This is a genomic window from Mucilaginibacter sp. SMC90, from assembly GCF_022811725.1.
In the GTDB taxonomy this organism is placed as follows: domain Bacteria; phylum Bacteroidota; class Bacteroidia; order Sphingobacteriales; family Sphingobacteriaceae; genus Mucilaginibacter.
Window position 1 is genome coordinate 2,306,531 of sequence record NZ_CP094527.1, and the last position, 56,647, is coordinate 2,363,177.

The following is a 56,647-nucleotide window of genomic DNA, read 5'->3' on the forward strand; positions in this document are numbered from 1 at the left end:
GTGCTTCAACTCTTTAGACAATACGCGGTTAGTTATGTCAGGAATAGAGTTCGCAATGTCATTAAAACGCTTGTTGCCATTATAGATTGACAGGATAACCGGAAGTTTCCATTTACCACCAAGCACGAACATCGTATCTTGAATGGCCTTGATCTTTTCTTTAAATCTTATTTCGTTTTTCTTAACGGAAGTGCTCATAACGTACTAAGTATACTTTAGGATACAGGTATCAAATATATACTTTTATCCTTCTACTTTTGTTGAATAAATAAGCGATCAATAATTATGAAAACAATATTCATTACCGGTGCATCTTCGGGCATAGGAAAAGCCACTGCAAAACTCTTTCAATCCCAGGGTTGGAACGTCATCGCAACCATGCGTAAGCCTGAAAACGAAACAGAGCTTACGCAACTGGAAAATGTAACGATTTTGGCTTTGGATGTTACGGACATTGAACAGATAAAGTCAACTGTAACTAAGGCTACCGGCTTATTTGATATAGATGTAGTTGTCAATAACGCCGGATATGGACTATTGGGTGCCTTAGAGGCCTATACAAATGAGAATATTATACGCCAGGTGGATACTAATTTCCTGGGTACGGTACGCGTAACACAGGAATTCATCCCACATTTCAGGGAAGCACAAAAGGGTTTATTCATCAATGTTACTTCTATAGGCGGACATACAGGTTTTCCATTTACCAGCATTTATAATGGCACGAAATGGGCCGTGGAAGGATGGAGTGAATGTTTGTCAATTGAGCTATCCATGTTTAACGTGGGCGTAAAAACCGTTGCGCCTAGCAGCACTAATACAGAGTTGTTCAGTCATAACGTAGATGTAAAGCACCTGCCTTTTTACGAAGCAACAGAGAAAAAAATGGTTGGCATGATCAAGCCGGCTTCCAGCCCCGAAGAAATTGCCGAAGTAATCTTCGAGGCCGCAACTGATGATAAAGACCAACTACGTTATTTTGCAGGTAAAAGCTCAAAAGCTATCTACGATAGGCGGCAGGAAATAGGTGCGGAGGCTTCTGTAAAGGAAATTAAAAAAATGTATTTTGATAGTCTAAAAACTGAAGTCTAATATTTTTAAGTTGTAATTAAGGTCAAGTTTAAACCTCATTGTAGCGAGCTAGTTTTCCCCACAAAGGATGACTAGCTTTTTTTATTTTTAGAAGAACCTTATCAAAACGACTTTCGGAATGCCAAAGGGGACAAGCCCGTTTTGGATTTAAACATCCTGCTAAATGATTGGGGATGATCAAAACCTAATTTATAGGCAATCTCGCTAATAGTTAAGGAAGTGGTCGATATGCGCTCTCTAGCTTTTTCTATTAATTTATCCTGGATATGCTGCTGTGTATTTTTACCTGTAGTTATGGTAAGTAGTGAGCTTAGGTAATTACGCGAAAGATGAAGTTTTTCAGCCACTTGCTGCACTGTCGGTATGCCATTATTAATAAGATTAATATCCGAAAAAGCTTCTGAAAGAAGCGTGTCAAGTCGATCTAGTATCTTACTATTAGCAATATTGCGTGTTAGAAATTGGCGCTGATAAAAGCGGTCAGTATAATTTAGCAGTGCTTCGAGATGATTTATAATAATAGGCTGACTGAATTTATCCAGATTAGCTTCATACTCCTGCCGGATATTTTCCAATACCCCAATCATGATCGATTCTTCTTTATCAGATAAAAACAGAGCCTCATTGACTGAGTATTCAAAGAACCCGTAATTCTTAATGCTTTTCGCTAAGGGTGTATGCCAAAGAAGATCGGGATGAACAAGCAGCATCCAGCCATTGACCTCATTAAACAAGGCTGCCTCTGACTGTTCAATACCAAAAACCTGCCCTGGCGCCATTCCGTATAATACGCCTCCGTCAAAATCATAACGTTGCTGCCCATATTTTAGATTCAGGTTGAGGTTACGTTTAAGCGCAATACAATAAAAATCAAATACCATAGACCGGGAGATTTCCAGAAACTCGTCATTGACCCCGTTTAATTGTAACACACTTATACAGGGGTGCATGGGTAGCGGAAATTTCCTCAGCCTATGAAACTCGCTGATAGAATGTATATGAAACGGCGCGCTGTTTTTCATATCGTAAAGCTACGAAGATTAGTGATCCGAAGACATCCCAAGTACTTGTGCCATATTGCTTTGTACCCAATGCTCCATATATTTACCATTTTCCAACCGTATAATTTCAATTGCTTCAAAACTAATATAGGCTCCATTTCCTTGCACACCGAATAAGTTACCGGTGTGCTTGCCACTGATTATCTTTTGTGTAACCACCAAATCATGTTCGGCTACCTGATGTAAAGCTTTTACCTTGATCTCTGACAGACCTGAGTGCAAGGCACTGAGGAAATGGAGAAAGCTTTCCTTACCATTAGGTGTGCCGGGACGTGATGCATGGTTGATCACCTCGTCTGATACCAATTCATCCAATACAGCAGAATTGTTTTGCTCAATGCATGCCTCGTCAAATTGGTTAATTACTGCTTTGTTCTTTTCCAGTTCTGTGTTATTCATAATAGCTGTTTGAGTTGACAAAGTTCTATGTCGTTAAGCTATAAAATTTAACCACATGTAAGGAGTTTGTAACTAAATGTAAGGCTGGGAAGATTTATAGCAGCTTACTGTTAAGGCCATTAAAAATGGTTGACTTTAACTACGAAAAGCAGTGGGAAATGATATTACCTATCTTTGCTCCCATGAATAACAGTGCGCTAAAAGAGGCAATAGATGGATTTATAACATTATCAGGGGAAGATTACGACCTCTTGGTTAGTTGTGCATCGCGCCGTGAAATAAGTAAGAAAGAAAGGTTATTGAATGAGGGCCAACTATGCCAAGCACTTTATTTCGTTGAAAACGGATATCTCCGTACATGGTATAATAAAGATGGTATTTCTATTAATGCAGACTTCACTTTTGAAAACAATTTTACTTCTGTAATAAAGAGCTTCAGGGACGGATTGCCATCAAATCTAAATATTGAAACAAGTGACGAGGCAGTCATTTGGATTATTAACCTAAATTCAATCCGGGAGCATATTGCCGTAAAGCCACAACTCGCCCGTTTTATTAAAAAGGTAGCAATCAGTATACTGTTGACCGCAGAATCGCATCATGAGCTCTTAAAGTTTCATACACCTATGGAAAGATACCATTTCATAGAAAAGAATAATCCTGAATTATTGCAGAGAATATCTCTTTCTCAGATTTCTTCTTATCTGGGCATTGCCAGGGAAACCCTGAGCCGAATCCGATCCCGTAATGGACAATGATTGTGACTTTGGTCACAGGTTGTTACCAGGCATATGTTCGAACTTTGCTTTACAAACAAGAAAACTATGGAATGGTACAATTATGTTGCTGCCTTTTTCTCGGCAGTATTTGTCTCAAATGCAATACCACATTTTGTAAATGGTACTTCAGGTGATAAATTTCCAACTCCCTTTTCAAAGCCACCAGGGAGAGGATTATCTTCGCCGGTAATCAATGTGATATGGGCTGCCATCAACATTGTTATTGCTTATGTTTTATACAGAGTAAGCCATATGAATTGGCAAAGTGCTCCAGCCATTTCAATAGCACTTGCAGGATTTATCCTGAAAGCTTTAGGTGCTGCCTTCAATTTTCAAAAAAAAGAGAAAGCATGACGTATTGATTTTAAAATGGCGCTTAAGAATGATCAAACCGGAGTTTGCCGGCATTGCAAACTCCAGTTGTGATGCAAAATGAAACAGGGAGTAAAAATTGCTTTTTTAGGCGGTCTTACAATTGCTTTGCTTGCCAACAATTAGGATTGTTTAATCATTTGCAATTCACTGAAAATTTTAATTTCTTCTCCTAATCCAATGTCACCAGTATCTAAGATTCGATTAAAACTAATACCCCAATCCGACCGGTTAATTTTACCCGTTACTGTAAAACCGGCTTATGTACCATGTCTTTCATCACTGATCAGCCCACCACACTTGACCTCTAGTATCACCATTTTTGTAACACCTTTCATTGCCAAATAATTGCCCATTTAGTTGAAAATCAGCAAATTTTTAGCCTAGTTGCTTTACGACTAAACTATTTGGGGCATAGCCAAAATGTTTTTTGAATATATACGAAAAGTGGGATAAATTTTCAAAGCCGGCTTCGTAATAAATATCAATGGGTTTTCGTTTTTTTTCCTTCAAAAGATAATGCGCCAGTTCAAGCCTTTTTTGAGTCAACCACTTTTGGGGAGTAACCTGATAAGCTTTCTTAAAATCCCGTTTAAAGGTTGTGATGCTTCTGCCCGTCAGGTAAGCGAACTTTTCGATCGGCATATTGAACATATAGTTTTGTTCCATGAACCTTGTCAGCTCTGCTTTTCCGGGTGAGGAAAAATCGGCCAATACCCGATCGATATTCTTATTAAGCGTCCTTAAAATGGTAATAGCTTCAATAATTTTTAGCCGCGACAATTCCTCCGGCAATTGGTCATCAAGCTCGAAGTAAGGAATCAATGAATTGAAAAAGCTATCTAACAAAGGAGATCTGCGGATACGGGTAATTGTTTTGTGAGGCGATTGGTAAGCATCAAAAACATGCGTGGTATAGTAGTTTCTAAGTTCATCGCCCGTTAGTTTTACTACGATGGCTTTATAAGGCTGTCCATCTTTCTCATATTTGATAAGGGTTGCAAATTGGTTTCTTGGGAATAAATGTGTTTCGCCGGCACCAAAAACAAAAGTTTGATCAGCATGTATCACTTTTAATTCGCCTGATATTACCTGAACCAAAGCATGTTCTTCCATGATCATTTCTCCGCGATAGCTAAACGCTTCGCTACAGGTAAAAACAATGCTGGCGTTATTATTGATTTGCCTTTTTGCCATCGTACAAATTTAAGGATAAAGGAAAGACAAATAACGGGCTGCCCATCGTTTGAACAACCCGTTGTATATCGTTAGTTAATGTCGAATGTTACACCTGTAAGTTCTTCGCTCAGCGTCCATAACTTCTTTGCAGCATCTTGTTGCAGAGCAAACGGAGCGGCGCCTTTTAAGCCAAACATATTATTTTGCCAAGCACCGCTATAATAAAATTCAGGATCGTAAGAAGCTACATTTACATCTTCACAATAGATGCCTCCCAGGTCTCGCAATTGCGGACTTGTAGCGCACCAAACTGTAGTTGCTGCTCCTTGCTCAGGTGTTTTTTGAATACGTTGCATCGCTGCCTGCGTTTCAGGATTAGGTGCACCGGATGCATCTACAGCACCTAATGCTACATAATCATCAAATGTAAGATACCTGCCCAGATTGGTATCTAGGATTAAACCGGGATGAAGGCTATAAGATCGCACACCAAACTTCCGAGCCCTTTTGTCCAATTCTATGGTAAAAAGAATATTGGCTGTTTTGGCCTGGCCGTAAGCCTCAAATTTATTGTATGGCCTTTGATTGTAATTGACATCTTCAAAGTGAACAGGAGAAAAATAATGGCCTGAAGAAGATACATTAATGATCCTTGCGCCTGCTGTCTTTTGGATTGCCGGCCAAAGTGCAGCCGTAAGCTGGAAATGCCCCAAATGGTTGGTAGCAAATTGTGACTCATAACCTCTGTCATCGCGTGTTAAAGGATTCCACATGATGCCTGCATTGTTAATCAGTAAATGTAATGGTTTACCCGAAGCCATATATTTGTCAGCGAAAAATGAAATAGATTTTGGGTCGAGAAGATCCATTGTTTGCAGTTCTATACTACTTAAGCCATGTAAGTTTTCTTTCGCTTTTTCAACATCTCTGACAGGCACAACAATATTTGCGCCGGCCGCTGCCAAAGCCTTTACCGTTTCAAGCCCCAGGCCACTATAGCCTCCTGTTACGATAACATTTTTACCGTTAAGGTCTATCCCCTTTAAAACATCTGTTGCGGTCGAAGCGGCATTAAAGCCTGAATTTAGCGGATGCTGTAATGCCCCGTTATAATTATTTTGTTCCATTTTTTAATATTTAATGAAGCAAAATTAAGAGCTGAATAACGGCGAACTTTGTTGGGAAGTCCTATTTGCTTTGTTTTTAGGATCATGTATGATTATGCAGTTATAATCTTAGATTCCACAAAGCAAGTTAGAATAAAGAAAGAATTAAAGATAGGGCTACCTGTAAGTAGCCCTATCCTTAATTATCAGGAAACCTTTTTCAAGGCACCCGATTTGGTAAACAAGATGTTTTTTACTTTAGCGACACTTGCACTAATACGGGATTTTTTAACCCTGCAATATCGAAGTGTTGTCCGGATGCTCTTATGACCAAGCATTTTGCTTACATCCTCTAATGGCACTCCATTATTAAGCATAATATCCGCAAAGGTATGGCGGGCAAGATGTGTATTTAATTCACGTTTTATCCCGCATATAACGGCCAGTTCCTTTAAGTATGCATTATACCTTGCATTGCAGTTTACGGGTATCAGGCAGTTGTTTTTAAGGCAATAGGGATTTGTAGCATATTTTGAAATTAGTTCTTCTACTATTGGCAGGATAGGAACCATTTCGATTACTCCAGTTTTTCCTCTTTCCTTGCTAAGCCAGCGTTCCTGCTTAATGCCAACCTTTATGATGTTTTCACGTGAAAGCCCATAAATATCCTGAAAGGCAAATCCCGTAAAACACTGAAAAATATAGGCGTCCCGTACTTCGGAAAGCCTTTCAATTTCGATTTTCTTGTTCAGCATAGCATGGACTTCTGCCATTTCAAGTGGTAGGACTTCCAGTTCACCGCCCCCACACTTAAACCCTTTGAGTGGGTTCCTATCCAATCTGAGTTCGGTTACACAGTGTTCAACTATCTGCTTTGTTTTCTTAACATGTTTCTTGGCAGTTACCTCGGCAAGTATGCTATCAGCTTCCAGTGTCAGGTATTTATAAAAATGGTTTGCAAAGGACGGCGGGATATCAGCAAGATTAATATCGCCAACTCTGTATTTGAAAGCCATAAACTCAGCTACTTTTGTTTTAGTCGTCCTCCAATGTTTAAGTGTTTCATTTGACCTTGTTCCGGCTTTTACCATTACCTCAAAGTTGGAGATAAAATCGGCAAAGGCTTCCAGTAGAGTCTTTATATTGTCGGCTTCAGAAAAAGCATTATTTGTTACTATAGATTTTTCTTTCAGGCCGAGATAGGAGTTCTTCACCATTAACGGTGTAATCTCGTCAAACTGGCTCCTAAGAACAGTAAAGTGGTTTTCAAGGTCGCCTTCAACAAGCCCGATCTTTAGGTTGGTTGCCTTTGCCTTTGAACCTGGTTCGGTGTCCCGCTTTAGTCGGGTGTCCCAAAATTGAGGATTGATTTTTCTTGACAGGGAAATATCTTCGTATTCGCCGTCAATTGTAATACGGACATAGAGGGGGGCCATGCCGTCTTTGGTTGCTTTGGAACTTTTCAGCCAAAACATAATAGCAAGTTTCTGATTGCTTTTCATCTTTCACACTTTTTAAGTTATCAAAAATCCTTCCCGGCTACTACCGGAAATTAAATTGATTCCCTAAAACTCATTAACACAAGCCTTTTCGGAAAATCGTTACCCCAAATGTAATCTTTAAGATGGGGCACCGAATGGGGCACCATATGGTTTGATTTACCCTGATTTATTTTGACCTTCTTTTTTGTAATTAGTTTGGAGAGAACCGCGTAAAAACAAGAAAAGCGCACCTAAGTGCGCTTTTCCTTCAAAAATCAGTGGTCGTCTTTCAGACCTCTGTGATCCCGCTGGGACTCGAACCCAGGACCCCAACATTAAAAGTGTTATGCTCTACCGGCTGAGCTACGGAATCATACTTTTCAACTTCTTTGGTTCGGTTAACCGTTTCCGTTTAAAGTGGTGCAAATATAGGGTTCTTAACTATTCCCTGCAAGCTATTTTTTAAATTAATGTAAAGCTTTTTTTAAGCTATTAAAAACCAGTAAACTACAAATTCAGAATCGCTATTTTACCGCCGTTGCCCGCCAATAATACAAGTTTTCCATGCTTCGCCTTCCGGCAAACATTGAAACTTGTGCTGTCAATTTGCTTCCAAGTCCTGCCTGCATCGGTAGTTAAATTGCTTCCGGGGGTACCGGTTGAAAGGAATATGCCTGATTTTATATGCTCAATACAAGATTGAAAACCTGCCGGTCCCTTTCGTGGCAACGTAAAAGCAGGAACCGGGCGCTCTGTGTGCAGAACGGCAACCGAATCTGTTTTTTTGTCATTAGCATAATCGCCTCCGATGATAATTCCTTGATTTTGTTCTATAGATAATGAAAAAGCACCCTCACTACTTTGCCCGTGTATGATGGGCAGATTTGAATACTGCCATTCGCTTTTGCCAGGCTGCAATGAAATAAGTCTGGCACTTTTACCTCCCGAAGCAATGTAGATCGCACCTTTATCTGATACTCTTAAGCATGTGCCGCTCGCAGCAAATGCAGCTTCACCTGATAAAGCCTCTGGTCCATTATTTGATTCATTCCACGTTTCGCCGCCGTCTTTTGTCTCCAGTAGTAAAAATTTATTATTGATAGGGTCGCCCAAAATGTAACCGTGACGATTATCGGCAAAATCCATGGCATCTAAAAAATAAGTTGTATCTGTTTTTCGATATTTTTCCTGCCAGGTTTGTCCTCCATCTGAAGTTTTTAAGATAAACGACGGTGTGCCCGAACTCATGATCACGGCCTCTTTATCATCAAAAGCTTCGATATCCCGAAAATCTGATTTTTCGTAACCCTTTATTTGTTGCCAGTTCCATGTTTTGCCGCCATCGCTTGTTTTGGCTATGTAACCTTTGCTGCCGCTTATCCAGGCTGTTTTGTCGTCGACTACGGATAAACCGCGAATGCTTGTTGGCTTATCCTGCTGCAAAATGGTAATAGTTTGTGCTTTTAAAACAGAATTGAATAGCAAAAAATAAAATAGTGTGCCTGAAAAGAAAAAGCGGATTGGCCTCATTTAGTTTGATATAAAGTGTTTTATAAAACCTAAGTTAAACTTTCAAAGACCGTTGAACAACATAATATTGATTTTTTCATTTATTAAGTTGCAATTTGCCGGAAACGATTATATTTGCACGCTTGTTAATAAAACGATAAGCCCGGATGGCGAAATTGGTAAACGTTGCGGTCTCAGAAGCCGTTGAGAATTGTCTCTTGAGAGTTCGAGTCTCTCTTCGGGCACGCCTTTTTTAAGTGAGAGAATAAAAATGTGAGAATTGAAAGATTCTCACATTTTTTTAATGCCCAGGTGGCGAAATTGGTAGACGCACCATCTTGAGGGGGTGGCATTCGTAAGGATGTACGAGTTCGAATCTCGTTCTGGGCACTCACTTTCTTAAATAATGTATTTAAGATTTTTTCCCTTCTTTTAAGTCCTGAACTTCCTGTTGCAGTACATTGACTTGTCCCTCGAGGACTTTCAATCTGATCTCGTTGATCCTGCTTTGTGTTTCCTGCAATGAGCTAATATCTTTTATATCGCCTTTCAACTGAAAATACCCCGTCATTACAGAAACAACAATACTTATGGTACTGGCTATAGTCACCATCATATTCTTGATAGTGATGCCCCTGATCTCTCTGTGTTCGAATGTTGTCATGATTTGGAAGTGTTGTTTTAGGAGTATTTAAGATTATAAAGGGGTATATGCCTTTTAAGTAAGATTGTACTTATTGGCCTTGGCTGCGGCATATGCTACTAACAACCTGATGATGTTATATTATATTTGAAAAAAATTGAAGAATGAAAAAGGCAATAGTCACTCTATGTGTCGGTGAAAAATATAAAAATTTATTTGATGAATATTGCCGGAGTAACTGGACTGCCTATTGCACTATGTTTAACTTTGATTTCATCGTTATCGACAATAATTTAGATACGTCTGAGCGTGCATTAAAGCGATCTCCATCATGGCAAAAGCTTCTTATTTTATCCCAGCCTTGGTCAAATAAATATGATCAAATTGTATGGATTGATACTGATGTGATTATAAACACAAATAATGCATATGATATTACGAAAGATGTTCCTTTAGAAATGATTGGTGGCGTCGACCAGTATGCTATTCCAACTAAAGAGATATTCGATATATCACTTAGGCGGCTCTATGACGTATGGACGAGGGACAATGTACCTTTTATTGATAACAAAACTCCCGCAAGCTATTATTCTAACCGGGGCCTTCCTGCCAATCAGCTGCAAAAAGTAATGCAGGCAGGTGTTTTTGTATGCTCTCCAATTCACCACCGCGAAAAGTTTGAATACATTTATAACAACTACGAAGATACACACGGCGGAGAATGGAATTTCGAGAACCCGGCGATGTCTTATGAGCTTGTAAAAGACGACCTTGTGAAATGGATTGTGCCGCAGTTTAATTTTTGTGTGATAAACATTATATCTGCATTTTATCCTTATTTGTTAGATGTCAAGTCATCAGCTTTAAAAAACTTCTATTACAAAATTGTTAGGAGACTAACCAAGAAGGAACCGCTACAGATAAATGAAGCAGAACAGCAAGCGTTAAAAAATATTTATGAGCTTTCGGTATTTATGCACTTTGCTGGGTGTGCACATTTGATGCCTAAAATGAAATCCATATTAAGCAACAAAATTAGTTATTGATAAAAGGCTTAATCGCGTCTCTCCATACTTGATATCCTTGGCCATTTAAGTGTAAGCTATCGCCACAATCATACTTTGGGTTTAGTCCATTTCCTTTTACTAACAAGGTGAATAAGTTAATATAAGTGCTATTGTTTTTATGGCTCAATATTTCCAATTGTTTATTTAGACCCCTTATGTCATCGAATACAGGTTTATGGTCTTTATATCTATTCCAATTTGTAGGAAAAACGCTCTGGATAAAGATTGAGGTTTGGGGTGATGCTTTCTTTATCAATCCCACCATGCTATTAATATACTCCGCAATGGCTTTTGGTTGAACCCCACTAAGTAAATCATTTATACCAATCTGAATAAAAATTTTTTTTGGGTGTTTATTTACTATATAATCAAGTCTTTCCAAAACCGAGGCTGCGCCGTCTAAGATAACCCCTCTATTCTTTAAATCTATATTGTTGAAATATTCAGCTACTTCAAAATTTTGAGTATGGCTATCACCAATAAAAACTATTGAATTACTATCTATTTCAAGTGTTTTAAATTCAGAGTTACGAATTTTCCAAAACAAGTTTTCATTTTGTAAGGGTGCGGACTTAGAAAATATATCTTGATAGAATTGAACTTTCCTAATAACGTAAATAGTTGCCAACGGTAGGCATATTACATTTAAAATAATGGATAATATAAATCCCTTTTTCATATAGCAAATATATGCCCTTATTACGTTAGGTAAGTGTGACTTGTTTAAAGGTGCCAGTTCCAAGATACGAACATCTAACATATTGCGTGACTGGATTCGTCATGCCTGTTAAGGTTTGCTGAAATACACCGTTAGTTTTCATAGTAGCAAGCATGCCATTTGCAGGCCAACCATCCGCAGCAGCGACATATTCCATAGTCATACCTTCAGCCCAAAATGTGTAAGACTTATCAAACGTTGTACCGGCGAAACTCTTATTGGAAAACTGCTGTGCAGGTAATGGCTCAAGCGTAAACCAATCCTGCCAAAGATTTCCGCCTCCGACCCAACCAACTCTTACATAAACTTTTGTTATTGGGCCTCCGGAAAAACTTGTCACTTCCTGCCTGAGCATTCCCGATGAATTTTTACAAGTAGTTAAAAACCCATTTATAGGCCACCCATTTGAAGTAAGAACAAATTCATAGGTTACACCTGCATCGTAAACAGACGGAAGCGCTGTAGAAATTCTTCCCGATTGCCCCTTATCTACTATATCGTTACGACGATAATAAAGAGGGAATAAGACTTCATAGGTTTTACAAGCGATTAATATTTTTAGCGACTTCGCAGGATGTATAAATTCATTTGGCTTTAATGGGTCATATACAGTAAAATAGTCTTGCCCTTGCCTTGCATCTTGCCAAAGTGCATATAAATCTATATAGCAACATGCATATTTTCTTGCAAGCTCACGCAATCCTTTGTTATATTCTTCATTAAATATTTCGCCCTTATGTCCTAACTGGTCATCTGTAGTTGTATTCATTGAACACAATATGATAGCTAATTTATCTTTTGTGAAATTTGAATTACTACGAATTGTATTAAGTCCATTATCCATTATGTCGATAAGCTGTTGGGCTGTAGAGACTTGCATATCATTTATACCCCACCTTAAAATATATACGTGTGGATTAGCTGACAAATCATCAGCTAAAAATGTATTTAACCAATTTTGGGTGGATTGTCCGCCATGACCCGCATTAACAAACGACACATTGGCAATATAGTCACTTGCAGCCAGCTTGCTGAAAATTTGATCTATAGCTGTATCAGCACCGTCATCAATCCCACCTGTCGTGCTATCTCCAGAAAAAAGCACCTTTAAAGGAGTCGGAGAAGAAGCAGCCTGATTAGCATAAAGTTTTTTATGAAATGAACTTAAATATTCAGTTCCAAATATGTGTTGGTTAGTATCGGCATAACTGTTTAATTGTTGTTTAACTGAGTTCCCATTCGGGCTGTTTCGCAAAATCCTTACATTACCTTGTATTCTGGTGCCATATTTATTTGTAGGAATAGACGAAACAAAGAAGTCGCCGCTGTCTTCAATAACTTTCTCTGCTGCAAGTGCCGCGTTCAAGGCTGCAGTATCATCCGTTACACCATCTCCAACCGCCCCATAATCAACCCTGAAAGATTTAATTTGCCCGGACGGCTCAGATGATCCGCCGCCACCGCCTCCCGAAGGTGCATTGATCCAATGTAAATCACCATCGGTATTGCTATTTTTTGCCAATATCTGCCCACTTGTGCCTCCGGAAGGAATTTTAAAAAATCCTGTAATTTGTGCCTGCAGCTTTCCTAATGCTTGTAAAATACTGTCGGTTGCTGATATTGCTGCGGCACTCCCAAAGCCAATACCGGTAAGTATTGTGTTTAACACCCGCGACATGGTGAAATATTTATTTGTAGTGCCTTCGGGTACTGCATCGGTTGTGCCAGGCGATGCAATAATTTGAATGTATGCGGATCCGCTCCATCGGTATTCGTTGTTGGTGTCGGTAGTTATATAAATTTTTCCGGTTTCGCCGGTTGCAGGGAGCGATGCATAATTTGCAACTTCCAGTACGTCATCAACATAGCTGGGGAGCTGTGCTGATGCAATCTTTCCGCTGCTATCTAGGCCCGCATAGCCATTAGGGGTGTTTTTATTATCGGTTTCTTCAAATTGTACACCCGAAACGATCAGCGAAATCCCGGTACCCCAAACACCTGCATTTTTGGGCCCAAATAAATAGTATGACGCAGTATTAATATAAAAATCTCCATCGGTGCCGAGACTGTTGGCCGGGTTGGTTGTGCCGTTTAATATGGTTTTACCATTACTGCCATTGGTTCCGTTTGTTCCGCTTGTGCCTTGTTGCCCCTGCGGGCCTGTTTGCATGGAAAATACCTGGCCCCATGCCCCTCCGGTCTTTTTGTAAAAGATTCCGCTTACAGTATTTATAAAAGTGTCTCCGTTATTGCCGGTTGCTGTATTTGGTATGGTAGTGCCGTACAATACAGTGGTATCGGTGCTGCTTCCTGAGGCTATTGTGTAAACAATTGCCCAGGCACCTGCTATTTTTTGAGCAAAGGAACCTGCGGCGGTGTTGATAAATACGTCTCCGTTTTTGCCGCTGGTATTTTGCGGAAGCACCGGGCCAAAGGTTAGGTTGGCCCCGGCGTTAAGCCCTGAATTAATAAATTGGAGCAGTGTCCCAAAATCAAACTGGTAGTCAGCATTATTACTGATCAGGATCGATCTGTCGGAGGCGTTTATAGTTTCGGCTATGGGAAGCTCGCTTATTTTTTTGTCGTTTGCCATCTGTTTAAAAACTCGGTTATTGGTAAATTGTAATTGTTAGTTGCGCCCGGATAATTGAAATCTGTTTTGTCGACACCTCTAATCCGCGGACCAGATTGGCGGCTGCTTTTATTTTTCTCATTATAGCGCCAAAGCGGAAAGCCTTCGTGGTTGTCTTTTAAAAACTTTTCTATATCATTGGCATAGGCATTTGCTATACTGCGCTGCTGCTGCACTAATTTTACTATCTCGGGTGACGAAAGGGCATCCCCATTATCATGGCGTTTAATTACCGGGCCGGTTGCTGTATAGTGTACCGCGTCGTTTTCAATAAAGCGGGCAAAGGTGAAATAAATCAGGGCAGGGGCAAGGCCTTCGTACAAAACAATACGACCATACTCGTCAAGGTATTCGCTACCGTTTAAAAGATCTTTATAAGCCTGAGGTGCATCGTCCTTTATAGTACCGTCATCGTTGCAATAGGTTATTAATTGATAATATAAAGCATAACCTAAAAATGGTTTCAGATCCAGTTCCTGGGCTTTTTTAATGAATACTTTGAGGCGCTCGGGTTTAATATTTACGTTGATATCCTCGTATTGCTGAAATATGGTTTGATTGATTAAATAGATCATAGCATGGCCTCGTAACCCCTTTGGGGGAGTTGAAAATGTTTGTTTATGATTGTGTTTATTGATATTGGGGAGCCTCAAGTTGGAAGCCTTGAGGTTAAGTCAGGAATCAATTTTTTGATAGACTTAGAGCTTACAGCTAAAGACTTATGGCTTAATCAAGGGCACATGGCTTCAGCTTCGGCTTGTTTAAAGCCATAGGCATATACCAAAGCCGCTATTTTGCTTTTTTGAGGAATAGCAGATTGCAGGAGCTCATTAATGCTGTTTCCTGCCTTAATACCCGGGGTGTCATCGGCTGCTATCGCTGTCACCGGTACAATGTTCCAGTTGTTGCCTGGATTTATATCCCTGTAAAAACGACTAAAAATTTCGGCCAATGTTTCGGACAGGTCAATCCTGTCGGAGGCAGTATTATCATTAAATTCCAGAATTGCCTGTTTCTTTTCGCTGCCGTTGCTAAGCCCCGATGATTTTTCGGCATTGATCAACTCTTTGGGTACCGAAAAACCTTTGATGATGCGGGCCTCTACTGACCGCTCAGTAGTTTCAAAGAGCTTGTCGTTATTTTGAATAGGGTAGGCCTTGAATTCAGGCTTGGAGTTTTCGTCTTCATATTCAATTACAATGATCTTTTGTGCGCTTTTTGCTCCCTGGAATGCACCGAGGTCTTTTTCAAGCTGTGATGGTATATTAATACCTGCGTATTCATCGGCATCGGTCCTGGTATTTTCGGCTTCTTCGCGGCGCGATTGCATAAAAAGCATCGTTGATGGCAGAAACCCGGTGGTTACTTCGCGGTTGTTGAAAATTTTGATCCCGGCTTCGGTTTCAAAATCTTCCCATACAGAATCGGCTTCAATCAGCGGGTAATCATCAACTTCAGGATTAGAATAAAACAACTGGCCTTTATAATTTTCCCATCCACCGGCAACGTGCACCTGTTCGCTAATTGCCTCCGGGTTGGGATCATACCTGTTTAAAAATGTGATCTTGCTGCGCATGATATTTTTCCAGGTTTTGCGGCCCCAGTCGCTATATAACGCATATTTATCAGCAGTTTCCGGGTTGTCGGAGTCGCCCATGCGGATGTCCTCGAATTTTACATAGCTTACTGATGTGATCCTGAAGCTGGCATTGTAATTTACATGAATACCGAAACCTGTGAATAGCGCTTTATCGGTGGCCAAAGCTTTTAACAATTTAGCAATGGTTAAACCTTTGGAGTTGATCACCTGTTTGCCCAATTCCTTTTGCTCAAACCCATTGCCGGCTATGAATTTTGTGCGTTTATTCCAGCAGTCTTTTGCTGTTGGGGATCCGGCTACCAACTCCAGCATGCGCTGAGGATAAGCGTTATCCAGGTCATAATTAAGGATACCATAGGTTTGATTTGGCCTTACCAGTATTCGCCGTTCAATTTGCGGGAGGTAGGTTTTCATATTGAACCTCCTTTGTCTAAGATTTCATATTCTGATAATTTACGCTTATTATCGGCCTGCTCTATAACTCCCCCTTCGGGGGGCCGGGGGGCAAACAATGCCGCTATATGCGGATATCGTTGTAAATACCATTCGGCCTCTTCGTCGCTTAAATTTTCATTGCTGTGAATGGCTGCCGAACCGGGTGCAAACTGGTGGCGGCCCGGTTTAAGGATGTACTTTTTTTTCAGTGTGTCATTAGTCATTAGTCATTTGGTCATTAGTTTTAGGTTATAAAAAGAATCTTAATGGTCATTAGCCATTATAAAATGACTAATGACCTCATGACACAATGAATTATGCTGCAACCAATGCCTCAATAGCAGCTATGGTGCTGGCATATGTGGCGGTACCGGTTCCAGGAGCAATAGACACCGCACGTGGTGGATAAGGCTCTTTCATTTTATCCGGGTTGGTAAGCTTTAATTTGTAACCGCCATCAAGCGACTCATCAGCGGCGTTACGTTCCGCGTCGGTAAGGATCAACCCGTTTACTGCACCAAAAAGCTCTATCGCCGAATCGCTTGAGTTATAGTTGTTAACTGTGATGGCACGTATCCTGCCATATCCCATGGCCATAAGCTGCGCCTTAACCTCAACGGATAAACCGGCGATATTGAAATCGATCTCTTCGGTATAACGGGGGCCTACCTGGGTTTTGGTTAGTTTAGATGTTGTATTGAAGCTGTTGTTTGTTCCTTCAAATTTGTAAACCTTCGCGTTGCTTACGGCAGTCAGGCCTTTAACAATAAGCGGATTGGTGGTATCATAAGTAAGTACGATATCATCTGCATTAAAAATGTAGATCACATCCTCAATACCTGAGGTGATCGGCTCATCTGTGCCCAGGCTGAAACCGGCGTTTATTTTATTGTAAATTGACATGGAGTTAGTTAGTGAATTAGTTAATGACTGAATTAGTGAGTTATTGAATTGGTAGGCTATTGAATCAGGAATTATTGAATGTTGATTTTAATTATTGATGTTCTATGGAATCAACTCATTAATTCAATAACTCACTAATTCAATAATTGATCTTACGCCGACAGGTAAAACAGCTCGTTGGCAAATTTGAAGTTTACGGCTGCTTTCATGCGCGCCTTCATACGCACCACGTTATCATTGGTGTAAGGCTTTAGGTAAACGGTTGATAGCTCGGAAGCATCACCCAAAAGGTCAACACCAAGGAATAAGTTTGATGATCGTGCACCTAAAATGGTATTAGCCTGCCAGTGGTTCATAATCTGGAGCGGAATACCCAGGTAATCCATCTTTTTCATATCCGTAAAGGCATTGATAACGTTGAGTGCTTTGTTGGCCTGTGCCTGGGCATAAGCGTAACCTACATGCAAAGGGATCTGTAAGTTAAAATCCTCCTGGATCCTGTCGGCAGGGTCAAGTTGGGCGTAAACGCTGCCCAGTACCTGTAAAACATTGCTTACGTTAATGTAGTTTACCGTAGCAGCAGTTGCAGTACCGCTAAAAGTTGCGGGTTTACGGCTGTTAACTTCGTTGTAATTGCGCACCAGTTTAAATGAAGTTGCGCTGGCAATCTGGATAAAATATGATTGGCCCTGAATAGCTATGCCTGGCGCACCATTAGTCGTGTCCTTGCTGGTACCGGTAACACCTGTAATGGTAACAACGTCGCCATCGGCAAGGGTTGAAGTATCAGCTACGGTTACAATGCCGTTTGCATCAATTGCTGTTGCCGCCAATGATGTTGCAGGTTTGCTTAAACCTACTTTATAAACTCCGGATGCCGCTGCAATAGAAGGAAGTAAACCAGGGAAATCAGCGGTAAAAGCTGCCTCCTTGGTGGCGCTCTTGCCAAGCCAGTACAAACGTTCGTTAGCTATCTGGATTTTAGTTAAATAGCGCTGTACCATAAAATCCGAAAGGTCGATTACGCCCTCGTAATCCATAAAGGCACCGGGTTTTAAGGCCTGGGCTTCCCAGCTTTGGGCAAGCTTATCCCATTGTTCCTGTTTCATAAACTCGTAAACTACCGGGTCGAGATAGCTTTCGGTTTGGTGGGCAGTTGTACCCTGATCAGTAAAGATGCCCGATGGGTTTTGCAATACAACGTCGTCGTCAACATCAAGAATTACCTTGCGGGCTTTTACGTCGTTAATTACTGTGAGTAGGCCTCGTTTCACCGAATCGGCTTCGAGTAATGTGCTTGCCATAAATCCTGCCAGCGCTTCGCCGGCGTAGGTGTTGTTTGTAAATGTAAATTGAGCCATAAAGTTTAGCCCCCCGGCCCCCTAAAGGGAGAGCTTTTTAAACTGTTTTACTTATAGGGATAGTAAGGATGGGTTAATTAGATGCGATAAGGTTTAGGTGATATGTTGATTGGTTTAGGAAGCGATAGCTTTTTTAACCGCATTCTTGGCGATCTCGCTTTGTGGCGCGAAGAACGGAGCAGGTTCGGTATGGGCTTTATTGCTGCGTTTTGAACCTTCGGGCGTAAAGGTTGATTTGATCTCGTTTTTTACCTCGGTACGTGTTTTTTGCAGACGATTGTTTGCTTCCTCAAGTGCATTGCGAGCCTCAGTTAGTAAAGCATTTTGCGCATGTAAACGGGCCTTTAGCTGTTGCATGCGGTTTTGTACATCTACAGGTTTTTTAGCTGCTTTAAATTTACTCTCAGGTAAATCCTCGTCGTCATCTTCTGCTTCAGATGCTTTTTCAGGATCGGCAGGTGTTACGCTTTGAATCTTTCCTTGTTTAATGTCCAGTTGTTTGCCATCGGCGCAGGTGTAAGTGTCGGAAATGGCCGGTGAAGTCATGTCTTCGTCCTGGTAAACTTCGGCACCTTCTTCAATTTGACCGCTGTGGTGCAGTGTGCCTTTATCGGTGATGGTTTGCTTGTTTACCACTTTCTTAAAAAAGTTCATGATCTTGTCTAATATCGATGTAGTTTTCTCGATAAGTTCTTTGTTTTCGATGTTCATGCTGTTGTTATTTTTTATGTTTAAGATTTTGTTAATGCATCGCTGGTAAACCGCAGGAGCGGCGCTGGTATAATTTTTAATAAGGGCGCTGTTAGTGATCTCTGTGCTGTAATCCTCAACCTGGTCAATAAAACCCAGGTCAAGAGCCTGATCGGCTGTCATCCAAGTGACGGAGTTGATCAAGTTGTTTACCTTAACTCCGTCCAGGCCAGATTTGTCCATGTAGATCTGCGCCAGGCGCTCCTGAACTACATTTAACATCTGCACATCTTTCAAAAGTTCATCGGCATTACCGCCGGTACCTACCATTGGTTTGTGGATCATGAGCAGTGCATATTTGCTCATCACTACCTGCCGGCCGGCCATTGCCACAACAGAAGCTGCCGAGGCGGCCAGCGCATCAATATAAGTGGTAACCTTACCGGGATGTTTTTTAAGCAGATCGTAAATGGCAATGGCATCAAATGCGCTGCCGCCTACCGAACTGATATGTACTTCAACGTCGCTGTCGGCTGCCGCCTCAAGCTGGGTTTGTATGTAAGCCGATGATAAGTTGCCTGAACCTATGCAGTCAGTTTCAGTGTCATATAAATAAATTTTGTAGCTCATATTGGATTGTTGTTTTGTCCGAAAGTCGGTAAGTAAGAAAGTCCAAAAGTGGGACTGGGCTTATTATTTTGCCTGGAATAGCAGACGGTTTTTTGACGTCTTATAATGCCGGTTGGCATACATCAAAGGTAGTGGTTATTGCTTGCTTTAATGGTGACAGTAGTTTGTCAGTGGCTGCCTGAACCGGAATTTGTTGAATTATTTGAATGAATTGAAGTTGCCTTGGCTTGTTCTCATCATCAAGGATTTTTTTAGTTTCGGTGGATTGACATAACAAATGTCGGCACAAAATTCTTTTATTCTGGTGACAGTGTTTTGTCAGCGGATGAATTTTTAAGCCGCTTTTTCAGAAAAGCAATTGAGCGCACGCCAGATAGTACGTTCATCTTTATTGAATTTGATTTCGGCCTCAAGTACTGCTTGGTTTTTAGAAATGCTACGTGTTTGTTGCTGTGCATTTACCCATAAATAAATTTCACGGTATACAAACACTTTGGTAGTGATGAACCCGGCCTTATACATGGCCGAGAATATACCCTCATCAAACAGGGTGTTGGCGATTTGAATATCCATTTTGGTTAGAGTTTAGAGTTTAGAGTTTAGAGGTTAGATGTTAGAGGTTAGATGTTAGATGTTAGATGTTAGAGGTTAGAGTTTAGATGTTAGAGTTTAGAGTTTAGAGTTTAGAGGTTAGAGGTTAGAGGTTAGAGGTTAGAGGTTAGAGGTTAGAGGTTAGAGGTTAGAGGTTAGAGGTTAGAGGTATGTTTGCTGTGATAATTGGCATAGTTTATTTAAAGGTTTACGCGATTAATAGTTTGAGCGAGGATGTTTTGCTGGTTATTAATGTCTTTTACATCAACATAAACAGGAGGGAAGTTATTGATCATTTGGTAGGCAAGCGTGTTGGCCAAGTCTTTAACATCATTAACAGGTTGGTTGTAGTACCTGTTCGCATTGCCACCATCAGTAAATATACCGCCGACCGCATAACCCCGGCTCAGATTAGGCATAGAAAAGTCGCGACCGCCATGAGCCACGTTAATGGCACTAACCAGGTTACGAGCCCATGGGTTGCGCATAGCTTCAGATACTACAATAGCTTCTCCCGAGCGAAGGTAAGCGTTGGTGTTATCTGTACGGCTGTAACCGGGAAGTAGCGCCCCGCGACCGTCAGACTCATAATGCAGACCGCCTTTGGCATATTGTGGTGGTTTTTGAGCCACGATAGTGGCAACCTGTATGGCAGTGGAAGCAATTATGCCGGGTATTACAAAAGGAGCCAGTACACCCGTTTGCGAAGTGGCCTTGGTAACTGCTAACGCTCCATTAATAACAGCTTGCAATATTGACGCTTTTTGCTCTGATTTAAAGGCTTTTACTTTTTCGGCGGCTTCCTGTTTTTGATATTTATCTTCAATTGCTTTTTTCTGTGTGCCCGTTAGGTTTTTATTGCCGAGTTCGGCTGCTTTGTCTTTCTCCAGGCCTTTTATTTTAGCGTCGCTTTGTGATTTGATATTGTTTTGAATAATAGAGAACGCTTTATCAGATACCTGTTGTGCTGTCTGCAATGCAAACTCTGTACGCTGTTGTTCGTATTGTTGAGTTAAAGCTGTAATGTCTTTTTGCTTTTGATCTTCTAATGCTTTAATCTTGTCGGCGTTGCCGGCAGCCAGTTTTATCTCGTAACCATATTTATCATCAATAAGTTGTTTTTCAGCTTCTAATTTCTGACCCGGTAGCAAGGCTTTACCAACCTTTTTTTCGTCTTTCGCTATCGTATCCTCATGCTGATGGCTGTCTATCACCGCCTGCATTTGCTTTTGAGCTTCTGCGAAATCATTCTTATTGAAAAACTGGATCTTATCGCCAATACCAAGATGGAACTTCTGCTGAAGTTGCTCGCTTTTTTTGTTGTAATCTTCCTGGCTGATCAGTTTTTTATCCAGTTGTTTATTCAGTAACGCGAACTCGCAATCATAGTTTTGTTTGTCAAGTTCAATCTGTTTGGCAAAATCAATTGCTTTTGCTTGTAGAATTTCTGAGGAGCGGGTTTGTTCAATTGTCGGTTTTTCTACCTTCTTATGAGAGATAATGGGGTCGCTGTTATTTGTTTTATTTGATCCGCTTTCATTTAACTTCTTGCCTGACAAAATTAGTTTTTGCCTTGCTTCGATTTCATCATATAATTTTTCATTTTGAGCATTGAGTAATTTTGTGTCTGTTGATAGATCATAAATTATTTTATCACTGGATGCTCGCTTTTTAGATGCCTCATCAATAGCATCTGCATACCATACAGCACCCCAGCCCTCGTCACCGGCAACAGGCTTATAATCCTTATAATCTTTATTTGCTTGTTCTTCTTTTGTTATCAGATCAAGATTGTTTTTACGCTCTTTGGCTATTTTTAAATCATTTTCCAGTGCCCTGCTTGCATTCACTGTAATCCTGCTTTTTGCAGCTTCCGCGTAAGCAGCGGCAAGAATTTGATCTTTTAAATTCCCGTAAGCGGTTGCTGCATCTCCTGCTATAATGGCTTCATCTTTCATGTTTTTAAATGTTCCGGGCCATTGATCTTGTAACGCAGCTGCAGCTTTCTTTTTTTCGGCCATTAACAGCGTGTGGCTTTGTGTGGCCCGATATAGAGCAGTTAAGTTAGTGATTTCACTCTGTGCTGCCTGGTCTCCTTTTAACTTGGTTTGTATGAGCGATTCGGTAATAACAGCATTATCCTTCATAGCCTTACCAAGGGCCGATAGCGTGGTTTGTCCCTTGAGCATGTCGGCTACCCAATCGATAATTACATCGCTATAGCTGGCAAGCAAAGTGATGCCAACAGAGATGAGAGAGTTCCACGATAAAAATGATGACGCTAACTCCTTTAAAACGTTTTTAGGCTTTTGTCCTGATGCGGCAAGCTCTTTATTTTGTTCGTTTAGCTTTTGCATTGCATCCACTACCTCGGGCAGCTTTTCGCCAAGTGCTTTAAGGCCATCTTTTATACCATCAGCAAATTCTGGTAGTTTGCTATTTACGCCAATTATTGAAGTTTTTAGCGCATCTAAGGCGTTTTTATAGGCTTCAGCCTTCTTGATATCATCATCGGTTATACCTGCATTGTTGTTTTGACTTGTCATAGTTTTTTTATTGAATTTGTTTTAAACAGATTGTGATATGGTGTATCGATATTTCAGGGAGCGGTTTATATTGATATTTTTATGAAAAATATGCCATTTGGCATTGTCGATTTCCTGTTTTAACCATAAATAATTGGGCCAACACGCATGTGGCTGACAATAGCAGATTTGATTGTACAAATACTATTCTCGGGATTCCATAAGGGTGGTTAGCATAACTTTGGAGGCAGAACGGCTACTGTGCGTGAAATGCCACATTATTTGTCCGCTTTTGAGCTTACTCGTGTAATATCGGCTTGGATTTCTGGATTGTTAAAGAGGTATTCCGGTGGGGAGCTACTCATATCAATTTGATCAGTATCCCTTTTTGAAAAATTACCGCTTATCCAAACTTTATCCCCAGGGTACACACTTGCTAAGGAATCTTTAACAGAGACTTGATCAAATGGAACAGCCGCATGGATGATAAGGGCATAATCTTGTGGATTTTTAGCGTCAAGAACCTTACTTAAAGGAATCATAAACGTTACATCAATATATTTTGAAGGCCAATCATTTACATTCATTTTATAAATGGTTACGGGCCATTTGTGAAATGAGCCTTTAAGAGAATCAAGGATGAAGCTGTTCAGTTTTTCTTTCTCGGTGTCAAATAGTTCAGATTTCTTTATTTCATTATATTCTGAGTTGTAAAGTGAATCTGATGTAGTAAGGTGTTTAATCAGAGACAATTGCTGTACCGAACGATCATCCTTAATAGAGGAGGTTTCCGCTGTAGGTTGGCAACTGTAAAAGAAAAGCGATAGTAAAAATATCTTTGAATATTTCATTGTTTTAAGGCTGTTGATTGATTTTTTTAGTAAAAATATCGAAAAAATAATTGCATTTAAATAACTTTATAATTGATAATATTTTTCCAAAACTTTTTGTTATTAAATAATTGAATGCTACTATACTTCCTTCTATTTAACATTGAGATTTGATTTTATTTAAGTAGGAAAGATTGGATCTTCTGCCATTTATCACTTATTTCCTAAAAATAGAAGATTCTTTGCCCGTAATATCAATTGCCCATATGTAAAGTGGTCCATCTTCAAACTCGTATCCAACTGGTGGATTGCTCCTAAAGGTCTCTTTTATTGAGGCTTTCTTGTTTATTGTGATGGAAAAGAAAAGCATAGGAACATTTTCGTTATATATATTTTCCGTGCTTTGAATTTCATATCCGGTATAAGTGCCTATAAAAGTATTTTTTAATTACGTAAACTATCAGCGCTTTCTTTCTGCTTTTTTTATCGTTTGGTTGTTGGACTTCGATTTTTAACATGATAACGTAGGTTTTGCTAATTTTTTTGGTAAATATAAATTGCAGTTCGCATAAATCAAATATTGGGGTGAATATTTTTTACACTTATCAAAATTTCAATACTTTACTTTAAAAATGATTTAACCACCTCAACGTGATCATCCCAGTTTTACCAATTCAATTTTTGTTGGCTGTCCTTTACGCCAGCTATCAATTTTGTTAATATAATAATAGCAACTATCCTGCTCAAGATAAACCGGAATAAGGAGATCAAGCTCAAGGATATCCCGTGGAGTTAGTAAAAAATAACGCACTACTTTTTTGGTTTGAGTAAGTATTTTTTCGAGCTGGGGATAATAGTTTGTTTTTAAACCGGGTTGGACCTTGCCGTTAATCCCTGGTTTATCACAAAAACAAAGGTTGAATTCGCCATCAGGCTTGTAAAAATAAGGAACCGATACAATATCATTTACTTCAACCGTCTTTTCGCCATCTGTAAATTTTACTTTAGGATAGTCTTTTAGACTAAGGAGGCTTAGCTTCTGATCAATTAATATCCTTGGCGATGTGCTGATGCTAAAATCATTACTGTCACTATCTGGATCGAGCTTTTTGATCTGAGCTATCGTTCCGCCAGTAAAGGCCCGGTTAAGGGTAGGGGCAAACTGGCTTTCAAACAGATCGCTACTTGCCGGCAAGGTCTTATCTTTAACTATAACCTCCGAATCAGCAAGTTTCTGGGGCAGTACATTATCATCATCCTTGTATTTCATGTAATTAACTTGTGCGTAGCCCCCGAGTTGAAAACTTATAGTTTTACCCTGATCAATACATTTTGCTGTCCAGTTTTTTGCGATGGGGATATTAGCAACGATATCTGCAAATGAATTAAAGGACACGGTCCGGGTACTGTTGTCCGTTTGGCAAACTATGCCAAAACGCTGCAACGTATCTTTCAGCAGGTCTTTTTGACTTATATCCGGAAAAATGCGTTCGCATTGAACCTGCTGACCATATAAAATTGGCTTTTGATCAACATCAAATCTAAATACGGCACCTTTGTGAATAGTAACCGTGGTATTGTAGCGGTGCAGGTGGTAAGTTATAAATATCGAGTCGCCTTTATTGAGCTCAAAATCGTATGTCAGCTTTAAGTTTTTAACTGTTTCTGTACGTTCCCTGGTATTAGGTGGATAGGCCTTGTCAGTAAAGTTTATCGTTTGTTTTGTCGATACACTTTCATGACCATTTGCATCGCGATAATTGATAATGAGTTCAAAGTATCCGTTATCGCCTGTATTGGCTACGCCATGCATATCTAAGTCAAGCGTGAGACTTGCAGTGCCATTAATCCGGTCGGCCGCGTGATATTCCTGAAAACCTATCGGTAATGTCCTGTCAGTATTATCATTGGCATGCATACCTAATTGCCCGCCGTCAATTATAAGTTCATTGTTTGTCACATATAGTAACGATGCTGATTTGCTCAACCCATCAATGGAATTTTGAAAATCGGTGCCATGTTCAAATTCATCATTGGCAAACTGGCAAATTAGTTTAGGGTATAGCTCATTTTTAAGTAATGATCCGGTTGCTTTATAGCCCGTATTATTGATCATCAGCTCGATAGCTGTTTTAATGAAAAAGCCGGGACGCATAGTATAAACATCCAAAGGCTTATCAAAATCGATCTCGTTTATCGACCCATAATCAACAACAGGCCATATCCATCCATCTTCTTTTTTCTGTGATGCAACTATAGTATCGAGGTTCCACGGATGGTCATAAACCTGCCATGGCAGGCTTTTTCCTAAGTTGGATGTTGTGCTGCTGCTATCGCCCATATCATAAATCTTACCTTCCAATGCGTCAAAAAAATCAACATTGCCGCTTAGTATAGTAATGTTGGCCATATCCTGCTCAACGCTGTTAAGCACAGCCAGCCCATAAGGAATAATCTCAAGACCATCCTGTATAATTTTTGCCTGGTAATTATCATAGGGAAGTGCAGAGGCAAAAGCTATATCATCTGGAAAGCCCAGAATTTGGCGGTTACGTTGTGTTAGTGGCAGCTTAAACTGGTTGCTGGTATTACCCTGCTGATTTTTAACCTCGGCCAGGTTGTTAATCTGAAATGTAAGCGCGATAGGGCTATCATCGGTTAGGTCGGCCAGTTGGTCATTAATATAAAGTTGTATTTGGTTCATAGTGTTTTTAATAGAGGTTCCTTGAAAACAATTGCTTTATTATCAATAATTTATTAAGTTTATTTGCTGCTTCCGGCTCGGGAAGTAACCTAAAGCTGCATTCAATGCATATAAAATATTTCTTTATAGTTGCTGTACTGGCATTTTGCCTGTTATCCTGTAAAAAAGATAACAACGCAGCTAATCCTGACGTTACTATAGTGGGCAAATGGTATCTTAAAAAATACCAGACCCGCAGTTACAAGAATGATAAGCTGATGAAGGATACCAGCCGTGCCAACTACACCGATACCGATTTTGAAGTTTTTAATACCGATGGTTCCGGATATACATCAAATTTTACCACTGGAGGTGAAACTGCACTAATAAAATATAATTATACCTTAAACGGAAAGGTATTGACTATAAGCCAAAATACACCTGCTTTTTATGCAGGTACTTACACGGTAATACAGCTAACAGAAAATACCCTCGAGGTTACTTATGAAAGTGCTATCATTTTTAATGGTGATCATTATCACGGCATCGATAATATCCTTTTCAAAAAGTAGCCGTTGTTTATTGGGTTTGAATATTTATCGACGGCATATTAAACGTGATGCTGAATGGTGCTTGCCCGTTGCGGGTTTCATACTCGCTGTAGGTGGCGGTATTGATCACTATAGTTTGCCACCTGATGGGGTTTTTGTTTATCAGCATTTGTACTTTAGGCGAGTATTTTATGGATTGTAGCCCCCTGATATCATTTACAGACAGGTCTTCGGCCATAACTTTCATTTTTTGCCCTGCGCTTTTGCTGATCACTTCTTCAATACCTTCCTGAGTTTGCCAGTTTTGTACAAAGTTTTTTATGATAACAGCATTTTGTACATCAAGACTGATTTCCTGATTAAATACAAATCGATAATAATTCCAGGCGCCGCTAAGGCCAATCCATCTCAGGTATATCGAATTATCGTCAACCGCATCATCAATCCTTACTGTTTGTGGTTGGGTTAATGGATGCGAGCTATTTTCATCATCATACTTAATCTGAATGTTGAAATAATATGCTTCGGATGGGAAATTTGCATTAACCACAAACCTGTGCAGACCGATTGGCCCGCTTAAAGGAAATTTAAAAGATGATTGATTGCCGATGCTAAATTTGCTGCCATCTTCATTCAGGATCCACGAATTATCTTCGTTTTGCAAATAATCGGGTTGCGAACCACCAGGTAACTCGTTCCGGTTAATATCAAGCAAAGTTAGCAGGCAATAAGGCTGAAGATTTATCATTTCATCGGTATAGATAAATCCAATATCAAATGGATATCCGGCAGAATATGCAGGTTCTTTAAAATCTGTGATCCATTGCGCGGGCAAGTTGGTATTGGGTACATAAGCAGCAAGGTTACCACCATATTTATCCCCAAGCTGTTTGGCTGCATAAATTGCGTAATAGGGGTATTGGATTTGACTGAAACTGCTTGTAAATCCTTCGCTTGATCCGTCATCATAATGCCAGGCATATTCAACCGTAAATTCTGCACAAAGGGTTGTATCACAATAGTCAACCTGGTTGTAATTATTATTATCAGCCGGACGCAATAAGCTTTGCAAAAAGTTTGAAAGATCTGCTTTCACCAATCCGGTATTGTCAGGACGGTTTATTGATTTAATGGAGGCCGGAATATTAGTCAGTGGGTTGGTATAAGTGATGCGGGTATGCAATTCATAATATGGATACATACTGTTTATATTTATAAAACCAGTTGTGTCACTACTTACAAAAGGCGTATCGACCACTATATTACTAATGCCTGTAACTTTTTCAACAATATAAACGCCCTTGTAGGCTGTTGTATTCAGATAAACTTTATCACCTTCTTTCACTTTAACCAAACCTGTGTTTACATCTCTAAAATCAACATTAACACTGATGCTGGCATGCCCCTTTTCGCTATCGGCTGTTATACTTTTAATTGTGAAATCTTTTCTTTGATAGGTGAAAATGATTGGATTAAAAGCTGCATTCCAGCGCGAAACATATCCGTTGGGAAGCGTTACTGACGGATCGCCGGTTAAAAGATAGGTGTTGGTTGCAATACTGATCTCTGCTGTATCTGTACAGCCCAAAGGGTTACTGTCTTTTACAATTATGTGTTTTAGTCCTCCGCTTATGTTTATGAAAACAGGGGAGCTTTGCCAGGTTATGCCCATATCAATACTGTATAATATGGATGCAAAACTTGAGCTTGCATTAACAGTAATTTGAGCATCAGAAGCCCCCGGTGCTGATTCGATCTTATTAAGATCTATGTAGTTTATTTTCAGGTCGCAAATGGATGGATTAGTAGAAGGATTGTTTCCTGCTTTCACCGATACTAAAGCGAATGATATATAATCACTCCTGATCATATCTCCCTGTGGGCTGTATTCATAATCTCTGATGATACCCGAATAAAGAAGTAATGATTGCCCTGCTACAGTAACCGTGAAATTAGCCGATCCTCCGTTTTCTGTGCGCTGGTAAGTAACTTCACAGTTATTGCCATTAATAGGTTGTTTGGTGTCGGCATCGATAATGTTAATGAATACATCTCCCTGGTCAATCTGTCCTCCGTTCTGATCGGGGTAACTTGTTGAGGTAATGATTTCATTAATTGTGGCTATTATATTCATTGTTTATGGGTTGATTTAAATGCGGGGGATTTTAGAAAATGTCGAAATACATGGTTGTTAAAGTTATAGTTAAGCCTACGCCGGTAGTGTTAACATCAAATTTGTTATAAACTGGTACACATTTGGCTTTTTGCCCTGCTTTTACCCTAAAGTACCGTCCCTCGCCTTCGCGGTATTTAGAGGCTTTTACCACAAACTGATTGGCCATTTGCAATGCCTGCGATATGTAAGTTTCATTTTCGGCTGTATACTGTCCAAAATCTGTCTTGAACAAAAATTCCATGTAAATGGTAAAAGCATTATCAACAGAACCATTAACCTGTGGGCTTACTTCGATGGGTTGAAATGGATAAAGAAACACGCAGGGAAAAGTGATATCGTCTGCAAGGGTATTCAATTCGGCCTGGGTTCCGTAGGCAAATGCCGGGTTGCCGTTAAGTGTTTGTACAACAGCTTCTATTTGGTTTCGCATAATAATTAAAGTCCCCTATCCCTGGTTTGGGGCGATTAGATATTGGAGATTGCCTTGCAGGGATAAGGCGCTTAAATTGAAGTTTGAGATAGCTCGCTATATCGCTTTTGATATTCGGCTTCGGTTTTGTTAAGCAGCAGCTTGGTTAGAACCCGTTCATATGGCATATTCATGATCAGGTGCCATTTGGTGATATCGCCGCCCGCCAGGGAGTTTACAGTATTGATATACTTGAATTTTTCGAACGCCTGGATGCCCGCTCTTTTTTCAAGCGCAGTAGGAGCCGATGCCAAAAGTTTGTTTTCGCTATCGATAAGCTGGGATAACAGGTAAAAAAATGCTTTGAGATGGGCAGTGCCTCCGTTACCCGTAGTTTTTTTACTTCGTTAATAAAGCTTTCCACTTCGTATTCGTTGTATTTATTGCCTGTAGCCCGGCAATAAAAGTATTGCGCCAATACCTGGCAACAGGCGTTTAATGAAGGATTAAAATGCTCCTGCCAATCATCTTCGCCATGTGTTTTTATATGGGTATTGATTTCTTCGGCTATGATGTCACGAGCAGCCATAAATGCGCCGGCCGGTTCAACCGAAAGGTTTTGCATTACTTGTACTCGTGTTTTACGAAATGATCCACCATCTGGCGCAGGTAAGGCGAATGTTACTTCTTTAGGGATCTTGTTGCTGTTGTAAAGGTATTTGATCTGGTATGACAAAGAAAGTACGGCATCGCCAAACTGATGCAAGTCATCATGGTTTTTGATATTCTGAAGTTCATTAACCGGTATGCCCGAAAGTATACTTATAGCTTCAATATCTGTTATATCGGGTTTTCCCTGTAATTCGATCAGTGTTCCCAGTGTTAGCTCATTTAGCTGGGTTGGCATCTGTATGCACAGTTTACCATCAGTGGTTTTTATTATTCGTTCTATCATAGCTGTAAAGCCTGTTTAAGGTTTATGATTTTGTTTTCGCAATGGTTAGATGAGACCGTACAGCGTACCTGTTTGCTGTTTGTTTTGACGGTGCGGCAGGCGTGATTGAAGATTTCCTGCCTTGTTTATTTTCAGTTTATTAAGTGCAATGTATCTTAACGGATCTATTAAGTGGTTCCATGAATCAACAGGCTCATTAATGGTTTTACCAGTTGCATCTGTACGCCACTTGTAACGGTTTAGTTCATTACGCAGGTTTACACTGCTGCCGGTTACATTTATTTTGTAGCGTTTAAGAATATCAATGGAGTTTTTAATACTATCAGCACCCTTTTTTGATGCAATAATACGCCATCCCATGCGTTTTAATTCTTCTATTGATTTAGGTTCGGCGCTGTCAGCAATGATCTCGTTGTTGACATTTACTCCAACCTCTTTTAATTTTGATGATATGTCCGTATTGGTCAAACCTGTTTCGTAAAAAAGCTCGTTAACCCACAGTTCGCCGTTTTGCTGATATAGTTCAATGCATCCGGTTTCGTCATTAGTAAAGCCAAAATCCAATCCCAGGGCTATTAATCGTGCTTCGGCAGGAATAGATTCGCATATGTACCAGTTATCAAATATAAGTCCGGTTATTTTGCCGGTTAAGCCACGGGCATATACTTTCCAAAGTTCTACGTCAACAGCTTTCAGTGCTTCTATTTTGCCGTGTACTTCGGGTGTTAAAAAAGGGTTATGCCTATGGTCGGATACAATGAGTTGTACACCCGGTTTACCAATTAAGTGCTCATGTACCCAAAAGCCGGTGTTTGGATTGTAGTCGATAAAAATGCGTTTTTTGGTGCGCAGTGCCAATTCTGTATATACATCCCATGGCAGGCCATTGGCTTCATTTATAAACAGATAATCGCGCTTACCTGATTTTGCGTCCTGGCTGTTGTCGTAACTCTTAAATTCAATTATACTTCCGTTTAAGAACTCGAAAATACGGTCGCTTTTATTATAGTTTTTAATTTTTGCCTGCAATACCTGCGAAGAGCTATATATATTTAAGGCATCGCGCATGGCACCCGCTTTAAGGTTAGGAATATCCTGCCCTACAATGGTGATCACCTGCTTGGGGTTTTCGCCTGCAATGCAAAACAGCGCCTGTTCAATAGCAAATGTTTTACCACTGCTGGTACCACCCTGGTTAACTACAATATGTGCGGTTGATAGATAATTTTGTTTGAAGATAACAGAACAGTGAAAACCCTCAGGTTCCTTAAACGTAATATCGGTTATGATTTCTTCATCGGTCATTGGTGTTAATTGTTTTAATCGGGTAAATAAGGTATCTATCAGGTATTGGTGTTATAGTTTTACATCTTTTTCATTGCCTGCAGGGGGAGGGCCCGAGTTAACAATTTCTACTTTTAATGTATTTCCGGTTTCCGGGGTGGCTTGCAGTGGTTCGTGTTTTTCGTTCCATCCCATATTTTTTAACGCGAACATTGCCCCGGTTGTGTTTTGATGCAAATGGACTTCATAACCAGCTTCTACGCGTAAAACTCCCTGTTTAACTGCCTGGGAAAACCGGCCCTGCTGTACATAGTTATAAAATTCCTGCCGGCTATTAAAGCCGAGTGCAAGGGCTAAGCCAGATATGGTTGCCGGTTCGGGTTCACGGTCCCAAACTTTATGTTCAATAGTTTCTGCATTGTCTTTACTGCTTTTTATGGGTTTTTGCTCAAGGTGGTATTCACCTTTTATGTTGGTGAAATATTTATCAATAAGGCACTCAACCTGAGCTGCATTATTACAAGAAAATATATTTGGCTTCATTATGTTTAAAATGCCGAATGGCATAATTGAATATTCAAATGTCGGAAATATTTTTCACAATTACTAATTTTATTGGTAAATTTTTGATTTAAAATTGATATGAGCAGGATATATAAGTAAAATGAATTGGATGAAAATATTTTCTTTTTAAATAGAAAAATGTTTACATTTGTATATGAGTAAAGCAATCAAAAACCGTAATACAGCTACCGAAGCCAGGCAAGGGCAGGCCACATCTCGCCCTTATGTATTTACCGATGCGCCTATGCAGGTTTTTAATGATCTGCTGGTACCTTATGAAACTTATTTTAAATCGCCTTTAGCCAAGCTCGGGGCTATAAAACAAGGGTTGCATTCCCATTCCATTACTGATTTATTAAAAGTAACCGGTGCTACTCAAAGCGATATTGCCAGGTGGTTGCATATCACCGAGCCTACTTTGCGTAAACATTTGCAAAGCGCACACGAGCTAAACCAGGGGCTTAGTGAACACATTATTCAACTTTTTGAGCTTTTTGATAAGGGTCTTGATACCTTTGGTTCCCTCGATGAATTTAAAGGCTGGTTAAAGCATTTTAACCCGGGTATTGATGCAATCCCTTATGATTTGCTTGATACAATAACAGGTATAAGCATTGTGATAAGCCAGCTTATCCGTATTGATTACGGCGTACTTGCATAAAAACAATTGTTTAAGATCACTGAAATAGTTTAATAATCTATCTACCTATCTTTTGAACGTTTACCGGATAAGCCAAACCAAATATGCCCGCGACCGTAAGGGTTCGGGTATTGATGGACGCTGGAACTCATTGGGGCAATACATGATTTATACAGGCGGTTCACTTGCGTTATCATGTCTCGAAAAACTGGCACATTCACCCGGCACAGCTTTGTACGCGGGTGACTTTTCTGTTATTATATTTCAAATACCAGATAACCTGCCCGTTTTTGAAATCACTGTAAATAAGCTTCAAAAGCTTAATACTAACTGGCATAAAGTTATCAACTACCCAGTTACCCAATTGCTTGGTGATACCTGGCTTCGTAAAATGGAAACAGCTGTTTTGAAAGTACCTTCAGCAATTATCGACCTGGAGTACAATTATCTGCTTAACCCATCCCATCCTGATTATGACAAAATAACCATCAGCAGCGTGAGCAAATTTACTTTTGATCCGAGACTTAAGGCGCAATAAAATCTTACACAAACAAATAACTTAAATAATTATTTTATAATTGCACGGATAACCTTTACGCATCCTGCATCGAGTAATTATAATGGGTATTAATAAAACAGGCATTTTAATTTTTGCAGGCTTGCTCATAAGCATTGGGGTGTGTGCCCAGGATAAAAAATACATCCCGATAGGGCATACCAAATATAAAGACACCGTACTTGTTACCCATCCAGATACTACTTTCGAAAAAGATATTTTTGATGTTATCGGATCTGTTTTTGGTGAAAGTAAGAAACCCGGTAAAGTTGATTCTGTAACCTCAAAACCGGTAATTTCAATTATTCCGGCTATAGGTTATACTTTGCAAACAGGCCTTGCCGGTACCATATCAGGCAATGTCATATTCAGAATGGCACCCGATACGCGGATTTCTACCATAACGGTAAATCCTGCATACACTCAAAATAAGCAGGTAATTATCCCCATACAATCAAACATCTGGTCAAAAAACAATAAGTACGATTTTATCGGTGATTTCAGGTTTTATAAATACCCGCAAAGCAGTTTTGGTTTAGGCAGTAACTCTGACAGGGATAATGAAAATCCGTTGGTTTATAGCTTTTTTCGTTTTCACGAAACCGTTTTGCGCAATATAGCCGGTAATTTTTATGCCGGTTTAGGGTATATTTTTGATGACCGATGGAACATGTACGAGAAAGGACAGCTGAATGGAAAAGTATCTGATTATGAAAGATACGGGCCTGTTAGTCGCGCTATATCAACCGGGATAACCTTTAGCGGGTTGTATGACAGCCGCGGTAATCCGATCAACGCATCGCGCGGATTTTACAGCTCGTTGCAATACAGAGATAACTATACATTTTTAGGCAGCACAACTGCCTGGCGGTCATTAATTATTGATGTACGTAAATATTTCAGATTTCCCGAAAATTCAGACAATGTATTGGCTTTTTGGTCATATGACTGGCTGGTGATTAACGGCCGGCCGGCATACCTTGACCTGCCCGCTACAGGGCATGACCCAAGCTTTACTACCGGACGCGGATATATACAGGGCAGGTTTAGGGGGGCACAAATGGTTTACCTTGAAAGCGAATACCGTTTTAAATTAACACGTAACGGATTGCTTGGCGGTGTAGCCTTTTTAAATGGCGAATCATTTTCGGCAGCACCGGGTACGGCTTTGCAAACTATGCAGCCTGGTTTTGGTGCAGGTTTAAGAGTGAAATTGAATAAGGTATCTAAAACCAATATAGCTATTGATTACGGTTTTGGCCGCGAAGGATCAAGGGGCTTGTTTATTAATGTGGGCGAGGTGTTTTGATAAGTGTATATTGGTTTGATTGACAGTGCATTGTCAGGTGCTTGGATTTTGATTTTTGTATTTTTGCCGTTATAAATCCTTGAAAAACAGCTACTGCCTGGTGGCTTTTTTATATTTTTATTAAAAGTGTATTATCGCGTAATAAAACGGCAACTTTAGCATGAATATTGACGTATATCATACAAAGGTTAAAAAAGGTTAAAAATTTAATTTGTTTAGCCGTATTTAATGAGATTTGTAATTATTTATTGCTATGTTTATTCGCCAATGAGCCTATGATGCGTACCAGTTTTACTAAATGGTTTGTTTTACTAAGTTTATCCATTTCGGTGGCTTTAACTTCCTGCCAAAAAGACGAGGAAGTGAAAGATATTAACGCAGTTAAAACATCTGCCAGTAAAGACAGCGTATCATCAGTAAACATTATCAACACCCCGGGGAATTTCCTTGCCGGAAAGGGGACCCTGAAAATCACTATTGAAGATTCAACATACACCTTTGACGCCAGCCAGGATTCGATAGCATTTATAAATGTGCATAATGGCGACAATAAATATTTTGGTATCACAGCTATTAATAAAGCACACAACATGAGTTTTGGTATAAGCTCATTAGGATTGGCTTCGGTGAAAACCAGTAGTGATGTGGCCGGAAGCCAATTTTTATTTAAGGTTGATGAAAAAAAACCTTTACTTCAATATACGCTTACTCAATACGCCGGACAACAGGATTTTGGTAAGATTGACATGGATCAATACAACCACGACAATATGATTGCTAAAGGTACTTTCTTTACCTTTTTAGCTAAAGATGATAAGTCCGACTCTCCCTTTTACCGTGTTGAAGGTAGTTTTGAATTGCAGCTCAAATAAATCTCTGCTTATTGTTAACCTGGTTTTGAAAAGCCTGCATTCGGTAATGATAAGGTAAAAAAGCCATTACCTAATGACGATTAGTGAGCAAACAGGCGGCAATGCGGCTCTTTTTTAGTACCTTTGTGCAAATTTAAAAACATTGATGAAAGTATTTATTGCAGGTCTTCCTTTAGAAGTAGATGAGGCCGAATTAACAGCTGTTTTTGGTGATTTTGGGCCGGTTAAGTCGCTCAGGATCATTAAAGATCGCGAAACAAAAGAGAGTAAGGGTTTTGGTTTTGTGGAGATGGTTAACGAGGATGAAGCGAAAGAAGCGATACGTTGCATGAATGGAGCAAGTTATTATGGCCGCAGGATCACGGTTAACGTAGCCGAAGATAAAGGTCCTGGCTTTAACGGTGGTGGCCAAAAAGGTGGCTTCAGGCGTAATTAATACCAAATAAAACATTATTCTTCTTTTTCAAAATATTAGCCGGTTATGCCGGCTTTTTTATTTTAGCCACATTGCAGAATTATGTAGTTAGCTGATCAAGAGTTGTTGGAAAAAGCTTATTTTAGTATGTCTGTGGTGGGTAGTTGATAAGCTGCTGAAATAAAAGAAATTACTATAACCTTACATGCAATTTAATGGCCATCAATATTTACTCTTGTTATCCTCCGTGCGCTGGACAGCTAAATTTGCCGGTAATTTAAATTAATAATAGTGTACGCCTTTTTTAAACCGGCAATAATAGCACTTGTGCTTTGGCTCATAGCTTTTTCGGCTTTTAGCCAGGTGCCGGATATTAGCTATACTACCCCAAACGTTTATGTCATTGGTACCCAGATACCAGCGCTAAGTCCCTCTAACGCAGGAGGGGCTGTGCCTGCTACCATTTATGGGGATACTAAGGTTATAGCTGGTACAGGACAGTTTGGTAATATTAATGGTGATGCAGCTACGGCGCAATTTAAATTGCCGTTTGGTATAAGTATCGACGCAAGCGGAAATATATATATAGCTGAAAGTGGCGGAGGGATCCGTATGATAAGTGCCGCAGGGCAGGTTTCATCTATCGGAACAGACGCGTTACCGGGCCCCCCTTTTAACGTGCCCAAGCTTAACAACCCACGGGGTGTGGTTAAAGATAAAAGCGGCAATTTATTTGTAGCAAACTACAGCAATCATAATATATTAAAAATAACGCCTTCGGGCATCGTAACTGTTTTTGCTGGTATCAACCAAAATGGCACGGCAGATGGCCCGGGTAACGTGGCGAATATTATTAATCCTAACGGTATTGCTATTGATAAGGATGATAATTTGTATGTGTCGGATGGTAATAATGCTATACGCAAAATCTCTCCATCGGGCTATGTATACACACTTGCGGGGCAGCCTTCGGAAGGAACTGCAGACGGACTTGGAAATGCTGCGAAGTTTAAAAGACCGGCAGGGCTTGCCGTTGATAATAATGGGAATATCTACGTTGCAGACCAGGGAGGGCTTGTGATCCGTAAAATAACCCCTAACGGACTGGTTACAACAATAGCGGGCAGTGGTATCTTCGGAACGGGCGATGGGAATGGAGCTGCTGCTAATTTTCAATATCCCGTTGGAATAACGGTCGATCTCTCGGGTAATTTATATGTAACCGATGGCGGGATAGGTACTGTGCGGCGAATATCGCCGGATGGTGAAGTTAAAACTATAGCAGGGGGCGGCCCTGTTGGTGTTGAAAGCGGAGTTGGCACAGTGGTTCACTTTGGCAGCCCGAGTGGGATAGCAATTGGCCCCGATGGTAATTTATATGTGGCCGAATATGATAGAAATTCTATAAAAAAGGTTACAGCCACCGGATATACCATAGACAAAGCTTTGCCTGCCGGCCTTAGTTTTGATCCAAGAACCGGAACAATAAGCGGCACACCTACCGTGTTGTGGCCGGCTACTAATTATACCGTCACTGCGTACAATGCAAGCGGTAGCAGTAAGTTTGTATTGAGTATAGAGGTTGACGATGTGCCGAAACCTGTTATTAGCAACGGCGATGTTAGCGGTGCTATTACGGCCTGTGAGGGTTCAGCATCTGTAAATTATCAGATGTTTACGGTTTCGGGCATTAATCTTACAAATGATGGAGTTGTTATAGCGCCTGCCAATTTTGAAGTGTCGTTAACACCGGTTGGAGGCTATAGCAGCACGGTTACCATATCCCTTGCCGATTTGGAACTACCGCCTGACGGAGATGGGATCTCGGTTTATGTTCGTTCGGTAGCAACAGCGCCCGCCGGTAACCTGGCAGGCGATGTATTATTGAAATCAACAGGGGCAGCTGATGTTTATGTGCCTGTAAGCGGCGTAGTGAACCCGATTATGACACTGGAAGTTAGCGTTAATCAGCAAATTTTAGCCTGCCCCGGCGGGCAGGTGATACTTGTTGCCTTGACGCCTAATCCGGCTAATAACCTAAATTATCAGTGGTATGTAAACGGAAATCCGCAGGGCTCCAACAGTGTAAATTTTATAAGTTCTGAAATTAGCAGTACCGACTTGGTAACGGTAAAACTAACCAACACCGTTGATTGTACAAGCTCTCCATCCGTTACTTCTGCCCCGGTATCACCTATGTATATTCCATTAACAACTCCGGAAGTAACGGTAGAACAGCCAGATTTGGCTTGTTCGGGTCAGCCAGTAATATTTGTGGCAAACACACATGATACAGAGGGTGCCAATTCAGTTTACAACTGGCAGATCAACAATATTGATCAGAATAGTCACAATAAAACATTTCCGGCACCAAGCACCATCACTGCTGCCGATAAAGTGACAGTTACAATGATCAATCCGAGCGACTGCGGCCCTCTGAGCGCAACTTCTGCCCCGGTATCGCCCATTTATAATTCACAAGTACTCCCAATAGTAACAGTAGAGCAACCGGATTTGGCTTGTTCTGGACAGCCTGTAATATTTATGGCAAATACACATGGCACCGAGGATGTTAATTCTGTTTACAACTGGCAGATCAACAATATCGATCAGGATGGTCACAGTAAAACATTTCCGGCACCGGCCACCATCACTGCTGCCGATAAAGTGACAGTTACAATGATCAATTCAAGTAACTGTGGCCCTCTGAGCGCAACTTCCGTTCCGGTATCGCCTGTGTATAACTCACAAGTGCCTCCAATAGTAACGGTAGAGCAGCCCGATTTAGCCTGCCCGGGCCAGGCAGTAATATTTGTGGCGAACACGCACGGTACTGAGGCGGTTAATTCCGTTTACAACTGGCAGATTAACAATGTCGATCAGATTAATCATAATAAGACATTTCCGGCACCGGCCACTATCACTGCTGCTGATAATATAACAGTTACGCTGATCAATTCAAGTAACTGCGGTACTTTGAGTGCGACTTCCGCACCGGTATCGCCGGCATATAACACCCAGCTGCCTCTAACAGTGACTATTTCTGCCCCACCGGTTTATCCTGTTTGTGAAGGGAACGACCAAACTTTTACAGCAGTGTCACCTAACTCAGGTAATAACCCCAATTATCAGTGGCAATTGAATCATGTTAATGTTGGCGAAAACAAGGATAAGTTTACAAGTAATACGCTGAAAAACGGTGATCTGTTAACATGTACAATAAGCAGTACTGCGCAGTGTACTATACCAGGTACCAGCAACGAGTTTGTTATTCAAACCAAAGTGCTGCCCACTGTAGTGTTTAACGGAGATGTTACTATCAAGAAAGGTGAAGGTATTATCTTATCGCCGGTTCTGTCAAATGATGTTACAGATTATAGCTGGTCGCCTTCAGTTGGATTAAGTAATTCCAGTGTTTCATCGCCAATTGCGTCGCCAACAGAAACTACTACTTACACGTTAACGGTAACAGCAGGAGGGTGCCCGGCATCGGCCACTATTAAAGTTAACGTGCTTGAGCAAATGGTTATTCCTAATGCTTTTAGTCCTAATGGCGACGGTGTTAATGATACCTGGATTATAGCTGGGCTTGCTGCATATCCTAACTGTACAGTGAATGTGTTTAACAGGTATGGTGCCGGGATATTTCGCTCTGTGGGCTATGCTAAGAACTGGAACGGATCTTTTAATGGCTATGTGCTGCCTTCGGGTACTTATTATTATGTAGTTGATCTTAAAAACGGTAGCAAGCCGTTATCAGGATATGTTGTTCTTTTAAAATAATAATTTAATAAGCAGGTGGTCAAAATAATGCGACGCTGGCTTATTTATTTTTTGGTGAAGGATTAAGAAGCCTGGGCAAGCGAAATTTTTTCTGGATCAAGGTTGTTGAGTAAGGTATCCAGTCTTAGGTTAAATTCTTTAAGTTGTATATCTCCTTTTTCAAAAGCTTTGGTCAGTTGCGCCAGCTCTTGTTCAAGGCGTTGAAGGGCAATGGTGTTTGTGCCATTACCATGTTTTTGATGGTCTTCGATAACTTCTATTTTATACTCTGCGGCTTTGAGTAAATAAGCCTGTTGTATATCAAAATTAATATGGCTATTATCATTCACTTTTGCCTTTTGTTGTTTGTTAAACTCTACTAACACAATAGCAGCAACTATAGCGGCAATCACCAGCATCATTATAGGATCCATCTTCGTCTAAATTTTGTTACAGGTTTATGATCTTGGGCTTGGAGCCCGGTGGTTTGTTGAACTAAATATACCTGAATAAAAAATAAACTAAAAGGCAATTGTGGATAAAATGCACAGTTGTGAATAAGTATTGAGAAAAGGTTGTAGGTTTTGTGTAAAGGTGTGAAATTTTAAATGTAATAGCTGTGCCAGGGGGTATGTGGTTAGTTGTCCTTAACTTTTATTGAGCCGCTTTTCATAGCACAAAAATGTAAGGCCTGGTCTTATATCTAAACTGATTTTGCCTGCCAAAATATAGCCCAATTTCGGGAAAAGCTTTTGTGTGGCCATGTTAGCAATATTGGTATCAATTCTTAATATATCAATTTTACGTTTGATAGCTTCCTGTTCGGCTTGTATTAAAAGTGCTGCCGCTACGCCGCGGCCCTGGTAGTTAATGTTTACAGCGAGGCGATGCGTAACAATAGCGGTTTCGGTGATATCAAGCCCGGCCTGCGCGTATTCAACATCCTGATCGGTGGTTATGGCGGCTACGCCGGCAATAGCGCTTTCAATTTCAGCTACCCAAAGTTGTTTAGCATTAATATCTTTTATAAATGTCGGTTTATTGGGATAGTCGTTATCCCATTGAAAATTGCCTGCCGCTTTCATGGCAGGTATCACCTCGGTAACAAGAATTAAGATTTGCGGTATATCATTGAGGGTGGCCAGCCTTATTGTCATTTGATCTGTTAAAAGCAATTTAGCTAAAGTATAGAAATTTTATCGCCCGATGTTTTGCTTTTTGTGAAAATTAGTTCACCTCACCGCGCGTTGCTTTTTTGAGCCAATTTTCGACGTTGATTTTATTTGCAGATTTACTGTTCTGAATAACAGGGCCAGGAGGGTATAAAATACGAGGTTTTGTATCCAGGTACCAACGCTCAACTCTTCAATAATTAACTTTAACATCTCACTTTGCATAATCTAAAAATTATCCGGCTTAATAGCTTTTAAACTTATTGCTGCGCCTTTTAATGGCTTAGCAATAGCGTCGGGATAATAAACCATAGGCCGGTAAATTGAGCCTGTAGTATATTAACCACCAAGTTGTAAGAATGTTGCCGGGTATTAGATGTTTTGCGCTTTAACATTAAAAAATAGCGCTGCAATTGGTTCCTTTCTTAATAAAATACAGCGCTATTGAGGTTAATGATTGTGTTTCTTATGGATATCCTTGACAAGACAAAGTTTTTTAATGTCGGCTACCTTTATAATGAATGGGGCATATTTAAGCCGGTTGCCAATCATTTCGGTTGTATTATCTGAATGTGCAATTACCTCGTCGGGGCTATCCCCGGCAAGCAGGCGTTTATACATGCGGTAGTCACCCCATTCGATATAATAGACTTCGCCGGGCAGGATTTTTTTATCATGGATTATTTTTAATGCAACCCAGCAGCCGTTTTCGAGATATGGATACATGCTGTGCCCCCAAACCGGGAGTGCAAAATCACAATCTTCAATTCCGGGGAAATTCATATGCCCAACCGGCTGCGAATCATTAATGTCATTATACACTTCCACACCCGAAGCCGTTGCCGAAATTTCATACATTGGGATGCCCTCGCTGCGTTTGGATACAGGCTTTTGTTCAGAAAAAACTTGTTTTTTTTCGCCTGTTATGTATTCTTTGTATTTTTCTTTAAAAAATCTGAGTTTTTCTGGATCTATATTCTGTCTGCTCTTTATTATCTCAGTAATAGAGCTCGGAGAGTTAAAGCCTAAGGCCTCAGCTAATTGAGCGTTTCCGTTAAAGGCTTTTCCTTTAAGCTGATTGTAAAGTATTATAAACTCTAATGTTTCAGGGCGTACAATCTTTATTTTGTTTTGTTTTACTTCGCCTTCCATGATAAAATAAATTAAAGATTTTTCTTGAATTTAATAAAGATTATTCTGTATATTTGTTTCGTTAATAATTACTAATGTATGTTAAATTATTTGCAAATCAAAATACTCATTCTGTTTTATAAAGAGTATTCTTTTGTTTAATTATAACATTCTGTAATTTAAAATCAAGAAATAATACCCGGTAAATAATCAATATAATACCAATGTATATAGCATTTTCGGCACTCCGGCAATTGACGGTGGATAACAACAAGCAGAACAACCCGGATAGTTTAATTGAACACGAGCCTTTGCAGCGCCTTGAAGGTTACCGGGCTGCTTGCGAAAAGTATAGAGATGAAATAGCGGCTATTCAAAAATACATACCTGGCTGGATGCCTGCTTTTAACAGATAAACCGGGTTTATGTATTGTAACATATAATCAATTAAAACAATAAACAACCAATACTATAATTATCATGATAAAAATTTCTCAAAAACTTAAAAGCCAGCTTTGGTGGCTCATTATATCAGTTGATTATGATTACAGCCGGATCGCTATTGCCGAGCACGATCTTACAGATGAGGTATTTACTTTGTGGCTTGAAGATAAGCAGGATTTTAAAAACTCAATTGATGAATGTTTGCAGGTTGATATACGAATACGCGATGTGGCCCGTGTTATTAAAACTGAAAACCTGAACAGTTACGAGGGTACTAAGCTGCACCCAACTAAAAACTTTGCTTATAAAGCCCGGATTGAAATCAATACGCCTTTGCTATGGTATAAGGATGATGCTTCCTTAGTTGAGCAGCAATGGACCCGGGAAACTTTGTTAAAAACGTTGCTTACACAGCTTGTGGAAGCTGGTGCCTTAAACGACTATGAATATTAGATATCGTTTGGTTTATGCCATTTGGCATTATATACATTGTTTTACTACGCTTTTAAACGGCCTTTAATTACTTTATTCATTGCCTAAATTTGGTTAATAGCCTGTTGTAAAAGTTGGTTAAACTCTGTTGGCTTTTCAATCATTGGAAAATGTCCCGTAGCATGTATTTGTAGCAGCTGATAGGGGATACCCGCTTTGATAAATCCTATTGTATCATTAGGAGTATAATCGCTGTTAATAAGATGGAGCTTAATCTTGCTGGCTTTGAGCTTGGCTGTGGTGTTGAAGCTATTGTCTTCCATACTTGCTATGGCAATGGAGCTGTCGGCATTTAGTACGTCGTTAAGTATGCGTTTTCTGATAGCCGTATCGGTTGTTTTATAAAACAGGTCCTGGTTAAAATAAGCGGTGGCCATCGCTTTAAAATGTTTTTTTAACATAGCTATAGCTGCTGCATAATCGGCTTTTGATTTTGCGGTTTCAGGCTTGCCGTCAAAACCTTTAAAATTATCAATGCCGATAAGGCCTATTACCTGTTGCGGAGCGTTAAGTTTGGCTTGCACAATGATTTCACCTGCCATGGAGTGCCCTATAAGTATTACATTTTTTAAATTTAAGGCATTTATAACAGTTGTTACGTCGCCGGCAAAATCATTAACTGTCCATGAATTTCGATTTTTACCTGATTGGCCATAGCCAGGCAAATCCATGGTGACAACCCGGTATTTATTGCCAAAGTGTTTAACCTGTTCGCTAAAATAGGTTTTGTTAATGCACCAGCCATGTACAAAAAGCAATGCAGTATCACCTTTGCCTGTGTCTGTGTAGGAAATGTTAACACCGTGATTGCTGATTTTTGCAACGGGTTTAGCAATTGCTTTTTTGCTTTGTGGGTGCTGCACGCAGGCATACCATAAACAAATTGCTGCTGCCAGTGAAAATAACGCTGGTAACTTTTTCATAACCGGATAATTATACGCATAGGTTTTGCTATATAAATATCGGTTTATGAGTGGGTTGTGTCAAAATGTTTAACTTATTTTAACAAAGTAAAGCTGGTGGGCCGAGTGATGGCAAAAAATACTTTATTTTCTTTTAACCAACTGTTGTTCTTTTTCGTTTTGTTCAACAAGCTCCAGCTCTTCTGTAACAGCTTCTGCTTGCGGGCTTGCATAATTTAGTTTCCGGAAGCGCCACAGGGCAAACGCAGGTTCCTGGAAACGGTTAATCAGCTTAAAAAATTTGGGGAAATTATGTACTTCTTCCAACAGCAGGCCGGTTACTATTCCATTGTTATCAAGTATCTCGCGTATGGTGTATTCTTTATCTTTGGTGATCCATATCTCAAAATCCTGCCGTATTTCAGCCATCTTTTCAGGATCTATTTTGTCATTTATGCAAATTACCTTATCGCCCGGTTTCATGATAATCAAAATTTTATATGTCCCTTTTGTTAAGGGATTGTAAACGTAAAGGTCGGGTTTTTAAGCGTATTTTAAAATTTGTATATAGTGTAATTTTCAACCTGAAAAATATTCAAAAAAGTTTTAATTATTATGCAACCTTATTTTATTGGCTGCGTATTAAAATGCATAATGAACCTTTAATATCAAGGCTGGTATGGATTATTTTTATTTGTTTTTGATAGCAGGCGCGGGGGTGATATTTGTTATTTTACAATTTGATAAGCAACAGCGGCGCAGGGTTAATTCGTTGCTAAAAAACGCGAATGATGTACAGCCGTTACTTATGCAACGCTGTATGGATCAGAAACTAAGTAAGCTTAGTGCTGAACTTAATATCTATGAAAATCATGCGCGTACTGACGATGGCGTGAAACAGAAATTAGAGGCAAGCCTGAAACAGATAACGGTTGAATATAACACAGGGAAGATCACCTTGCCTGTTTATAATAATAAACTTGGCGAGTTGTTGCACTTGTTGGCAAATAAATAATTATTGTTTTTACCTAAGCTTATTTTATTGTCATATATAGTTTTTGTTGGTTAGTTTTACTTTAAGGTCATTTGCTGTTGGGGCATTTGACCTTTTTTGTTTGGACGCTTGTTTAATAAGCAATTATATATTGCATGGATAAACAAAATGATTATTATTGCAGTCACTTATGTCTGACGAAGCGATTATAAAACGGTTAAAGGTTGTTGTGAAAGAACACGGCGGCCAGTTGGGACTTGCCGGGGCTATTGGCGTTGACCAGGGTTTTATTAGTAAGGTAATTAATAAGAAGCAGGATATTAGCTATTATCTTATCCGGAAGCTTTGCTTTCAACTCAAATACTCGCCAGAATGGCTTATTCTTGGTACGGGCGAAAAAATGATCAATAAGCCCGAATCTGCTAAACTCATAACTGAAATACAGATGATGCGTACCGAGGTTGATATTTTACAGGCGCGTATGCGTGCCTACGAAATGGAATTGAAGGAACTGCGCGAACAATTGCATATAGAGGATAAGAAGGCTGGATAGCCGAACTAAATCCCGTTAAAGATAAAAGCCCCTTTCGGGGCTTGATTATATTTATAGATCAGTTAATAGTTATTTATTATACGTGTATTGTAAATAAAAAGTTATTGTTATTTACAATATTTAATTATCTGGTCCGACGCTTCTTTTGAACCCATGCTTAAAGCCTTGTTCATATCAGCGCAGCCTCCTGTTTTATCATCCAGTACTATTTTTGCAAGCCCCCTTTGTAAGTAAGCCCTGCTGTTCTTCGCATCGATGCCTATAGCGGCATTGCAATCCAAAATAGCTCCGTTGGGGTCCTTTAAATTTATTTTAGCAGCGGCCCTGTCAATATATACGTCCGGGTTATTAGGAGCTATTTTAAACACCGCTGCAAAATCATCTTTTACGCCCTGCGCATCACCGAGGTAACTTTTGGCGATCCCGCTATGTGAGTAAGCTTTTATATTTGCATCGTTCATATAAGTGGCATTATGATAATCATCGGCAGCGCCTGCGTAGTCCATCATTGCCATTTTAGTATCTCCCCTGATTAAAAAGGTTTCATCGTTTGAGTAAATAGATACCGCGCGATCAAGATCTGTAAGGGCACCCTTGTAGTTTTTTAATTTAGCCTTTACAAAACCTCTTGCCTGCCATACAAGTGCGGTTGAATCTGACAATGAATCAATTTTAAGTGCATTGCTGAAATCGGTTATGGCACCGTTGTTATCTTCAGCATCTGCTCTGGCCAAGCCACGCTTTAACAGCAAGGTGATGTTTTTAGGAGCTTTAAGTGCACCTGTATTATAATCGGCCATAGCGCCTTTGGCATCGCCGGCGGCGGCTTTCGCTTCACCGCGGTATAGGTAAAAGTCGGCCACAGCAGGGTTTAGCGCAATTGCCCTGGTAAATAGTTGGACACCATTATTTGTGTATTTATAAAAGCTATTTATTTTCCCCAATCGTAAATAAGCATTTTGCTGTTGAGGAGCAATGCTGATCAGTTTTTCGAGATCTTTTACAGCAGCAGCGTAATCGCCCAGTTTGTTTTTTTCAATGGCCCGGTTTAAAAAGGCATAGGTATAAACAGGGTTTATTGCAATAGCTTTGGTATAGTCGTTAATAGCAGCCAACGGAACTCCCAGGTCGCGATAAGCATCACCTCGCGATAGGTAAGCTTCATCGCTTTTGCTGTTCAGGCTAATTGCTTTTGTTAAATCTGCAATAACGCCTACGGTGTCCCTCAAGGCCATTTTAGCTTTGCTCAGGCTTACATAAGCACTTATGCTGTTAGGATTTATTTTAATTGCCGAATCGGCATCAAATTTAGCCCCCTCATAATCACCTAATGCCAGTTTTGAAAATGAACGGCTTTGGTATGCGTCTCCGTTTTTAGGGTCAAGTGAAATGGCTTTGTTAAAATCGTCCAAAGCGCCATGATTATCTTTTTTGTCGCTTTTAATAATTCCGCGGTACATGTACAGGTTTGCATTTCGGGGTGATTGCGCAATGCCTTTGTTAAAATACTCCAGAGCGCCGTTGGTATCGCCCAGGCTGCTTTGTGCATTTGCCATGTAAAGCAAAAGATTTTTGAGGTTGGGATTTATAGCGGCGGCCTTTTTATAGTCATCAACCGCACCTTTAAGATCGTTTAATTTTGCCTTTGTATTTGCCCGGTAAAAATAGGCCTCGGCGTTGTTAGGGTTAAGTGAAAGAGTTTTGGTATAGTCGGCTATTGCGCCATTATAATCATTTATGGTTGCCTTACTACCGGCCATATACTGATAAACATCGGCACTGTTGGGACTTAGTTTAATGGCTGTATTGTAATCAGCAATGGCTCCGTTAAAATCGTTATTGTTGTTTTTGGCAAGGCCGCGGTATTTATACAGGTCAGCATTGTTGGGTGTAAATTGCAAAGCGGTTGTAAAATCAGCTGTAGCACCTGCATAATCACCCATATTGCTTTTGGCGTTGCCCCTGTAGTGGAACATATCTGCTGTTTTGGGGCCAAGTGTTATTGCCTTATCAAAATCAGTGATAGCAGTTTGATAGTCTTGTATAGCGGCCTCGGCATTGGCTTTATACAGATAGGCATTGGCTAAGCCCGGTTTTAGCGTAACGGCCTGTGCGTAATCATTAATAGCAGCTTTATATTCTTTGAGATTGCCATAAGCGTTTGCCCTGTAGTAGAAAGCATCGGCATTATTGGCATTCAATTCTATGGCTTGTGTAAAATCTTGTATAGCGCCTTTATAATCCCTTGCGCTGGCTTTTGAGTTTCCCTGCTGAATGTATGTATTTGCTGTTTGGGCAAGTGAGTATAAGGGTAAAAAAAGCAGAAACAGAATTTTTTTCATGAAGGTGTCAGCGGTTTTATCAAATATCAATAAAAAAAATATTATTGGCTATGACAAAACTTGTACCGTAGTAAAATACGCTGTAAACTGATAAGAATGAACGGGAAAATTGTAAGAAAAGATAAGATTGGGGTTTTTATGCCCCAATTTTAAGCAGGTTAATAAAAACCTGGTAATTATTTTCTTTTTGATTAATCAGTTAGGAAAAAGAAGTTTCGTTGGTTTGATCCTGATTACGTTTTTTTCCATATGCTATGGCCGCAGTGCAAAGTGCAATGCAAACCAATAAAGCGATCTCTATGAAAATATGAACTGTAGGAATGGTACCAGGATAATTAGATAACAAAATGCCTGCATCCGGCACAAGTAAACCAACCAGCGGAAAGCAGAAAAACATTCTTAATATTGTTAATTTTTCCATGATTGTTAAGATTTAGTATGATTTTGCTAAGGTAATGAATATTTCTTTATAAATTAAATAAATTTTACTATTTGTTAATTAAAATTTTCAAAAATTCAATTGAAGACATATTTGGTGTCTCGGTGTTAAAACATCTAAACATTTTGATAATTAATAATTAAGCACAACCTTAACATTTGAAACCGGTTATTGTTTTTATTGGTTCGCTTTTGTTGGTTTGTTAGTGATAATATTTGCCTTTATGCAATCTGGCTACTTGCCATTTTAATTATATTCGGGAAATTTAAACCTTAATGGAACCACTGACATTTAAGCTAAATCAAGAAAGCTATCCTGCTGTACACAAGAAATTTATAATCCAAATCATATTTCTTATGATCATAGTATGGGGAGCAGTTTCGTTCTCTATATTGAAAGACGACTATAAAAATGGCGGGAGTACGGCTGTTTGGTTTATGTTGGGATTGGCTTTGTTCTATGTATATCTTGTTTTCAGAATAGCCAAAAAAAGGAAAAAGCTATATGAAAGCTTTGTGTTAGTTATCGATGATATCAGCATAACACGTAAGTAGGAAGGCTTTAAAGATGTTCGAATTTCGATAAGCGAAGTTTCCATAATTGAAAAGAATGCATCAAATAGATTAACTATACGGGGGAAAAGTAATGTTCCATTTGAACGGATACTTATACCAAGCCAGATTGATGATTACGGCAGGGTAGAGGAGATCCTTGCTTGTATTAAACCTATTACCGTAAATGCTAAGCCCAATTATCTGGAAAAGTATGGTTTACTGATCATAATTCTGCTCGCAGCCCCCATTTTAGGAGTTTATCTTGTTGATAATAAGATATTAGTTAGTGTTTGCGCGGTATTGGCGGTAACATTGCTTGTTTACAACATATTTTATATGTTGAGGTATAAAAATTCTGTAAAAAACTGGAAACGTGCTTTGTGGATCTATCCCCTCATTGTTATATCAATTTTGGTGGTCGCCTATTTTAAGCTGATCGCTTAAATTTCAGGTAAAGGCTGCCATGCATACTGTATAAATATTCTGAGTTGGTGTAAATGCTTTCGATTTGGGGAGAGAAATAAAATAAATTTTTAAATAAACGAACGCTCACTTATATTTGCTTTGAAAAATGAGGCCACGCGACGAGTATAAGGAACAACAGATCCGCCAAAAGGCGATAGAATTAATAGTAGCCGAAGGGCTTGACGGTTTTGGAGTTAATAAGCTTGCCAGGGCGGCGGGAGTATCGCCGGCTACCATCTATATCTATTATAAAGATAAAGAGGAGTTAATAAGTAGTATTTGCGTTGGTGTAGCTGAAAAAATGATGACTTTTAGTCTTCAAAATTTCTCGCCGGATATGGATTTTGCCGATGGGCTAAAGATGCAATGGCAAAACAGGCTCGAGTATTTTGTGCAGTGCCCGCTGGATATGGAGTTTATTGAAATTATGCGATATACCCATTTTTATGAAAAAGTAACTGCGATGCTTACCGTTAATTTCGGGCAAATTTTGGGCGCATTTATGCGTAATGCCGAAGATAAAAAACAACTTATACCATTACCCTTTGAAGTTTACTGGGCAGTGGCCTATGCGCCTCTTTATCAGCTCATCAAATTTCATAACCAGGGTAACAGCTATGTAAACAGCAGTTTTGCGCTGAATGATAAACTCATGGAACAAACGCTTGGACTTGTATTAAAAGCATTAAAACCCTGATTGTTATGCCTGTATCTACTGTGAAGCTCAATCATATAAACCTGCCGGTAACAGATGTTGCAGCCAGCTCCGGATTTTTTGAGCAGTATTTCAATTTTAAGTGTACAGGTATAAAAGGTAACAATATGGTGGCTGTAATGGAAGGGGAAGATGGCTTTATCCTGGTACTCATGGCTGATACCTTTAATCGCGCAGGTAACAGCAATTATCCGGATGCCTTTCATATCGGTTTTTTGGTTGATAGCCATGAGCAGGTGGATGAAGTTTATAACCGGCTGGTAAAAGGCAACATTGAAGCCGCACAGCCCCCGGGCGCTTTGCGCGGGGGCTACGGATTTTATTTTAATGCTCCGGGTAATATCCTTACAGAAGTTACCTGTTTAGCTTAACAAATTGAATAATTAAGTATCTAAATAAAAATAAGTAATTTATGGTACATGCATCAGCCTATAAAGACCCGCATCATGTGATGCTCTTTTTTGAAGAAGTTAATAATCCTGCAGATAATGAACAATGTTTAACCGACCGGTTTAATTATTACGACAATCTCAAAAGTAATGGTAAAGTAGTTATAAGCGGTAATTTCTGGAACCAGGATAAGAATTTTGTAATTGTTTCTGTGTCAGATGATAATGAGCTTGTGCAGATCATCGAAAATGACCCCGCTATAAAGCAGAATGTACTTGAATTGGTAAAAGCAATGCCTTTTTAACCCTTTTTTTAGGTATAAATACGTAGTGTAAAATGGGTTAAAATACGGGGTGTTTTGCGCTTGCATATCTGTTTGTTACGCAATATTTTTGTGTAAACGCACACCTATGGAACCTTTTGAATTAAAAGTTAATAAACGAACTTATAAAATTATTCCCTCGGTTGTTAATGCGACTACATTCGGCGTATTAAACTACTCTGCTTTTTACACCATAACCAGGTTAACCAAAGGTTATTGGGAAATTATTGAACATCGTTTTGGAGATCATTTGATTCCCTTGCAGGAAATAGGCCGCTCAATAGAGGCTTATTACAAACTCTGATACAATCAATCAAAAAAGCATCCTTTAATTATTAGGAATAAACGTTTTAATGTTCCTAATGATTGCAAATTGAATTATTAAACTGATACCTAATATATTATGGAGAAATTAGCAATTTTGAGAATGTTTGCGGGCTTTCCATTGCTGGGCTTGTTACTGCCGGATATTTCTACCTTTATAGTGGGGCATTTCAAAGATATTTCCCTCATTCATATCTACCTTGAATGCTTTTTATTGCTTTTTATAATTGTTTGTACATTGAGAATGGCCTATGTACGAAAATTAGAGAACACGCCAGACTCGCAATTGCGGTAATAAACTAACCCTAATAAGTTAATCATTATAAAATAACCATAAAGCCTGAACCTTTATTGTGCCATAGCCCGGTTTAATTACAACCGGGCTTTTTTGTGGCTTTATATTGTTATCTGTCGCGTCCTGAAATAAGTTGACACTCAAGTTGACTTATATGGAAAAACGAACAAAGAATGTAAGTAGGCGCAGTCAGCGCGATTACAGCCTTGCCTTTAAGTTGCAGGTCGTGCAGCAGGTTGAAAAAGGCGAACTGACCTATAAAAAGGCTCAAAAACATTACGGGATCCAGGGAAGGAGTACGGTATTGGTTTGGTTAAGGAAACATGGTACCTTAGATTGGACATTACCCAAACAGTACACCTTGGAAAACGATCGGGAACTTAGTCCGGAACAGCGGATCAAACAATTAGAAGCAGCATTAAAAGATGAACAGGACAAGAACCTGATCTACAAGACCATGTTCGATATCCTGCAGCAAGAGCACGGTGTTGCATTGCCAAAAAAGTCTTTGCCCAAGCAATCCAAAGGCTCAAAGCCAAAGGAATAGTGAGCCTGTCAAAGGCTTGCAGGTTGTTTGGGATCAGCCGTCAGGGCTATTATCAAAAGCAGCAGCGCATAGAAAAGCGTTTAAAAGAACTTAGCCAGGTAAAAGCGGATGTGATTAAAGAACGAATCCATTTGCCCAGGTTGGGTACGCGTAAGCTTTATCATCGTTTAGGTAAACAGATCAGAAGCAAGGGAATAAAGATAGGCAGAGATGCTTTATTCGATTTTCTGCGTTCGGAACATATGCTGATCAAACCAAAGCACTCTTATCATAAAACGACGAACTCCAAGCACTGGTTACATAAGTATCCTAACTTACTTAAACACAGGAAAGCGGCAACGAGGCCTAACGAAGTATGGGTAAGCGATATTACTTATATCGACACTAAAGCAGAGACCGCATATCTTAGCTTGATCACTGATGCTTATTCAAGAAAGATCGTAGGATATCATCTGCATCATAGCTTGCACACAGATGGTGTGGCTGCTGCCATGCAAATGGCTGTCAGACATGAGCAGATCAAAGCGCCATTGATACATCATTCGGATAGAGGTTTGCAATATTGCTCAGCACAATATCAGCAGTTGTTGGCCAAACATCAGATTACCCCATCTATGACGGATGGATATGATTGCTATCAGAATGCTTTGGCAGAACGCATCAACGGCATTATTAAAAACGAGTTCCTGGTGGTTAAACCAGCAGATATACAGCAGGCAAGGGTAATGATTGCAGAAGCTATTAAACTTTATAACTGTCGAAGGCCTCATTTGGCTTTAAATTATCAAACACCACAATTTGTACATCAACAAAAAATCCTTGCTGGTATCGACCAACAAGGACTATCTTTAAATCATTAATTTCTGTCAACCTATTTTAGGACGACTCAATCAAATTAATTTAGTACTTACAGTTATCTTTTTTTGTTTATTTTTACGGTAAATGACTCCTAAACATCATCATCTAAACGCTTTCTGCAAAGCGTACTTTCTCCTCATGAAAAAAACGACTTTTTGTTTTACATTATTTTTAATAGGTATACTATTTTGTGGTTCTAACGCTGCTCTTGCTCAACATCATTCTACCAGGGCTTTAACCTATGGCGGGGGTGGTAGCGGTGCGGTTAACTTTAGCGATGGCTGGGGCGCAGCCATAGGGACAGGCATCGAGATACCACAAGGCGATTTTAATTATGCTTTTAAACCATCTATTAATTTTAATGCCAGTGTTTACAGATTTTTAGGTCCTTTTACAGCCAGTTTAAACCTGGGCTACACCAACTTTAAGCCCGATGAATATTTTATTTCAGAAGCGGTTGAGGGCAGTGATTCAAACGTAAATACATACTATGCAGATATGCCTGTAATTTCGGCTTATGGCGGCTTAGCTTATAATATAGATGTAGCTGATAATTTCAGGGTATACGGAGGTGTAAATCTTGGACTATATTTTACTGAATTTGCAGTAGCTTATGAAATTGATGATGCTAATTCATTTGTTTATGATAAATGGTCGCAATCATTATATTACGCACCTAAAGTGGGTATAATATTTCCGGTAACGCCTAAGTTGGGTATAAGTATCGAATCAAAATATAATTTCTTTTCACAAAAATTAACCCTGGGAGAGGCGTCTGCAAAACAAAACTGGAGTGCCCTTTCGCTTGGTGCCCAGCTGGTTTTCAAATTTTAATTAGTTACGAGCGCTATCATAACAATTTTTAGTCGCAAGTGTTATCAATCTCGGTTTATTGATATTACACGTTAAATATTTGTATTGATGAAAGGTTTACGTACTGTTACATTCCTGTTTATATCCAACACCTTTATGACATTTGCCTGGTACGGGCATCTTAAGTTTAAGGAGTATGAATGGGGTAAAAACCTGAGCTTGATAGCCATTATACTTATAAGCTGGGGGCTGGCTTTTTTTGAATACCTGTTCCAGGTACCGGCAAACGAAGGTGGCTTTAAGGAAAATGGAGGCCCCTTTACCTTAGTGGAATTAAAAACCATACAGGAAGCTATTACCCTTACGGTATTTATGATATTTACTACCCTGCTTTTCAAAAACGAAAAGTTGGGTTGGAACCACCTGGTTGGTTTTGGGCTTATTGTACTGGCTGTATTTGTTATTTTCAAAAAGTGGTAACTAACCGGTGCCGGCGTAATGGAGCCTGTATTATACTGTTTTAATATTTGCTGGACTACCTGCTTTCTCAATTCTGGCTTATTCATATAGTACAACGGCTGTTTATATTTGGATATAAACAACATATAGCAATATGGAAATAACTTACAAAACAGGCACAATACCGTCAGCACAGCAAATTATAGAACTTTATGACTCAGCCGGGTTGAAACGTCCAACTCATGACGCCCAAAGAATTGCCAGGATGTACCAAAATTCAAATCTTGTGGTAAGCGCATGGGATGGTGATGAGCTGGTAGGAGTTTCCCGCGCATTAACCGATTTTTGCTATAGCTGTTATCTTTCGGATCTGGCGATTACTAAAGATTATCAAAAGGCCGGGATCGGTAAAAAGCTGATCGAGCTAACCAAAGAAGCCATCGGCGATGAAACTATGCTTTTGTTGCTTTCGGCTGCAACTGCTATGGAATATTATCCTAAAGTGGGTATGGAACCCGTTCATAACGGGTTTATCATCCATAGGGCAAAATAAAACGGGGACGGGGGATAATGTACATTTGTCTCCCCGCTTTGCCTCTTAATCTAAAATAAAGCTGGTTAGCATGATGATTGCTTAGCGCAAATTTATTTATCAGTTCCCCTCCAAATTATTGCGGTATTGCTTTAGTGCTGTAAGTATCGACCGTACAATTTCATTTTGCCCGCTGGCCGAGTTCAGGTATTCTTCGTCTGACGGGTTATTAATAAATCCGGTTTCAACAAGCACGGCAGGCATACCGCTTTGAGCTAACACTAAAACGCCCTGCTCTTTTACACCGAGGCTGTGCCTCCCATTGGTTTTACGGAACTGGTTATCAATTAAATCTCCAAACTGGATGCTTTGCTTACGGTATTTTTGCTGAAACGTGTTAAGCACTATAGTATTAACTGCTGCATTATCGCCGTAACCGTTATACTTTTCCTTATAATCTTTTTCTATGAATATCGAAGCATTTTCGCGAAGGGCCTCACGCTGTTCCTGGCTGCGGTGAAAACCGTATACCAGTAACAATGTTCCTCTTGATGATCCTTTACGTTGGGGCGATGAATTGCAATGGATGGAAATGAACAGGTTGCCATGATTGTCGTTTGCGATATCTGTACGTTTATGCAGTTCAATAAAAACATCTGTACTGCGGGTCATTACCACTTTGATGCCGCTCATTTCATCATTTATGGCGTCCCGTAATTTCTTGGCTATACTTAATGAAATGTTTTTTTCTTTTGAATAAGAACCGTGCGATCCGGGATCTTTACCTCCGTGACCTGCATCTATAATAACCGTTTTAAATTTGAAACGATTAGGGGATGCTGTACTTTGTTGCCCGAAACAGTTTGCAGCTAAAAGCGTGCACAATAAAGAGACAACAGTAGTAATTACACTGTATTTTTTTGGAAAGGTAGCAGGCATGAACAATTTATGTATACAGGTTATAAACATTTCATTCTATAATAGTTACAGGTATGATATTGTTTTGACCGTATGGTTTAAAAAACACTTCTCTAAAATTGCGCAAATATAATACATGTTTGATTTACAGCACTATCTAAAAATAAATGCAACTTAAGGTAATGATCGGTTAAACTTTACATTATGTATGTATATTTAATGAACTTAAATCGGGCCGATGATGATGTTAAAAAAAATAGTATTACTTGTATTGGTATGCCATACATTGATGGCGTGCAGTCAGCAAAAAGGGATTGTTTATGGTGATAATGCTGCTGCAGGTAAGTACTACGATGTTAGGGGGATAAAGCTCTATACTGAGGTTTATGGCAAAGGCAAGCCTTTGCTAATGATACATGGCAACGGTGGCAGTATCAATGCGTTTGAAAAAAATATACCGTATTTTGCCAAAAAATATAAGGTTATAGCCGTCGACAGCCGTGCACACGGCAAATCAACAGATGCGCGCGATTCACTTACTTTTGAGATGATGGCTGATGATTTTGCTGCATTGCTTGATGTAATGCACATTGATTCGGCGTATGTGATAGGATGGAGCGATGGTGGTATCAATGCCCTGGTGATGGCTATGCGGCATCCAAACAAAGTGATTAAGCTTGCTTCCACAGGAGCCAATTTGTGGCCCGATTCAACTGCCCTTATCCCTTCACTATGGAAAGAAATGGAAAAGGAATATCAGGCAAAAAAAGATCAGCATTTTACAACCGCTAAGGAAAAAAACGACCGGAAGATCTTTATGCTTGATTATAAAGAACCTAATATCAAACTATCGGCTTTAAAAGCTATTAAATGCCCCTCGCTTATTATTGCCGGTGATCACGATCTTATTGTAACAACACACACCGTTCAAATAGCTGAAAATATTCCGAATGCTTATTTGTGGATCCTGCCCAATTCAGGCCATGGTACATTGGTTGAACATGCCGATGAATTTAATAAAAAGGTGGATGAATTTTTTGAGCAGCCATTTCACCGTCACTAACGGTGTTATAACTTATTGGCAAATTGCCGGCCTGAAAAAATAGCCTGGCTTTTACACCGGGCTATTTCACATAATTACTTTGATTTTAGGAAATCTCAATTACAATGAAAATAACAACATTGATTATTTAAGGTTTTATAAAAT

At 39.7% G+C, this 56,647-nt stretch carries 60 protein-coding genes and 3 tRNA genes (1 of these 63 only partly in view); 28 read left to right on the forward strand and 35 right to left on the reverse strand.

Annotated elements, in window-relative coordinates; translation table 11 throughout:
• A protein-coding gene (locus tag MTO98_RS09820) for a helix-turn-helix domain-containing protein (protein ID WP_243486480.1) crosses the window boundary here: on the reverse strand, positions 1 to 198 show its 5' portion. The gene continues 156 nt to the left of window position 1, outside the view; 198 of the gene's 354 nt are visible here — the first part of the coding sequence; the start codon lies at positions 196 to 198; the stop codon falls past the left edge of the window.
• An 87-nt stretch (positions 199 to 285) separates the two neighbouring features.
• On the opposite strand from MTO98_RS09820, the gene MTO98_RS09825 reads away from it, so the two are divergent.
• Positions 286 to 1,092, forward strand: a complete 807-nt coding sequence (locus tag MTO98_RS09825) for an SDR family oxidoreductase (RefSeq protein ID WP_243486481.1) — start codon at positions 286 to 288, stop codon at positions 1,090 to 1,092.
• Positions 1,093 to 1,193: 101 nt separating this feature from the next.
• Here the strand turns inward: MTO98_RS09825 and MTO98_RS09830 are convergent, their stop codons facing one another.
• Together MTO98_RS09830 and MTO98_RS09835 are read right to left on the reverse strand one after the other, a co-directional pair.
• Positions 1,194 to 2,114 (reverse strand): AraC family transcriptional regulator, encoded by a 921-nt coding sequence (locus MTO98_RS09830; protein WP_243486482.1) that lies wholly within the window; start codon positions 2,112 to 2,114, stop codon positions 1,194 to 1,196.
• 18 nt (positions 2,115 to 2,132) lie between these two features.
• Positions 2,133 to 2,552 (reverse strand): ester cyclase, encoded by a 420-nt coding sequence (locus tag MTO98_RS09835; protein ID WP_243486483.1) that lies wholly within the window; start codon positions 2,550 to 2,552, stop codon positions 2,133 to 2,135.
• 125 nt (positions 2,553 to 2,677) lie between these two features.
• Between MTO98_RS09835 and MTO98_RS09840 the strand changes: the two genes are divergently transcribed.
• On the forward strand, positions 2,678 to 3,310 hold the full coding sequence (locus MTO98_RS09840; protein WP_243486484.1) for a Crp/Fnr family transcriptional regulator: 633 nt from the start codon (positions 2,678 to 2,680) through the stop codon (positions 3,308 to 3,310).
• 66 nt (positions 3,311 to 3,376) lie between these two features.
• Positions 3,377 to 3,685 (forward strand): hypothetical protein, encoded by a 309-nt coding sequence (locus tag MTO98_RS09845; protein WP_243486485.1) that lies wholly within the window; start codon positions 3,377 to 3,379, stop codon positions 3,683 to 3,685.
• A gap of 396 nt (positions 3,686 to 4,081) precedes the next feature.
• On the opposite strand, the gene MTO98_RS09850 is transcribed toward MTO98_RS09845, so the two are convergent.
• The 5 genes from MTO98_RS09850 to MTO98_RS09870 form a co-directional block, all read right to left on the reverse strand.
• Positions 4,082 to 4,900 (reverse strand): AraC family transcriptional regulator, encoded by an 819-nt coding sequence (locus MTO98_RS09850; protein WP_243486486.1) that lies wholly within the window; start codon positions 4,898 to 4,900, stop codon positions 4,082 to 4,084.
• 71 nt (positions 4,901 to 4,971) lie between these two features.
• Positions 4,972 to 6,009, reverse strand: coding sequence for an SDR family NAD(P)-dependent oxidoreductase (locus MTO98_RS09855; protein ID WP_243486487.1), 1,038 nt, complete (start codon positions 6,007 to 6,009; stop codon positions 4,972 to 4,974).
• Between the two features lie 185 nt (positions 6,010 to 6,194).
• Positions 6,195 to 7,490: a site-specific integrase gene (locus MTO98_RS09860; RefSeq protein WP_243486488.1), complete on the reverse strand. Its 1,296-nt coding sequence runs from the start codon at positions 7,488 to 7,490 to the stop codon at positions 6,195 to 6,197.
• Between the two features lie 279 nt (positions 7,491 to 7,769).
• A tRNA-Lys gene (locus MTO98_RS09865) sits at positions 7,770 to 7,842 on the reverse strand.
• A 134-nt stretch (positions 7,843 to 7,976) separates the two neighbouring features.
• Entirely contained in the window at positions 7,977 to 8,999 is a 1,023-nt protein-coding gene (locus tag MTO98_RS09870) for a YCF48-related protein (RefSeq protein WP_243486489.1), read from the reverse strand.
• Positions 9,000 to 9,139: 140 nt separating this feature from the next.
• Between MTO98_RS09870 and MTO98_RS09875 the strand changes: the two genes are divergently transcribed.
• Both MTO98_RS09875 and MTO98_RS09880 read left to right on the forward strand, forming a co-directional pair.
• Positions 9,140 to 9,223: transfer RNA gene (locus MTO98_RS09875), tRNA-Leu, on the forward strand.
• A 61-nt stretch (positions 9,224 to 9,284) separates the two neighbouring features.
• Positions 9,285 to 9,368, forward strand: a tRNA-Leu gene (locus MTO98_RS09880).
• A 22-nt stretch (positions 9,369 to 9,390) separates the two neighbouring features.
• Here MTO98_RS09880 and MTO98_RS09885 read toward each other — a convergent pair.
• Positions 9,391 to 9,642, reverse strand: coding sequence for a hypothetical protein (locus MTO98_RS09885; protein WP_243486490.1), 252 nt, complete (start codon positions 9,640 to 9,642; stop codon positions 9,391 to 9,393).
• 143 nt (positions 9,643 to 9,785) lie between these two features.
• On the opposite strand from MTO98_RS09885, the gene MTO98_RS09890 reads away from it, so the two are divergent.
• A complete protein-coding gene (locus tag MTO98_RS09890; RefSeq protein ID WP_243486491.1) occupies positions 9,786 to 10,667 on the forward strand; it encodes a hypothetical protein in 882 nt (293 codons plus the stop codon).
• Here the strand turns inward: MTO98_RS09890 and MTO98_RS09895 are convergent.
• The 12 genes from MTO98_RS09895 to MTO98_RS09950 form a co-directional block, all read right to left on the reverse strand.
• Positions 10,657 to 11,367: a GDSL-type esterase/lipase family protein gene (locus MTO98_RS09895; RefSeq protein WP_243486492.1), complete on the reverse strand. Its 711-nt coding sequence runs from the start codon at positions 11,365 to 11,367 to the stop codon at positions 10,657 to 10,659. The genes MTO98_RS09890 and MTO98_RS09895 overlap by 11 nt on opposite strands.
• Before the next feature lie 25 nt (positions 11,368 to 11,392).
• Positions 11,393 to 13,999, reverse strand: a complete 2,607-nt coding sequence (locus tag MTO98_RS09900; RefSeq protein WP_243486493.1) for a GDSL-type esterase/lipase family protein — start codon at positions 13,997 to 13,999, stop codon at positions 11,393 to 11,395.
• Complete coding sequence (locus MTO98_RS09905; protein WP_243486494.1) at positions 13,978 to 14,613, reverse strand: hypothetical protein; 636 nt, start codon at positions 14,611 to 14,613, stop codon at positions 13,978 to 13,980. Before MTO98_RS09905 ends, MTO98_RS09900 begins: the two co-directional genes overlap by 22 nt.
• Before the next feature lie 155 nt (positions 14,614 to 14,768).
• Positions 14,769 to 16,052, reverse strand: a complete 1,284-nt coding sequence (locus tag MTO98_RS09910; protein WP_243486495.1) for a hypothetical protein — start codon at positions 16,050 to 16,052, stop codon at positions 14,769 to 14,771.
• Positions 16,049 to 16,297 carry a hypothetical protein gene (locus tag MTO98_RS09915; RefSeq protein WP_243486496.1) on the reverse strand — a complete coding sequence of 83 codons (249 nt, stop codon included), beginning with the start codon at positions 16,295 to 16,297 and terminating at the stop codon, positions 16,049 to 16,051. Before MTO98_RS09915 ends, MTO98_RS09910 begins: the two co-directional genes overlap by 4 nt.
• Before the next feature lie 91 nt (positions 16,298 to 16,388).
• A complete protein-coding gene (locus tag MTO98_RS09920) occupies positions 16,389 to 16,976 on the reverse strand; it encodes a hypothetical protein (RefSeq protein ID WP_243486497.1) in 588 nt (195 codons plus the stop codon).
• Between the two features lie 152 nt (positions 16,977 to 17,128).
• A complete protein-coding gene (locus MTO98_RS09925) occupies positions 17,129 to 18,337 on the reverse strand; it encodes a hypothetical protein (RefSeq protein WP_243486498.1) in 1,209 nt (402 codons plus the stop codon).
• A gap of 114 nt (positions 18,338 to 18,451) precedes the next feature.
• On the reverse strand, positions 18,452 to 19,657 hold the full coding sequence (locus tag MTO98_RS09930) for a head maturation protease, ClpP-related (protein WP_243486499.1): 1,206 nt from the start codon (positions 19,655 to 19,657) through the stop codon (positions 18,452 to 18,454).
• A 333-nt stretch (positions 19,658 to 19,990) separates the two neighbouring features.
• The gene (locus MTO98_RS09935) at positions 19,991 to 20,230 is read right to left on the reverse strand and encodes a hypothetical protein (RefSeq protein ID WP_243486500.1); all 240 of its coding nucleotides are present in this window, start codon (positions 20,228 to 20,230) and stop codon (positions 19,991 to 19,993) included.
• Positions 20,231 to 20,448: 218 nt separating this feature from the next.
• A complete protein-coding gene (locus MTO98_RS09940) occupies positions 20,449 to 22,794 on the reverse strand; it encodes a hypothetical protein (RefSeq protein ID WP_243486501.1) in 2,346 nt (781 codons plus the stop codon).
• Positions 22,795 to 23,051: 257 nt separating this feature from the next.
• Positions 23,052 to 23,624, reverse strand: a complete 573-nt coding sequence (locus MTO98_RS09945) for a hypothetical protein (RefSeq protein WP_243486502.1) — start codon at positions 23,622 to 23,624, stop codon at positions 23,052 to 23,054.
• Positions 23,625 to 24,258: 634 nt separating this feature from the next.
• On the reverse strand, positions 24,259 to 26,307 hold the full coding sequence (locus MTO98_RS09950; protein WP_243486503.1) for a hypothetical protein: 2,049 nt from the start codon (positions 26,305 to 26,307) through the stop codon (positions 24,259 to 24,261).
• A 104-nt stretch (positions 26,308 to 26,411) separates the two neighbouring features.
• On the opposite strand from MTO98_RS09950, the gene MTO98_RS09955 reads away from it, so the two are divergent.
• On the forward strand, positions 26,412 to 26,858 hold the full coding sequence (locus MTO98_RS09955; protein WP_243486504.1) for a hypothetical protein: 447 nt from the start codon (positions 26,412 to 26,414) through the stop codon (positions 26,856 to 26,858).
• Between the two features lie 7 nt (positions 26,859 to 26,865).
• On the opposite strand, the gene MTO98_RS09960 is transcribed toward MTO98_RS09955, so the two are convergent.
• The 5 genes from MTO98_RS09960 to MTO98_RS09980 all read right to left on the reverse strand — a co-directional run bounded on the left by MTO98_RS09960 (position 26,866) and on the right by MTO98_RS09980 (position 32,204).
• Positions 26,866 to 28,971, reverse strand: a complete 2,106-nt coding sequence (locus MTO98_RS09960) for a hypothetical protein (RefSeq protein WP_243486505.1) — start codon at positions 28,969 to 28,971, stop codon at positions 26,866 to 26,868.
• Positions 28,972 to 29,002: 31 nt separating this feature from the next.
• Entirely contained in the window at positions 29,003 to 29,443 is a 441-nt protein-coding gene (locus tag MTO98_RS09965) for a hypothetical protein (RefSeq protein ID WP_243486506.1), read from the reverse strand.
• Positions 29,444 to 29,657: 214 nt separating this feature from the next.
• Positions 29,658 to 30,377 carry a hypothetical protein gene (locus MTO98_RS09970; RefSeq protein WP_243486507.1) on the reverse strand — a complete coding sequence of 240 codons (720 nt, stop codon included), beginning with the start codon at positions 30,375 to 30,377 and terminating at the stop codon, positions 29,658 to 29,660.
• A gap of 45 nt (positions 30,378 to 30,422) precedes the next feature.
• Complete coding sequence (locus MTO98_RS09975) at positions 30,423 to 31,682, reverse strand: PBSX family phage terminase large subunit (RefSeq protein ID WP_243486508.1); 1,260 nt, start codon at positions 31,680 to 31,682, stop codon at positions 30,423 to 30,425.
• Between the two features lie 51 nt (positions 31,683 to 31,733).
• Positions 31,734 to 32,204, reverse strand: a complete 471-nt coding sequence (locus MTO98_RS09980; RefSeq protein ID WP_243486509.1) for a DNA-packaging protein — start codon at positions 32,202 to 32,204, stop codon at positions 31,734 to 31,736.
• Positions 32,205 to 32,379: 175 nt separating this feature from the next.
• Between MTO98_RS09980 and MTO98_RS09985 the strand changes: the two genes are divergently transcribed.
• The 6 genes from MTO98_RS09985 (at position 32,380) to MTO98_RS10010 (ending at position 39,800) form a co-directional block, all read left to right on the forward strand.
• Positions 32,380 to 32,886, forward strand: a complete 507-nt coding sequence (locus MTO98_RS09985; protein ID WP_243486510.1) for an antitoxin Xre/MbcA/ParS toxin-binding domain-containing protein — start codon at positions 32,380 to 32,382, stop codon at positions 32,884 to 32,886.
• A 52-nt stretch (positions 32,887 to 32,938) separates the two neighbouring features.
• Positions 32,939 to 33,403, forward strand: coding sequence for an RES family NAD+ phosphorylase (locus MTO98_RS09990; protein WP_243486511.1), 465 nt, complete (start codon positions 32,939 to 32,941; stop codon positions 33,401 to 33,403).
• Between the two features lie 82 nt (positions 33,404 to 33,485).
• Positions 33,486 to 34,730, forward strand: coding sequence for a hypothetical protein (locus MTO98_RS09995; RefSeq protein ID WP_243486512.1), 1,245 nt, complete (start codon positions 33,486 to 33,488; stop codon positions 34,728 to 34,730).
• 275 nt (positions 34,731 to 35,005) lie between these two features.
• Positions 35,006 to 35,602, forward strand: coding sequence for a hypothetical protein (locus tag MTO98_RS10000; RefSeq protein WP_243486513.1), 597 nt, complete (start codon positions 35,006 to 35,008; stop codon positions 35,600 to 35,602).
• Between the two features lie 145 nt (positions 35,603 to 35,747).
• Complete coding sequence (locus MTO98_RS10005; RefSeq protein ID WP_090523751.1) at positions 35,748 to 36,038, forward strand: RNA-binding protein; 291 nt, start codon at positions 35,748 to 35,750, stop codon at positions 36,036 to 36,038.
• A gap of 270 nt (positions 36,039 to 36,308) precedes the next feature.
• Complete coding sequence (locus MTO98_RS10010) at positions 36,309 to 39,800, forward strand: gliding motility-associated C-terminal domain-containing protein (RefSeq protein ID WP_243486514.1); 3,492 nt, start codon at positions 36,309 to 36,311, stop codon at positions 39,798 to 39,800.
• 62 nt (positions 39,801 to 39,862) lie between these two features.
• On the opposite strand, the gene MTO98_RS10015 is transcribed toward MTO98_RS10010, so the two are convergent.
• From MTO98_RS10015 to MTO98_RS10030, 4 genes are all read right to left on the reverse strand, one after another.
• Entirely contained in the window at positions 39,863 to 40,213 is a 351-nt protein-coding gene (locus MTO98_RS10015) for a hypothetical protein (protein WP_243486515.1), read from the reverse strand.
• 213 nt (positions 40,214 to 40,426) lie between these two features.
• A complete protein-coding gene (locus MTO98_RS10020; protein WP_243486516.1) occupies positions 40,427 to 40,936 on the reverse strand; it encodes a GNAT family N-acetyltransferase in 510 nt (169 codons plus the stop codon).
• 75 nt (positions 40,937 to 41,011) lie between these two features.
• Positions 41,012 to 41,164 (reverse strand): hypothetical protein, encoded by a 153-nt coding sequence (locus tag MTO98_RS10025; RefSeq protein ID WP_243486517.1) that lies wholly within the window; start codon positions 41,162 to 41,164, stop codon positions 41,012 to 41,014.
• A 237-nt stretch (positions 41,165 to 41,401) separates the two neighbouring features.
• Complete coding sequence (locus MTO98_RS10030) at positions 41,402 to 42,103, reverse strand: S24 family peptidase (protein WP_243486518.1); 702 nt, start codon at positions 42,101 to 42,103, stop codon at positions 41,402 to 41,404.
• 203 nt (positions 42,104 to 42,306) lie between these two features.
• Here MTO98_RS10030 and MTO98_RS10035 point away from each other — a divergent pair, with 203 nt between their 5' ends.
• Both MTO98_RS10035 and MTO98_RS10040 read left to right on the forward strand, forming a co-directional pair.
• Positions 42,307 to 42,498 (forward strand): hypothetical protein, encoded by a 192-nt coding sequence (locus tag MTO98_RS10035; RefSeq protein ID WP_243486519.1) that lies wholly within the window; start codon positions 42,307 to 42,309, stop codon positions 42,496 to 42,498.
• A gap of 64 nt (positions 42,499 to 42,562) precedes the next feature.
• On the forward strand, positions 42,563 to 42,979 hold the full coding sequence (locus MTO98_RS10040; protein ID WP_243486520.1) for a hypothetical protein: 417 nt from the start codon (positions 42,563 to 42,565) through the stop codon (positions 42,977 to 42,979).
• A gap of 83 nt (positions 42,980 to 43,062) precedes the next feature.
• On the opposite strand, the gene MTO98_RS10045 is transcribed toward MTO98_RS10040, so the two are convergent.
• Both MTO98_RS10045 and MTO98_RS10050 read right to left on the reverse strand, forming a co-directional pair.
• On the reverse strand, positions 43,063 to 43,941 hold the full coding sequence (locus MTO98_RS10045) for an alpha/beta fold hydrolase (protein WP_243486521.1): 879 nt from the start codon (positions 43,939 to 43,941) through the stop codon (positions 43,063 to 43,065).
• Positions 43,942 to 44,064: 123 nt separating this feature from the next.
• The gene (locus MTO98_RS10050; protein WP_243486522.1) at positions 44,065 to 44,403 is read right to left on the reverse strand and encodes a hypothetical protein; all 339 of its coding nucleotides are present in this window, start codon (positions 44,401 to 44,403) and stop codon (positions 44,065 to 44,067) included.
• 196 nt (positions 44,404 to 44,599) lie between these two features.
• On the opposite strand from MTO98_RS10050, the gene MTO98_RS10055 reads away from it, so the two are divergent.
• A complete protein-coding gene (locus tag MTO98_RS10055; protein ID WP_243486523.1) occupies positions 44,600 to 44,935 on the forward strand; it encodes a hypothetical protein in 336 nt (111 codons plus the stop codon).
• Positions 44,936 to 45,104: 169 nt separating this feature from the next.
• Positions 45,105 to 45,467 (forward strand): helix-turn-helix domain-containing protein, encoded by a 363-nt coding sequence (locus MTO98_RS10060; protein ID WP_243486524.1) that lies wholly within the window; start codon positions 45,105 to 45,107, stop codon positions 45,465 to 45,467.
• Positions 45,468 to 45,574: 107 nt separating this feature from the next.
• Here MTO98_RS10060 and MTO98_RS10065 read toward each other — a convergent pair whose 3' ends face one another.
• Together MTO98_RS10065 and MTO98_RS10070 are read right to left on the reverse strand one after the other, a co-directional pair.
• The gene (locus MTO98_RS10065) at positions 45,575 to 47,809 is read right to left on the reverse strand and encodes a tetratricopeptide repeat protein (protein ID WP_243486525.1); all 2,235 of its coding nucleotides are present in this window, start codon (positions 47,807 to 47,809) and stop codon (positions 45,575 to 45,577) included.
• A gap of 199 nt (positions 47,810 to 48,008) precedes the next feature.
• The gene (locus MTO98_RS10070) at positions 48,009 to 48,230 is read right to left on the reverse strand and encodes a hypothetical protein (protein ID WP_243486526.1); all 222 of its coding nucleotides are present in this window, start codon (positions 48,228 to 48,230) and stop codon (positions 48,009 to 48,011) included.
• A gap of 374 nt (positions 48,231 to 48,604) precedes the next feature.
• Between MTO98_RS10070 and MTO98_RS10075 the strand changes: the two genes are divergently transcribed.
• From MTO98_RS10075 to MTO98_RS10120, 10 genes are all read left to right on the forward strand, one after another.
• The gene (locus MTO98_RS10075) at positions 48,605 to 48,802 is read left to right on the forward strand and encodes a hypothetical protein (protein WP_243486527.1); all 198 of its coding nucleotides are present in this window, start codon (positions 48,605 to 48,607) and stop codon (positions 48,800 to 48,802) included.
• Positions 48,803 to 49,373: 571 nt separating this feature from the next.
• Complete coding sequence (locus MTO98_RS10080; RefSeq protein ID WP_243486528.1) at positions 49,374 to 49,964, forward strand: TetR/AcrR family transcriptional regulator; 591 nt, start codon at positions 49,374 to 49,376, stop codon at positions 49,962 to 49,964.
• Between the two features lie 5 nt (positions 49,965 to 49,969).
• On the forward strand, positions 49,970 to 50,353 hold the full coding sequence (locus tag MTO98_RS10085; protein WP_243486529.1) for a VOC family protein: 384 nt from the start codon (positions 49,970 to 49,972) through the stop codon (positions 50,351 to 50,353).
• A 41-nt stretch (positions 50,354 to 50,394) separates the two neighbouring features.
• Positions 50,395 to 50,676, forward strand: coding sequence for a YciI family protein (locus tag MTO98_RS10090; RefSeq protein ID WP_243486530.1), 282 nt, complete (start codon positions 50,395 to 50,397; stop codon positions 50,674 to 50,676).
• Between the two features lie 106 nt (positions 50,677 to 50,782).
• Positions 50,783 to 50,998 (forward strand): hypothetical protein, encoded by a 216-nt coding sequence (locus MTO98_RS10095; protein ID WP_243486531.1) that lies wholly within the window; start codon positions 50,783 to 50,785, stop codon positions 50,996 to 50,998.
• A gap of 99 nt (positions 50,999 to 51,097) precedes the next feature.
• Positions 51,098 to 51,313, forward strand: a complete 216-nt coding sequence (locus tag MTO98_RS10100) for a hypothetical protein (RefSeq protein WP_243486532.1) — start codon at positions 51,098 to 51,100, stop codon at positions 51,311 to 51,313.
• A 154-nt stretch (positions 51,314 to 51,467) separates the two neighbouring features.
• Positions 51,468 to 52,720 (forward strand): IS3 family transposase gene (locus tag MTO98_RS10105; RefSeq protein WP_371825378.1). Its coding sequence is split into 2 segments (ribosomal slippage): positions 51,468 to 51,810 and positions 51,810 to 52,720, totalling 1,254 coding nucleotides; the frame shifts between segments, so codons are not numbered across the junction.
• Positions 52,721 to 52,856: 136 nt separating this feature from the next.
• On the forward strand, positions 52,857 to 53,552 hold the full coding sequence (locus tag MTO98_RS10110) for an outer membrane beta-barrel protein (protein WP_243486533.1): 696 nt from the start codon (positions 52,857 to 52,859) through the stop codon (positions 53,550 to 53,552).
• Between the two features lie 87 nt (positions 53,553 to 53,639).
• Entirely contained in the window at positions 53,640 to 54,011 is a 372-nt protein-coding gene (locus MTO98_RS10115) for a DMT family protein (RefSeq protein ID WP_091163254.1), read from the forward strand.
• A 133-nt stretch (positions 54,012 to 54,144) separates the two neighbouring features.
• Positions 54,145 to 54,543 (forward strand): GNAT family N-acetyltransferase, encoded by a 399-nt coding sequence (locus tag MTO98_RS10120; protein WP_243486534.1) that lies wholly within the window; start codon positions 54,145 to 54,147, stop codon positions 54,541 to 54,543.
• A gap of 99 nt (positions 54,544 to 54,642) precedes the next feature.
• On the opposite strand, the gene MTO98_RS10125 is transcribed toward MTO98_RS10120, so the two are convergent.
• Positions 54,643 to 55,461, reverse strand: coding sequence for an N-acetylmuramoyl-L-alanine amidase (locus tag MTO98_RS10125; RefSeq protein ID WP_243486535.1), 819 nt, complete (start codon positions 55,459 to 55,461; stop codon positions 54,643 to 54,645).
• A 217-nt stretch (positions 55,462 to 55,678) separates the two neighbouring features.
• Here MTO98_RS10125 and MTO98_RS10130 point away from each other — a divergent pair, with 217 nt between their 5' ends.
• Positions 55,679 to 56,503: an alpha/beta fold hydrolase gene (locus MTO98_RS10130; RefSeq protein ID WP_243486536.1), complete on the forward strand. Its 825-nt coding sequence runs from the start codon at positions 55,679 to 55,681 to the stop codon at positions 56,501 to 56,503.
• The last annotated feature ends 144 nt before the right edge of the window (positions 56,504 to 56,647 follow it).

Excerpts from the sequence above, each read along its gene's own strand:
- MTO98_RS10040 (WP_243486520.1), top strand. The coding sequence starts at position 42,563 with ATGATAAAAATTTCTCAAAAACTTAAAAGCCAGCTTTGGTGGCTCATT.
- MTO98_RS09945 (WP_243486502.1), bottom strand. The coding sequence starts at position 23,624 with ATGAAATATTCAAAGATATTTTTACTATCGCTTTTCTTTTACAGTTGC.
- MTO98_RS10055 (WP_243486523.1), top strand. The coding sequence starts at position 44,600 with ATGGATTATTTTTATTTGTTTTTGATAGCAGGCGCGGGGGTGATATTT.
- MTO98_RS09885 (WP_243486490.1), bottom strand. The coding sequence starts at position 9,642 with ATGACAACATTCGAACACAGAGAGATCAGGGGCATCACTATCAAGAAT.
- MTO98_RS09850 (WP_243486486.1), bottom strand. The coding sequence starts at position 4,900 with ATGGCAAAAAGGCAAATCAATAATAACGCCAGCATTGTTTTTACCTGT.
- MTO98_RS10045 (WP_243486521.1), bottom strand. The coding sequence starts at position 43,941 with ATGAAAAAGTTACCAGCGTTATTTTCACTGGCAGCAGCAATTTGTTTA.
- MTO98_RS10075 (WP_243486527.1), top strand. The coding sequence starts at position 48,605 with ATGATCATAGTATGGGGAGCAGTTTCGTTCTCTATATTGAAAGACGAC.
- MTO98_RS10130 (WP_243486536.1), top strand. The coding sequence starts at position 55,679 with ATGATGATGTTAAAAAAAATAGTATTACTTGTATTGGTATGCCATACA.
- MTO98_RS10115 (WP_091163254.1), top strand. The coding sequence starts at position 53,640 with ATGAAAGGTTTACGTACTGTTACATTCCTGTTTATATCCAACACCTTT.
- MTO98_RS09930 (WP_243486499.1), bottom strand. The coding sequence starts at position 19,657 with ATGAGCTACAAAATTTATTTATATGACACTGAAACTGACTGCATAGGT.
- MTO98_RS09970 (WP_243486507.1), bottom strand. The coding sequence starts at position 30,377 with ATGATAGAACGAATAATAAAAACCACTGATGGTAAACTGTGCATACAG.
- MTO98_RS10100 (WP_243486532.1), top strand. The coding sequence starts at position 51,098 with ATGGAGAAATTAGCAATTTTGAGAATGTTTGCGGGCTTTCCATTGCTG.
- MTO98_RS09905 (WP_243486494.1), bottom strand. The coding sequence starts at position 14,613 with ATGATCTATTTAATCAATCAAACCATATTTCAGCAATACGAGGATATC.
- MTO98_RS09910 (WP_243486495.1), bottom strand. The coding sequence starts at position 16,052 with ATGAAAACCTACCTCCCGCAAATTGAACGGCGAATACTGGTAAGGCCA.
- MTO98_RS09890 (WP_243486491.1), top strand. The coding sequence starts at position 9,786 with ATGAAAAAGGCAATAGTCACTCTATGTGTCGGTGAAAAATATAAAAAT.
- MTO98_RS10000 (WP_243486513.1), top strand. The coding sequence starts at position 35,006 with ATGATGCGTACCAGTTTTACTAAATGGTTTGTTTTACTAAGTTTATCC.
- MTO98_RS10005 (WP_090523751.1), top strand. The coding sequence starts at position 35,748 with ATGAAAGTATTTATTGCAGGTCTTCCTTTAGAAGTAGATGAGGCCGAA.
- MTO98_RS09845 (WP_243486485.1), top strand. The coding sequence starts at position 3,377 with ATGGAATGGTACAATTATGTTGCTGCCTTTTTCTCGGCAGTATTTGTC.
- MTO98_RS09920 (WP_243486497.1), bottom strand. The coding sequence starts at position 16,976 with ATGTCAATTTACAATAAAATAAACGCCGGTTTCAGCCTGGGCACAGAT.
- MTO98_RS10020 (WP_243486516.1), bottom strand. The coding sequence starts at position 40,936 with ATGACAATAAGGCTGGCCACCCTCAATGATATACCGCAAATCTTAATT.
- MTO98_RS10065 (WP_243486525.1), bottom strand. The coding sequence starts at position 47,809 with ATGAAAAAAATTCTGTTTCTGCTTTTTTTACCCTTATACTCACTTGCC.
- MTO98_RS10110 (WP_243486533.1), top strand. The coding sequence starts at position 52,857 with ATGAAAAAAACGACTTTTTGTTTTACATTATTTTTAATAGGTATACTA.
- MTO98_RS09825 (WP_243486481.1), top strand. The coding sequence starts at position 286 with ATGAAAACAATATTCATTACCGGTGCATCTTCGGGCATAGGAAAAGCC.
- MTO98_RS09870 (WP_243486489.1), bottom strand. The coding sequence starts at position 8,999 with ATGAGGCCAATCCGCTTTTTCTTTTCAGGCACACTATTTTATTTTTTG.
- MTO98_RS10080 (WP_243486528.1), top strand. The coding sequence starts at position 49,374 with ATGAGGCCACGCGACGAGTATAAGGAACAACAGATCCGCCAAAAGGCG.
- MTO98_RS09935 (WP_243486500.1), bottom strand. The coding sequence starts at position 20,230 with ATGGATATTCAAATCGCCAACACCCTGTTTGATGAGGGTATATTCTCG.
- MTO98_RS09835 (WP_243486483.1), bottom strand. The coding sequence starts at position 2,552 with ATGAATAACACAGAACTGGAAAAGAACAAAGCAGTAATTAACCAATTT.
- MTO98_RS09925 (WP_243486498.1), bottom strand. The coding sequence starts at position 18,337 with ATGGCTCAATTTACATTTACAAACAACACCTACGCCGGCGAAGCGCTG.
- MTO98_RS09995 (WP_243486512.1), top strand. The coding sequence starts at position 33,486 with ATGGGTATTAATAAAACAGGCATTTTAATTTTTGCAGGCTTGCTCATA.
- MTO98_RS09960 (WP_243486505.1), bottom strand. The coding sequence starts at position 28,971 with ATGAATATAATAGCCACAATTAATGAAATCATTACCTCAACAAGTTAC.
- MTO98_RS10025 (WP_243486517.1), bottom strand. The coding sequence starts at position 41,164 with ATGTTAAAGTTAATTATTGAAGAGTTGAGCGTTGGTACCTGGATACAA.
- MTO98_RS10050 (WP_243486522.1), bottom strand. The coding sequence starts at position 44,403 with ATGAAACCGGGCGATAAGGTAATTTGCATAAATGACAAAATAGATCCT.
- MTO98_RS09855 (WP_243486487.1), bottom strand. The coding sequence starts at position 6,009 with ATGGAACAAAATAATTATAACGGGGCATTACAGCATCCGCTAAATTCA.
- MTO98_RS10125 (WP_243486535.1), bottom strand. The coding sequence starts at position 55,461 with ATGCCTGCTACCTTTCCAAAAAAATACAGTGTAATTACTACTGTTGTC.
- MTO98_RS09940 (WP_243486501.1), bottom strand. The coding sequence starts at position 22,794 with ATGACAAGTCAAAACAACAATGCAGGTATAACCGATGATGATATCAAG.
- MTO98_RS10090 (WP_243486530.1), top strand. The coding sequence starts at position 50,395 with ATGGTACATGCATCAGCCTATAAAGACCCGCATCATGTGATGCTCTTT.
- MTO98_RS09955 (WP_243486504.1), top strand. The coding sequence starts at position 26,412 with ATGCATATAAAATATTTCTTTATAGTTGCTGTACTGGCATTTTGCCTG.
- MTO98_RS10060 (WP_243486524.1), top strand. The coding sequence starts at position 45,105 with ATGTCTGACGAAGCGATTATAAAACGGTTAAAGGTTGTTGTGAAAGAA.
- MTO98_RS09975 (WP_243486508.1), bottom strand. The coding sequence starts at position 31,682 with ATGACCGATGAAGAAATCATAACCGATATTACGTTTAAGGAACCTGAG.
- MTO98_RS10120 (WP_243486534.1), top strand. The coding sequence starts at position 54,145 with ATGGAAATAACTTACAAAACAGGCACAATACCGTCAGCACAGCAAATT.
- MTO98_RS09980 (WP_243486509.1), bottom strand. The coding sequence starts at position 32,204 with ATGAAGCCAAATATATTTTCTTGTAATAATGCAGCTCAGGTTGAGTGC.
- MTO98_RS10035 (WP_243486519.1), top strand. The coding sequence starts at position 42,307 with ATGTATATAGCATTTTCGGCACTCCGGCAATTGACGGTGGATAACAAC.
- MTO98_RS10030 (WP_243486518.1), bottom strand. The coding sequence starts at position 42,103 with ATGGAAGGCGAAGTAAAACAAAACAAAATAAAGATTGTACGCCCTGAA.
- MTO98_RS09860 (WP_243486488.1), bottom strand. The coding sequence starts at position 7,490 with ATGAAAAGCAATCAGAAACTTGCTATTATGTTTTGGCTGAAAAGTTCC.
- MTO98_RS09830 (WP_243486482.1), bottom strand. The coding sequence starts at position 2,114 with ATGAAAAACAGCGCGCCGTTTCATATACATTCTATCAGCGAGTTTCAT.
- MTO98_RS10095 (WP_243486531.1), top strand. The coding sequence starts at position 50,783 with ATGGAACCTTTTGAATTAAAAGTTAATAAACGAACTTATAAAATTATT.
- MTO98_RS10015 (WP_243486515.1), bottom strand. The coding sequence starts at position 40,213 with ATGGATCCTATAATGATGCTGGTGATTGCCGCTATAGTTGCTGCTATT.
- MTO98_RS09915 (WP_243486496.1), bottom strand. The coding sequence starts at position 16,297 with ATGACTAATGACACACTGAAAAAAAAGTACATCCTTAAACCGGGCCGC.
- MTO98_RS10085 (WP_243486529.1), top strand. The coding sequence starts at position 49,970 with ATGCCTGTATCTACTGTGAAGCTCAATCATATAAACCTGCCGGTAACA.
- MTO98_RS09965 (WP_243486506.1), bottom strand. The coding sequence starts at position 29,443 with ATGCGAAACCAAATAGAAGCTGTTGTACAAACACTTAACGGCAACCCG.
- MTO98_RS09840 (WP_243486484.1), top strand. The coding sequence starts at position 2,678 with ATGGTTGACTTTAACTACGAAAAGCAGTGGGAAATGATATTACCTATC.
- MTO98_RS09900 (WP_243486493.1), bottom strand. The coding sequence starts at position 13,999 with ATGGCAAACGACAAAAAAATAAGCGAGCTTCCCATAGCCGAAACTATA.
- MTO98_RS09895 (WP_243486492.1), bottom strand. The coding sequence starts at position 11,367 with ATGAAAAAGGGATTTATATTATCCATTATTTTAAATGTAATATGCCTA.
- MTO98_RS10070 (WP_243486526.1), bottom strand. The coding sequence starts at position 48,230 with ATGGAAAAATTAACAATATTAAGAATGTTTTTCTGCTTTCCGCTGGTT.
- MTO98_RS09950 (WP_243486503.1), bottom strand. The coding sequence starts at position 26,307 with ATGAACCAAATACAACTTTATATTAATGACCAACTGGCCGACCTAACC.
- MTO98_RS09985 (WP_243486510.1), top strand. The coding sequence starts at position 32,380 with ATGAGTAAAGCAATCAAAAACCGTAATACAGCTACCGAAGCCAGGCAA.